The organism is Pseudoxanthomonas sp. CF125 (assembly GCF_900104085.1).
GTDB lineage: Bacteria > Pseudomonadota > Gammaproteobacteria > Xanthomonadales > Xanthomonadaceae > Pseudoxanthomonas_A.
Genome location: NZ_FNLD01000003.1, coordinates 172,501 through 228,319 on the forward strand (window position 1 = coordinate 172,501; position 55,819 = coordinate 228,319).

54 protein-coding genes and 1 tRNA gene (1 of these 55 cut by a window edge) are annotated in these 55,819 nt (G+C 62.7%); 32 read left to right on the top strand and 23 right to left on the bottom strand.

Annotated features, from left to right (window positions below):
• The 5 genes from BLR66_RS14290 to BLR66_RS14310 form a co-directional block, all read left to right on the top strand.
• Positions 1 to 770: the 3' portion of a helix-turn-helix domain-containing protein gene (locus BLR66_RS14290; RefSeq protein ID WP_093288393.1), read on the top strand. It extends 139 nt beyond the left edge of the window; the window shows 770 of its 909 coding nt (coding positions 140–909); its start codon lies off the left edge, out of view; its stop codon occupies positions 768 to 770.
• A 125-nt stretch (positions 771 to 895) separates the two neighbouring features.
• Positions 896 to 1,642, top strand: coding sequence for an SDR family oxidoreductase (locus tag BLR66_RS14295; RefSeq protein WP_093288395.1), 747 nt, complete (start codon positions 896 to 898; stop codon positions 1,640 to 1,642).
• A gap of 74 nt (positions 1,643 to 1,716) precedes the next feature.
• Complete coding sequence (locus BLR66_RS14300) at positions 1,717 to 2,274, top strand: flavin reductase family protein (RefSeq protein WP_093288398.1); 558 nt, start codon at positions 1,717 to 1,719, stop codon at positions 2,272 to 2,274.
• 147 nt (positions 2,275 to 2,421) lie between these two features.
• Positions 2,422 to 2,859: a nuclear transport factor 2 family protein gene (locus BLR66_RS14305; protein ID WP_093288401.1), complete on the top strand. Its 438-nt coding sequence runs from the start codon at positions 2,422 to 2,424 to the stop codon at positions 2,857 to 2,859.
• 75 nt (positions 2,860 to 2,934) lie between these two features.
• A complete protein-coding gene (locus BLR66_RS14310) occupies positions 2,935 to 3,765 on the top strand; it encodes an SDR family NAD(P)-dependent oxidoreductase (RefSeq protein WP_218119657.1) in 831 nt (276 codons plus the stop codon).
• 413 nt (positions 3,766 to 4,178) lie between these two features.
• Here BLR66_RS14310 and BLR66_RS14320 read toward each other — a convergent pair whose 3' ends face one another.
• The 4 genes from BLR66_RS14320 to BLR66_RS14335 all read right to left on the bottom strand — a co-directional run bounded on the left by BLR66_RS14320 (position 4,179) and on the right by BLR66_RS14335 (position 6,695).
• Positions 4,179 to 4,553: a DUF2513 domain-containing protein gene (locus BLR66_RS14320; protein WP_093288407.1), complete on the bottom strand. Its 375-nt coding sequence runs from the start codon at positions 4,551 to 4,553 to the stop codon at positions 4,179 to 4,181.
• 379 nt (positions 4,554 to 4,932) lie between these two features.
• Positions 4,933 to 5,008 (bottom strand) — tRNA-Ile (locus BLR66_RS14325).
• Positions 5,009 to 5,019: 11 nt separating this feature from the next.
• Positions 5,020 to 6,150, bottom strand: coding sequence for a tyrosine-type recombinase/integrase (locus BLR66_RS14330; protein ID WP_176943892.1), 1,131 nt, complete (start codon positions 6,148 to 6,150; stop codon positions 5,020 to 5,022).
• A 32-nt stretch (positions 6,151 to 6,182) separates the two neighbouring features.
• Positions 6,183 to 6,695 (bottom strand): hypothetical protein, encoded by a 513-nt coding sequence (locus BLR66_RS14335; RefSeq protein WP_093288412.1) that lies wholly within the window; start codon positions 6,693 to 6,695, stop codon positions 6,183 to 6,185.
• A 1,546-nt stretch (positions 6,696 to 8,241) separates the two neighbouring features.
• Between BLR66_RS14335 and BLR66_RS14360 the strand changes: the two genes are divergently transcribed.
• The 6 genes from BLR66_RS14360 to BLR66_RS14385 all read left to right on the top strand — a co-directional run bounded on the left by BLR66_RS14360 (position 8,242) and on the right by BLR66_RS14385 (position 13,775).
• Positions 8,242 to 9,069 (top strand): hypothetical protein, encoded by an 828-nt coding sequence (locus BLR66_RS14360; RefSeq protein WP_093288426.1) that lies wholly within the window; start codon positions 8,242 to 8,244, stop codon positions 9,067 to 9,069.
• A gap of 108 nt (positions 9,070 to 9,177) precedes the next feature.
• Positions 9,178 to 9,591, top strand: coding sequence for a hypothetical protein (locus BLR66_RS14365; RefSeq protein ID WP_093288429.1), 414 nt, complete (start codon positions 9,178 to 9,180; stop codon positions 9,589 to 9,591).
• Positions 9,592 to 10,295: 704 nt separating this feature from the next.
• Entirely contained in the window at positions 10,296 to 10,607 is a 312-nt protein-coding gene (locus tag BLR66_RS14375) for a hypothetical protein (protein WP_143014655.1), read from the top strand.
• A gap of 15 nt (positions 10,608 to 10,622) precedes the next feature.
• Positions 10,623 to 11,183, top strand: coding sequence for a hypothetical protein (locus BLR66_RS14380; RefSeq protein WP_143014656.1), 561 nt, complete (start codon positions 10,623 to 10,625; stop codon positions 11,181 to 11,183).
• Entirely contained in the window at positions 11,170 to 11,394 is a 225-nt protein-coding gene (locus BLR66_RS19000) for a hypothetical protein (RefSeq protein WP_143014657.1), read from the top strand. Before BLR66_RS14380 ends, BLR66_RS19000 begins: the two co-directional genes overlap by 14 nt.
• A 137-nt stretch (positions 11,395 to 11,531) precedes the next feature.
• Positions 11,532 to 13,775, top strand: a complete 2,244-nt coding sequence (locus tag BLR66_RS14385; protein ID WP_093288441.1) for a hypothetical protein — start codon at positions 11,532 to 11,534, stop codon at positions 13,773 to 13,775.
• Between the two features lie 24 nt (positions 13,776 to 13,799).
• Here the strand turns inward: BLR66_RS14385 and BLR66_RS14390 are convergent, their stop codons facing one another.
• From BLR66_RS14390 to BLR66_RS19005, 4 genes are all read right to left on the bottom strand, one after another.
• Positions 13,800 to 14,699 (bottom strand): DUF2971 domain-containing protein, encoded by a 900-nt coding sequence (locus BLR66_RS14390; protein WP_143014658.1) that lies wholly within the window; start codon positions 14,697 to 14,699, stop codon positions 13,800 to 13,802.
• 15 nt (positions 14,700 to 14,714) lie between these two features.
• Positions 14,715 to 15,434 (bottom strand): hypothetical protein, encoded by a 720-nt coding sequence (locus BLR66_RS14395; RefSeq protein WP_176943893.1) that lies wholly within the window; start codon positions 15,432 to 15,434, stop codon positions 14,715 to 14,717.
• The gene (locus BLR66_RS19515; RefSeq protein WP_093288449.1) at positions 15,410 to 15,736 is read right to left on the bottom strand and encodes an excalibur calcium-binding domain-containing protein; all 327 of its coding nucleotides are present in this window, start codon (positions 15,734 to 15,736) and stop codon (positions 15,410 to 15,412) included. Before BLR66_RS19515 ends, BLR66_RS14395 begins: the two co-directional genes overlap by 25 nt.
• Before the next feature lie 594 nt (positions 15,737 to 16,330).
• On the bottom strand, positions 16,331 to 17,437 hold the full coding sequence (locus BLR66_RS19005) for an IS3 family transposase (RefSeq protein ID WP_176943894.1): 1,107 nt from the start codon (positions 17,435 to 17,437) through the stop codon (positions 16,331 to 16,333).
• 472 nt (positions 17,438 to 17,909) lie between these two features.
• Here BLR66_RS19005 and BLR66_RS14415 point away from each other — a divergent pair, with 472 nt between their 5' ends.
• Positions 17,910 to 18,419, top strand: a complete 510-nt coding sequence (locus BLR66_RS14415) for a hypothetical protein (protein ID WP_093288455.1) — start codon at positions 17,910 to 17,912, stop codon at positions 18,417 to 18,419.
• A 136-nt stretch (positions 18,420 to 18,555) separates the two neighbouring features.
• Here BLR66_RS14415 and BLR66_RS14420 read toward each other — a convergent pair whose 3' ends face one another.
• Positions 18,556 to 19,281 carry a DUF4145 domain-containing protein gene (locus BLR66_RS14420; protein WP_176943895.1) on the bottom strand — a complete coding sequence of 242 codons (726 nt, stop codon included), beginning with the start codon at positions 19,279 to 19,281 and terminating at the stop codon, positions 18,556 to 18,558.
• Positions 19,282 to 19,729: 448 nt separating this feature from the next.
• On the opposite strand from BLR66_RS14420, the gene BLR66_RS14425 reads away from it, so the two are divergent.
• Together BLR66_RS14425 and BLR66_RS19010 are read left to right on the top strand one after the other, a co-directional pair.
• The gene (locus tag BLR66_RS14425; RefSeq protein WP_176943896.1) at positions 19,730 to 20,218 is read left to right on the top strand and encodes a Panacea domain-containing protein; all 489 of its coding nucleotides are present in this window, start codon (positions 19,730 to 19,732) and stop codon (positions 20,216 to 20,218) included.
• On the top strand, positions 20,208 to 20,576 hold the full coding sequence (locus BLR66_RS19010; RefSeq protein ID WP_143014661.1) for a hypothetical protein: 369 nt from the start codon (positions 20,208 to 20,210) through the stop codon (positions 20,574 to 20,576). Before BLR66_RS14425 ends, BLR66_RS19010 begins: the two co-directional genes overlap by 11 nt.
• Before the next feature lie 280 nt (positions 20,577 to 20,856).
• On the opposite strand, the gene mdoH is transcribed toward BLR66_RS19010, so the two are convergent.
• The 4 genes from mdoH to dtd form a co-directional block, all read right to left on the bottom strand.
• The gene (gene mdoH, locus BLR66_RS14430) at positions 20,857 to 22,767 is read right to left on the bottom strand and encodes a glucans biosynthesis glucosyltransferase MdoH (protein ID WP_093288464.1); all 1,911 of its coding nucleotides are present in this window, start codon (positions 22,765 to 22,767) and stop codon (positions 20,857 to 20,859) included.
• Between the two features lie 5 nt (positions 22,768 to 22,772).
• Entirely contained in the window at positions 22,773 to 24,305 is a 1,533-nt protein-coding gene (locus tag BLR66_RS14435) for an OpgD/OpgG family glucan biosynthesis protein (protein WP_093288467.1), read from the bottom strand.
• A 201-nt stretch (positions 24,306 to 24,506) separates the two neighbouring features.
• On the bottom strand, positions 24,507 to 26,354 hold the full coding sequence (gene rpoD, locus BLR66_RS14440) for an RNA polymerase sigma factor RpoD (RefSeq protein ID WP_093289874.1): 1,848 nt from the start codon (positions 26,352 to 26,354) through the stop codon (positions 24,507 to 24,509).
• 131 nt (positions 26,355 to 26,485) lie between these two features.
• Positions 26,486 to 26,926 (bottom strand): D-aminoacyl-tRNA deacylase, encoded by a 441-nt coding sequence (gene dtd / locus BLR66_RS14445; protein ID WP_093288470.1) that lies wholly within the window; start codon positions 26,924 to 26,926, stop codon positions 26,486 to 26,488.
• Positions 26,927 to 27,072: 146 nt separating this feature from the next.
• On the opposite strand from dtd, the gene BLR66_RS14450 reads away from it, so the two are divergent.
• The 5 genes from BLR66_RS14450 (at position 27,073) to BLR66_RS14470 (ending at position 31,775) form a co-directional block, all read left to right on the top strand.
• Positions 27,073 to 27,573 carry a hypothetical protein gene (locus BLR66_RS14450; protein ID WP_093288474.1) on the top strand — a complete coding sequence of 167 codons (501 nt, stop codon included), beginning with the start codon at positions 27,073 to 27,075 and terminating at the stop codon, positions 27,571 to 27,573.
• A 61-nt stretch (positions 27,574 to 27,634) separates the two neighbouring features.
• Complete coding sequence (locus BLR66_RS14455; RefSeq protein ID WP_093288477.1) at positions 27,635 to 28,549, top strand: lauroyl acyltransferase; 915 nt, start codon at positions 27,635 to 27,637, stop codon at positions 28,547 to 28,549.
• The gene (locus BLR66_RS14460; RefSeq protein WP_093288482.1) at positions 28,546 to 29,088 is read left to right on the top strand and encodes a PH domain-containing protein; all 543 of its coding nucleotides are present in this window, start codon (positions 28,546 to 28,548) and stop codon (positions 29,086 to 29,088) included. Before BLR66_RS14455 ends, BLR66_RS14460 begins: the two co-directional genes overlap by 4 nt.
• Positions 29,088 to 30,596 (top strand): PH domain-containing protein, encoded by a 1,509-nt coding sequence (locus BLR66_RS14465; RefSeq protein WP_093288485.1) that lies wholly within the window; start codon positions 29,088 to 29,090, stop codon positions 30,594 to 30,596. Before BLR66_RS14460 ends, BLR66_RS14465 begins: the two co-directional genes overlap by 1 nt.
• Positions 30,597 to 30,728: 132 nt before the next feature.
• Entirely contained in the window at positions 30,729 to 31,775 is a 1,047-nt protein-coding gene (locus BLR66_RS14470; protein ID WP_093288489.1) for a glycosyltransferase family 9 protein, read from the top strand.
• Between the two features lie 22 nt (positions 31,776 to 31,797).
• Here the strand turns inward: BLR66_RS14470 and BLR66_RS14475 are convergent, their stop codons facing one another.
• A complete protein-coding gene (locus BLR66_RS14475) occupies positions 31,798 to 32,853 on the bottom strand; it encodes a CDP-glycerol glycerophosphotransferase family protein (RefSeq protein WP_093288492.1) in 1,056 nt (351 codons plus the stop codon).
• Here BLR66_RS14475 and BLR66_RS14480 point away from each other — a divergent pair.
• Positions 32,852 to 33,664 (top strand): glycosyltransferase family 2 protein, encoded by an 813-nt coding sequence (locus tag BLR66_RS14480; protein WP_093289875.1) that lies wholly within the window; start codon positions 32,852 to 32,854, stop codon positions 33,662 to 33,664. The genes BLR66_RS14475 and BLR66_RS14480 overlap by 2 nt on opposite strands.
• Before the next feature lie 4 nt (positions 33,665 to 33,668).
• Here the strand turns inward: BLR66_RS14480 and BLR66_RS14485 are convergent, their stop codons facing one another.
• From BLR66_RS14485 to def, 4 genes are all read right to left on the bottom strand, one after another.
• Positions 33,669 to 34,955: an O-antigen ligase family protein gene (locus BLR66_RS14485; RefSeq protein WP_093288495.1), complete on the bottom strand. Its 1,287-nt coding sequence runs from the start codon at positions 34,953 to 34,955 to the stop codon at positions 33,669 to 33,671.
• 138 nt (positions 34,956 to 35,093) lie between these two features.
• A complete protein-coding gene (rsmB, locus tag BLR66_RS14490; protein WP_093288498.1) occupies positions 35,094 to 36,431 on the bottom strand; it encodes a 16S rRNA (cytosine(967)-C(5))-methyltransferase RsmB in 1,338 nt (445 codons plus the stop codon).
• Positions 36,428 to 37,348 carry a methionyl-tRNA formyltransferase gene (gene fmt / locus BLR66_RS14495; protein ID WP_093288501.1) on the bottom strand — a complete coding sequence of 307 codons (921 nt, stop codon included), beginning with the start codon at positions 37,346 to 37,348 and terminating at the stop codon, positions 36,428 to 36,430. The genes rsmB and fmt overlap by 4 nt, the downstream gene beginning before the upstream one ends.
• Before the next feature lie 99 nt (positions 37,349 to 37,447).
• Positions 37,448 to 37,969, bottom strand: a complete 522-nt coding sequence (gene def, locus BLR66_RS14500; RefSeq protein WP_093288504.1) for a peptide deformylase — start codon at positions 37,967 to 37,969, stop codon at positions 37,448 to 37,450.
• A 130-nt stretch (positions 37,970 to 38,099) separates the two neighbouring features.
• Here def and BLR66_RS14505 point away from each other — a divergent pair, with 130 nt between their 5' ends.
• The 10 genes from BLR66_RS14505 (at position 38,100) to BLR66_RS14550 (ending at position 48,806) form a co-directional block, all read left to right on the top strand.
• Positions 38,100 to 39,284 carry a LysM peptidoglycan-binding domain-containing protein gene (locus BLR66_RS14505; protein WP_093289876.1) on the top strand — a complete coding sequence of 395 codons (1,185 nt, stop codon included), beginning with the start codon at positions 38,100 to 38,102 and terminating at the stop codon, positions 39,282 to 39,284.
• 80 nt (positions 39,285 to 39,364) lie between these two features.
• Positions 39,365 to 40,495 carry a DNA-processing protein DprA gene (gene dprA, locus BLR66_RS14510; protein ID WP_093288507.1) on the top strand — a complete coding sequence of 377 codons (1,131 nt, stop codon included), beginning with the start codon at positions 39,365 to 39,367 and terminating at the stop codon, positions 40,493 to 40,495.
• A gap of 41 nt (positions 40,496 to 40,536) precedes the next feature.
• Complete coding sequence (locus BLR66_RS14515) at positions 40,537 to 41,010, top strand: DUF494 family protein (RefSeq protein WP_093288511.1); 474 nt, start codon at positions 40,537 to 40,539, stop codon at positions 41,008 to 41,010.
• Positions 41,011 to 41,062: 52 nt separating this feature from the next.
• The gene (locus BLR66_RS14520; protein ID WP_093288516.1) at positions 41,063 to 41,743 is read left to right on the top strand and encodes a pilin; all 681 of its coding nucleotides are present in this window, start codon (positions 41,063 to 41,065) and stop codon (positions 41,741 to 41,743) included.
• Between the two features lie 147 nt (positions 41,744 to 41,890).
• A complete protein-coding gene (locus BLR66_RS14525) occupies positions 41,891 to 42,913 on the top strand; it encodes an RDD family protein (RefSeq protein ID WP_093288521.1) in 1,023 nt (340 codons plus the stop codon).
• Between the two features lie 32 nt (positions 42,914 to 42,945).
• Positions 42,946 to 43,893, top strand: a complete 948-nt coding sequence (locus tag BLR66_RS14530) for an RDD family protein (RefSeq protein ID WP_093288524.1) — start codon at positions 42,946 to 42,948, stop codon at positions 43,891 to 43,893.
• A gap of 158 nt (positions 43,894 to 44,051) precedes the next feature.
• Positions 44,052 to 46,595, top strand: a complete 2,544-nt coding sequence (locus tag BLR66_RS14535) for a DNA topoisomerase I (RefSeq protein WP_093288527.1) — start codon at positions 44,052 to 44,054, stop codon at positions 46,593 to 46,595.
• 255 nt (positions 46,596 to 46,850) lie between these two features.
• Entirely contained in the window at positions 46,851 to 47,414 is a 564-nt protein-coding gene (locus tag BLR66_RS14540) for an L-threonylcarbamoyladenylate synthase type 1 TsaC (RefSeq protein WP_093288530.1), read from the top strand.
• A gap of 91 nt (positions 47,415 to 47,505) precedes the next feature.
• The gene (locus tag BLR66_RS14545; protein ID WP_093288533.1) at positions 47,506 to 48,162 is read left to right on the top strand and encodes a hypothetical protein; all 657 of its coding nucleotides are present in this window, start codon (positions 47,506 to 47,508) and stop codon (positions 48,160 to 48,162) included.
• Positions 48,162 to 48,806 carry a DUF4124 domain-containing protein gene (locus BLR66_RS14550; protein ID WP_093288536.1) on the top strand — a complete coding sequence of 215 codons (645 nt, stop codon included), beginning with the start codon at positions 48,162 to 48,164 and terminating at the stop codon, positions 48,804 to 48,806. The genes BLR66_RS14545 and BLR66_RS14550 overlap by 1 nt, the downstream gene beginning before the upstream one ends.
• A 199-nt stretch (positions 48,807 to 49,005) precedes the next feature.
• On the opposite strand, the gene BLR66_RS14555 is transcribed toward BLR66_RS14550, so the two are convergent.
• Positions 49,006 to 49,782 (bottom strand): SDR family oxidoreductase, encoded by a 777-nt coding sequence (locus BLR66_RS14555; RefSeq protein WP_093289877.1) that lies wholly within the window; start codon positions 49,780 to 49,782, stop codon positions 49,006 to 49,008.
• A gap of 57 nt (positions 49,783 to 49,839) precedes the next feature.
• Between BLR66_RS14555 and BLR66_RS14560 the strand changes: the two genes are divergently transcribed.
• Positions 49,840 to 50,076 carry a hypothetical protein gene (locus BLR66_RS14560; protein WP_093288539.1) on the top strand — a complete coding sequence of 79 codons (237 nt, stop codon included), beginning with the start codon at positions 49,840 to 49,842 and terminating at the stop codon, positions 50,074 to 50,076.
• 93 nt (positions 50,077 to 50,169) lie between these two features.
• Here BLR66_RS14560 and sppA read toward each other — a convergent pair whose 3' ends face one another.
• Both sppA and BLR66_RS14570 read right to left on the bottom strand, forming a co-directional pair.
• Positions 50,170 to 52,071: a signal peptide peptidase SppA gene (gene sppA, locus BLR66_RS14565; protein ID WP_093288542.1), complete on the bottom strand. Its 1,902-nt coding sequence runs from the start codon at positions 52,069 to 52,071 to the stop codon at positions 50,170 to 50,172.
• A 51-nt stretch (positions 52,072 to 52,122) separates the two neighbouring features.
• The gene (locus BLR66_RS14570; RefSeq protein ID WP_093288545.1) at positions 52,123 to 53,520 is read right to left on the bottom strand and encodes an MATE family efflux transporter; all 1,398 of its coding nucleotides are present in this window, start codon (positions 53,518 to 53,520) and stop codon (positions 52,123 to 52,125) included.
• A gap of 71 nt (positions 53,521 to 53,591) precedes the next feature.
• Between BLR66_RS14570 and BLR66_RS14575 the strand changes: the two genes are divergently transcribed.
• Positions 53,592 to 53,906 (top strand): DUF4286 family protein, encoded by a 315-nt coding sequence (locus tag BLR66_RS14575; protein WP_093288548.1) that lies wholly within the window; start codon positions 53,592 to 53,594, stop codon positions 53,904 to 53,906.
• Here the strand turns inward: BLR66_RS14575 and BLR66_RS14580 are convergent.
• The gene (locus tag BLR66_RS14580) at positions 53,900 to 54,517 is read right to left on the bottom strand and encodes a DUF3106 domain-containing protein (protein ID WP_176943897.1); all 618 of its coding nucleotides are present in this window, start codon (positions 54,515 to 54,517) and stop codon (positions 53,900 to 53,902) included. The two genes, BLR66_RS14575 and BLR66_RS14580, sit on opposite strands and share 7 nt — an antisense overlap.
• A 28-nt stretch (positions 54,518 to 54,545) precedes the next feature.
• Positions 54,546 to 55,562 carry a hypothetical protein gene (locus tag BLR66_RS19250; protein ID WP_176943898.1) on the bottom strand — a complete coding sequence of 339 codons (1,017 nt, stop codon included), beginning with the start codon at positions 55,560 to 55,562 and terminating at the stop codon, positions 54,546 to 54,548.
• Positions 55,563 to 55,819: the final 257 nt, after the last annotated feature.

Sequence of the window (55,819 nt, forward strand, 5' to 3'; positions counted from 1 at the left end):
TGGTGCCGGCCGTGCCCGAGCCCTTGATCACGTGGGTGCTGTCGGGCACTGCGGTTGTGGAGGAGCGGGAACTGGATAGCGAATGGGAAGCGCATCGCGTCGGCCCGGGCGATCTGTTCCTGACCGCGTCGGAGCTTCCGTACGAACTGCGCTGGCGGGCAGAAGGCGAGGAACCGTTCTCGGTGATGCATACGCATGTCGGCGTGCCGCTGCTGCGCCGCGCCTGGCGCGAACTGTCCGGACGCGAAGGCGAACCGCCCGGATTGCGTGAAGTATCGGGCATCAATGACCCCGCTCTGTCGGGACTGCTCGATTCGTTGCGGCGCGAGCTGGCCGCACCGCAGAGGCCGAGCCCGTTGCTGGTGCAGGGACTCGCGCAGGCGCTGGCGGTGCGGCTGATACGCGATTACGCGGATGACCAGAGCACCGCCGCGGCGCCGCGCGGCGGCCTGCCTGCCTTGAAGCTCCGGCGGGTGGTCGCGTCGATGGCCGAACGCCTGGACCAGGACTTCGACCTGGCCCGCAGCGCCCGCGTGGCCGGCCTGAGCGAATTCCACTTCTCGCGCGCCTTCAAACAATCCACCGGCTATGCGCCTTCGCGCTACTTCATCCGCATGCGCATCGAAACCGCGCGCAGGCTGCTGCGCGAATCCAACCGCAGCGTGATCGAGATCGGCATGGAGGTGGGCTATTCCAGCCCCGGCCATTTCTCCCAGCTGTTTCGCCGTGAAGTCGGGCTGACGCCCAGCCAGTACCGCGATCACGCCTGAGCACGACGGGCCGCAATATCCCGACAGGAGCCGCAAAACCGCTGAAGCCCCGGCGGCCCTGAAATCCCAGTCTGTGCACGTGCCCGCCAATCGGCCGGCACTTACCCACAAACTGGAGAACCCATATGAACCTCAACGGAAAAGTCGCGCTCGTTACCGGCGCCTCGAGCGGTATCGGCGCCGCCACCGCTCGCAAGCTGGCGGCCAACGGCATCAAGGTGGGCCTGGCCGCGCGCCGCGTCGATCGGCTGCAGGCTTTGGCGGAAGAAATCCGCACGGGCGGCGGCGAAGCCCTCGCGATCGAAATGGACGTCACCGACAGCGCCTCGGTCAATGCAGGCGTCGCGGCCCTCACCCAGGCCTTCGGCACCGTCGACATCCTGGTCAACAACGCCGGCCTGATGCCGATCTCTGACTACGACAGCTTCAAGACGGACGAATGGCATCGCATGGTCGATGTCAACATCAAGGGCGTGCTCAATGCCACGGCCGCGGTGCTGCCGGTTCTGATCGCGAAGAACGGCGGCCACATCGTCAACCTGTCCTCGATCGCAGGGCGCAAGGTGTTCAAAGGCCTGGGCGTGTACTGCGCCACCAAGTTCGCGGTGGCCGCGATCTCGGACGGCCTGCGCATGGAAGTGGGCCCGAAATACGGCATCCGCGTGACCTGCCTGCAGCCGGGCGCGGTGGAGAGCGAGCTGTTCGAACACATCAGCGACTCGGGTTACCGCGCGCAGATGGAAGACTTGAAAGGCCAGCTGACCTTCCTGAAGGCCGAGGACATCGCCGACACCGCGCTGTTCGCGTTGCAGGCGCCTGCGCATCTGGATGTGGCCGAGCTGTTCGTGCTGCCGACCAGCCAGGGCTGGTAATAGCCGGGCCGAGTTGGCCTGCGTCACGGAGTGCCCGGTCTCGCCGGGCGCTCCACTTCTTCAAGGACACCGTCATGAAGCACTACGACAAGCAGGATTTCCCGCTGGACCAGATCCGGCGTTTCCTCGAACCCGGCCCGATCGTGCTGGTCAGCTCAGCGCACAAGGGCGAACGGAATCTCATGACCATGGGCTGGCACATGATGCTGGGCTTCGCGCCGGCGCGTTTCGGCTGCTATCTGTGGGAGGGCAACCACAGCTATGAACTGATCCGCCGTAGCGGCCAGTGCGCCATCAACCTGCCCACTGCCGACATGGTGGATACCGTGGTCGGTATCGGCAACAGCTCCGGATTGGACGGCGACAAATTCAAGCGCTTCGGGCTGACCGCAACGAAAGCCGCCAAGGTGGCAGCGCCGCTGGTGGCCGAATGCTGCGCCAACTTCGAATGCGTGCTGGCCGATGCCAGCCAGATCGAGCGGCACGGTTTGTTCATATGGGACGTGGTCAAGGCGCATGTCGCGGTCTCGCCGAAGCGACCGCAGACGCTGCACTACCGGGGCGACGGCGAATTCATGGTGTCGGGACCGGCCATTTCGCGGAAAGCAAAATTCCTTCCTGGAAACCTGTAACCGCGTGTGTCGGGACCACGGGCACGGCAAATACAAATAGGCAAGGTCGCAAAACGATCCGGCCTGTTCGCAAAGCGCCACCAAGTAGACGATTCATTCCACGCCCACCGCCGGTGGGTGCCAACAAAACCCCAGGAGAAAATCACCATGAACGCCAAGACCAACGCCGACCTGATCCGCGCCCTGTACGCCGCCGTCAACGCCAAGGACCTGGCCACCATCGCCAGCTACGGCTGCGCGGACAGCGAGTGGCTGGATGTCCCCTTCAACTTCACCAGTACCGGGGAGAACGCGATCATCGATCCGTGGCGGGCCTGGTTCGATATTTTCCCGGACGCGACCTGCGAAGTGCGCAGTCTGGTGGACATGGGCGAATACGTGGTCGCCCAGGGTATTGGCCGCGGTACGCATCGCGGCGTGTTCCATTCCCCGGCCGGCAAGCTGGCGCCGAGCGGCGTCGCCATGCAGGTGAACTTCTGCGACGTGTACCGGTTGAAGGACGGCAAGATCGTCCGCGCCGATTCGTACTTCGATTTTTACGGGCTGTTGATGCAGCTGGCCCCGGAACTGAAAGCGGCGGCCTGAACCGAAGTTACTTCATGCGCCACGCCGGAGGGGAAACCTTTCCGGCGTGACCGTCCCTTTTCTTGAGGAGAAATCATGATTTCCAAGGTATGGTTCATAACCGGCTCCTCCCGCGGTATCGGGCTGGAGATCGCCAAGGCCGCCCTGACCGCTGGCGACCGTGTAGTGGCTACCGCCCGCGACAGGTCGTCGATCCCGTTGCCGTCCGATGACCGTCAATTGCTGATGCTGGATCTCGACGTAACCTCGCCGGGTCAGGCGGAAACCGCCGCCCAAGCAGCCGTTGAACGCTTCGGCCAAGTCGATGTCCTGGTCAACAATGCCGGCTACGGTCAGTTGGGCACCTTCGAAGAAGTCGCCGTCGAAGAGATCGAAGCCCAATTCTCGACCAACGTGTTCGGCCTGTTCAATGTCACGCGCGCTCTGCTGCCGGTGATGCGGAAACAACGTCGCGGCCGGATCTTCAACCTCTCGTCCACCGCCGGCATCGCCGGAAGCCCCGGCGCCTCCATTTATTGCGCGAGCAAATTCGCGGTGGAGGGCTTTTCGGAGGCGCTCGCAGCGGAGCTGGAAGAATTCGGCATCGATGTGACCATCGTCGAACCCGGTCCGTTCAGGACGAATTTTCTGGACGACCGCTCCGTACGCCATGCGGCCGCTTCAATCGCCGACTACGCCCAGGCCTCGGCTCGACGCAAAGCGGCCTACGATGCGCGCAACCATAGTCAGGGTGGCGACCCCGCCAATCTGGCTTCCGCACTGCTGAGCTTGGCGTCGAGCGGCGATGCGCCACTGCGTTTCGCGGCGGGATCTCCTGCGGTGGAGCTCGTTCTCAAAAAGGCTGAAGGGCTTCTGACTGAGGTCACTCGGTTTCGCGAGCTTTCCGTCTCAACCGATTGGCAGTGATGATCGATGGACTACTGGCCAAGCCTAGGAGCATGAAATTCCCGGCCCGAAGCATGAACCACTAGATCTTCGTCAAAGGCCAATGGATTCGCACCTGGTGGAACGAGTACGGACGAAGCGTGCCGATCAAGTTGGCGACGCGTGGCCGGTCGCTAGCGGAAAAGGCGACATGTCGGTCGAGGGCTCGTGGGTGGAAGTTCGGGCTGATCGTGGAAATTGTTGCAGAGCCCTCCAGTTTTTTGCGCCAGGTCTACAGTTTCGTCAGCTGTATCGCCCAGAAAATCTCGAGTTGGCTGCCGTGCTACGGGATATCCGGGAAGCCACAGGACAGACCCAGACCCAGTTCGCCGGAAGGTTGGGGCGCGGCCAGACCTATGTGAGTAAGTGGGCGGCGTTCGATGGTGGTTAGCTTCTCAGAGCCCCAACAACTGCTTGGTGACCGCCGCGCCAACTTGCCCGATAACCTCAAGGCTGGCCGATCCTCCGACTTTAGCCAACCGCTCTTTCACCTTGGCCCAAACCGTGTCGTCGCGAAGGGTGGCGATGAAGTCATGTCCTGCTGGCGTAAGACGTGTCACGAGCACACCGATTGGAATCGTGGGATCGCTTCCAGTCGACGAATATCGTGGTTGCGGCCCTTCGGCATATCCCGCCTTTACGATCAGCGCCATGTGATAGGCGACTTGATCCCTGGTGTATCCAGAAACCGCATGGCTGTCGTTGACATAGTCGCTGGCGACCTCGAAGTCGAGCATTAGCGAACGGATCAAATCGTCATCGCGCCGCATGAGAGAACTCCTTAGTGGACTGGCACACCCTAGAGGTGGTCGTTCTCAGCCCCTGCGATTCGCGAGCAACGATTGTGCTACTGCGCCCATGATTTTCCGGCTGCCCGCACCCATCGAATAATCTGAGCGCTCAGATCAAGCCCTGGTAAGACGTTGCCTCCGACCTGCAAGCAAGCCGAGTTTGCCTTTCAGTAAAAGTTGGCCGAAACGGCCAACTTTGCTTAACGAGTGCACCGGGCGCGAAAAGCGTTCAGAACTGGCGGGTCTCCCCCTAACGAGGGCGAGCTACCCGGCCATCTTATGGTTCTGTATTCAGTACAAGTTGGCCGAAACGGCCAAGTTATGCTTGCTCCAGCACAACCCATTCGCCCAGTCTGCTTGGTGGGCCCACCAGGACTCGAACCTGGAACCAAAGGATTATGAGTCCTCTGCTCTAACCATTGAGCTATGGGCCCGTATAGGGGTTTTATGCGGTTTGGCGAGAACGCCGTTGTAATTTTGGTGTAACCCTGCGGCTGGTCAAGCGGTGCTGCAGGGTATCCATGGCGTCCCGCATCGACGCAGCGTGAGTATATCTTTCGGCCATAGCTCGCGTCTTCCACCCGCCCATTGCCTGGATCGTTGCTGCATCGATGCCGGCTTGAGCCGCATTCGTCGCCGCGGTATGTCGCATGGTGTGCGGAGTGACGTGCTTTGTGATGCCGGCACGCGCCACACAGCGGGCGAAGATGGAATTCATTTGGTACGCCCTGCCCGACTTCGCGCGCGCTGAGGCGAACAGCAGATCCTCCGGCGCCATATCGGCCGTCAGCTCGCCCAGATACTCGGCAAGAATCTGCGGCATGGCCTGCTCACGGCGCCCGGCCTTGTCCTTGCCGATCCACAGGATGCGCCGGCCGGCATCCACGTCGCGCGCGCGGAGGTTCAATGCGGCACTGTGGCGCAGCCCGGTGTACAGCGTGATCATCACGAACGGGTGCGCCAGGAGCGACTGGTCGCGCTCTGCAGCTCGCAGGAGACGTTGCGACTCAGCAGGAGACAGATACACCAGCTTGCCGGCAGGTTCACGCTGGCGGGCCAGGAGGGGCACCGCCGCGAGCTGTCGTCGACGGCGCATTGTGTTGAGCATGTGCAGCAGCGCCGATCGCTCTCGGTTGATCGTGCCCGCGCTGGCGCCCTCTTCCTTGCGTTTGCCAACATAGGCGAGCCAGTCATCATCGGTGAGGCGCGCGACGTACTTCGTCCCCAAGTGTGGCTTTAGGTGCTCCGTGAATCGCATGGTCTTCGACGTGATGTCTTTGCCGTCGTGATTCTTCAAATATTTCAGATAGTCGTCAGCGGCCGTGGCGACCGTAAGCGAAGCCGGCTGCCGGCTGCCTTGCACACCGTGGGACGCCGTTCGCTTGCTCGCCTTGAGCGTCGCGATGACATCTTCCGCCTGCGTCCTGGTGTAACCCTCCGACTCAAGGCCGATGACCTGGTGGTGCCGCTGACGATTGACCATCACGTTGACCGCCCAGCGCCCATCACCGTTAGCCAGGCGCGTGTACGTGATCCCGTGTTCGCTGAGCGATGCGCCAACCTTGAGCGCGCGCATACTCGGTCGCGTCAATTTCACGAATGAGGACATTAGAAATCCACCGGCCCGACTTTCGCCATTTGGTCATCCCAGTACTGGGCTAGCTCTTCTTCGGCTACTCCCTGTACGAAGCCTTTTTTTGACAGTTCGAATAGCTTCTCGTCTTCATCGAACCTCTCTTCGTCACTTTTCAGCAAGCCCACAACTCTTACGAAGTACTCCTCCTCTGGCGTGCGCAAGGACGCCGGCATCCATAGGGCCCGTTTGCCCGGACTTCGAAGCAACTTTGCTGCCCATGCCTCATCTGGCGAGGAATACCCTTCTGGAACCTCCACGTGCATGCGTGCTGGAAGGGTCTCCCCATCCATTTGATAGCTTTGCAGCGTGCTTGCCACGCAGTACTCCACTGCCTTGCTCAGCGACACACGCCTGTGGCGAGCCAGCATCTCGAGCCCGAGACGGACCGGGGCCGACAGCGCAATGCTGAATTGGTCAACTTTCAGGCCCGGCGGCAGCTTGGGACGTCCAGGCGGGCGTTTAGTTTTCTTTTCCCCGCCTGCCATCTAGACCCTTACTGAGCTCGTAGTTTCCGCAGTGTACGAAACTAGTTGACTCATAGCCACGGCTGGCATATGTTTATTTCGTACATTTCGAACACTACTTAATTAGGAGCGAATATGAACAGAAATGGGGCGGCGATCGCCCAAGAGATTGCAGGGCGCCTGGCCGTAGATGCGGCTTCCGAGTATCTCGGCCTGAGCACCTCCACCCTCAACAAGATGCGATGTGAGGGGCGCGGACCGAGATACCTGCGGCTGGGAGCACGGATTTTCTACCGCAAGGAAGATCTAGACCACTTCGTCCTGGCCAGCATAGTTGAAACCACCGATAGCAGGGCCGCCGCTTAAAAAAAGTACGGGCCAAGCGCTGCCGCGCCTGACCCGAAACCATCACCGTTTATGAGGAAACGATCATGGCAATGTCAATTGTAGCTGCACCGGCCAACCAAGAGGTTCGGCCATGACACGCAGAGGGCTGCCCTACACGGGCATAGAGCAAGTACAGGCGTCAGTACTCCAAATTTTTGATGTCCTTGGTCAAGGCGTTGTGTCAGCAGAGGTGTTGCGGGATAGAGCACGCTGCCTGGGGGGCAGGAAAGGTGAGTCATTGCTGGCCTTAATCGACCTCGCCTCAATGCTCGAGAAGCGCGCCGAAAGGCGTAGAAGGCCAATGCCGGCCGTGACCAATCCGGGCTATCGCAAAGGTACTAGTAACCAACCGACGACTTGGTCGAATTGCCTGTGGCAGCCGCCGGGCCATTGCTCATGACCGCCAGAATCATCCAGTTTCCAACTTGTCGCGCGCCGGGAGACGACGAACTTCCGGCCTATCGGTCAGATGCGATCAAGGAACACTATAGCTATCGGACGCACGACGGTTATGAGAAGCATGCGGACGCGATTCCCTACTTCGATGCGCTCGCGAAGGTTGTCCGAGCGGATGGAGAGTCCGCCAACAATTTCCCCTTGCGACAGGCTCGAGTTTGCATTCGGCACCTGCAGATGAGCAGGCGACGCTGATGAACCGGGCATATCCATGCGGAAGGGATCTTGGGCTTGCACATGCCCAGCAGGCCCTGCGAAGCAGCACGGCAATGGCGTCCGGGACGGATGACACATGAGGCGAATCACACCAGAACAGGCAGTGATTATCCAGCGGTCATGCCTGTACCCAGAGGGACGCGCCACGGCTGAAGACATGCTCAACAGGTACCGCGCTGCGCTGGCGTCCCACACGGCACATATGGCGGACCAAGCTCGTTGGCTGGAAGAGGGGCGAACTGCCAAAGAGTCGATGGAGTTCAACATCGCGCTATATCAGGCTGCACTGAAAGGAGGGGTTGAGGTATGAACGTCCACCGAGAAACGTGCAGCGGCACCCTCCTCCAACAACTGCCAGATGTCGCCGATGGCCTGTCCGCGCGCCTGCACAAGCTAGTGCAGACGCGGGATCCCGAGTTGGCCGACCAGATTATCCGAGACTCCAGTGGCTTGACGGCCCTGGCGTTGCGAATTGCAACGGCGCTGCGCCGTGAGACGGAGCGGGGCCATGAGCAGCCATGAGCGCGCCATCTCGCCCGTCGACGAACTCCGACTCCTTCGTGCGGCCACATGCGACCCGCGACTGTGCCGCGGCGATGTGGCGGTGTTCGCGGTGATTCTTCAACACCAGAACTTCGAGGGGGTCGCTTTCCCAGGAAAGAACCGACTCGGCAAGCTCGCTGGGTTGGCGCCGCGGAACGTCCAGGCACGCGTTTGCAAGCTTGAAGAGACCGGGTATGTGGTCGTGGAGCGCCGAGGTCAGCGGTTGGTAAACAGGTACACCGTCTGCCGCCGGATCGACACTGCAACTGGTGATGCACATGTCTCCAGACCAGATATCACGACTGGTGATGCTGGTATCCCCAGTGACGTTGAGACCAGGGAAGCAACTGGTGATGCCGGCATCACCCAATCTGGTGATGCACGTATCCACCATCTGGTGATGCCGGCATCTCCCGAACTCACTACTAACTCACAATCTGAACTCACTGCCGTTTCGATCATGGCGCGCAAGCCAGCAAAGAGCCGTAGCGGGGCTACCTTCAGCGAATGGATCGGAGGGTTAGAGCCTGATGAGTCTGCGATACCTGAGAACCATAGTGTCATCGCCTACTGTCAAAGGATCGGGCTACCGGATGCGATGCTTGAGCTGGCATGGGAGGTCTTTCGAGACCGCTACTCCGCCAACGCGACGAAGCGCTACAAGGATTGGCCCCAGGTATTCAGGAACGCCGTCGAGGGGAACTGGCTGAAGCTCTGGTATATCGAGAACCAGCAGTACCTTCTGACGACGGCCGGCCAACAGGCGGCGCTCGCCCATCAGGAAGCCGCATGATCGCGCACAGCTACATGGGGAGGGGTAGGTCAAAAGTCCGGGGCAAGCTTTTCCCGATACGTGCGCCCAGCCAAATATTTGCATCTCCAAAACTCAGAAGTTTCCCCAATGACCGGTAGACCCCGCACGCCCACCAACGTCCTGGAGCTTCGGGGGGCGTTCAACGCACATCCCGAGCGCAAGCATGAGCGACAGGATGAGCCTGTACCAGCCGGACCGATCGGTGAAGCCCCGAAGTGGATGAAGGCGCCCGAGAAACGCTGCTGGGACCACTTGGTGGCCTCTTCCCCACCCGGCGTGCTGGGCGACTCGGACCGCGTGTACCTGGAGGTGGCGGCAGAGCTGCTCGCTCTCAAACGCCGCGTGGGTATCGAGAACATGGAAGCCGCAAAGCTCAATCGATTGGAAACCATGCTCGGAAAGCTCGGAATGAACCCTGCGGATCGATCTCGCGTAAAGGTCAGCAAGTCGCGGCCCCGAGACAACGAATTCACGAGCAACGGCCGGAGGCCTGGCGCATGACTGTCGAACTTCAGGCAAACCCACTCGTGGAGGCCTTGTGGGGTGAAATGAGAGAGACCCACGCCGCTATTGAGGCCGGGGACCACGACCTGGCACTCCGAATCCTCGACGCCCGCTGCAGACCTACCCTGCCGGCTAAGGCTCCGCTTGAAGGAATTCCCACAATCGGCGGTCGTATAGCTGCCCAAAAGCTGCTCCAACTGCTGCCGATGGGGCCGTTGTCAGAGCTACACAGGTCGCCCTTCCAGCAAGCGGCGTGCTTCGTTGGTGTGCTATTGCAGCGAAAGTCGACAGACCTCACGCCAGAAGACTGCCTTGTCGCGACCAGCATGCTCGCGGATTTCGGCGTCGCTTTAGTTTGGGATCACGGCCAAACGTGAACCCGAATCAGACGCCAGATGCAGACGCCTTCATGCGAGCTCGGTTAGCAGGCTGTAGGAAAGGCGGTGCCCGATCTGGCCGGACACGCCGCGAGAACGGTAAGCGCATTAACGTCGAAATCGCAATTCGCAACCGCAGGCTCGCCGGCACCTGGACCCGCGATACGGCGGGAGCCATCGCCCGCTATCTCGGCGTAAGTGCTCGCTATGTCCGTTTGGTAGCCGCCCAGATCGAAACACACAAATAAAGCGGAAATGAACTTGGTTCGCTTCCGCTTCGGATGGCTTAGTAGGCATGGGCGCAACCTCACGCGGAGCCACAGCATGATCAACAAACACAGCCATCCTCAAATGTCCTTGATGGCCCTGGTCGGCCCAGGCCTGATCGCGGGAATGATCGCTCATGCGCATGGTCGAGACCCTTCCTCCTTGACCAAGGACCGCGCTCAGAAGGTCGCCGGCTGGGTTCAATCCAAGCAGGGTCAACAGGCGGCATTCGCGGCCAGCTACGGAATGGCTGACTCGGCAATTGCGCGCGCTGCGCAACCTCAACTGAATGTCGCGGCCCAGGCCGAGAAATTCTATTCGCACGACCATCAGAGCCGCCTACGCGATCTGAATCGTCGCAGCATCTAAGCTCAAGGAGCAAACGTGAAAACACTGAGTGACGACCCAGAGTATCGAGTTGCCGTGGACACGATGAACGAGCTCAACGCAAAGAAGCTTGAGGTCGATCGGCAAATTCTAGAAATCGAGGCTGGGTTCGGCAAAGTTCCAGAAGAGAACCCAGACAAGGTCGCCGAGGCGCTTGGCTTGAAACCGGGTTGCGTCGATGCAGTTCCTAACGACGGCGCCCGGCTGCAAACGCTTCGGCAGCAAAGCCAACAGCTTAGTGCCGCCATCAATCTGCAGTGGGATAAGGCTTGGACCGCCCGTCGATACGCAGGTTACCGCCTGTTTGCTCAGAACGCCGGCAACCATCAAAAGCTCACAGCCCGCCTGGTAGCTATGGCGGACTCCCTCATCGAGTTGAACAAGGAGCTGCAGACGGAGACAAAACGTCTCTACGCGCTGGGCTGCGACGATGCCCCGGCAATCCAATTCCCAAGTTTTGGACTTACAGAAAGGCTGCCCTATTGGCGCGATGAGCTCGAAGATCAGCGCCGCAACGTCGACAAACTGGTAAAGGCATACGCAAATGACAAGAAGTAAAATCGGCCTGATAAAAGCGCGGGTACTTGTGACCGTTGAGATCAATGGGAAGATCAGTCAACCAAACGACGTGATCGAGGTCGACGACGACACATTGTGGGATCGCAGAGCCTCCCTCGACGCGGATCCGGCCGCCGTCGCCTATGCGGAATCCTTGCACGCGAAGGCCAAGCGGAAACGCGAACTCGAGCGCGAACTTACTTTGGAATGATTTCCCACACGGACAAGGTGAGAGTGTCCGTATCCGCGAAACAACCTCACCAGTGCGGGCAGCTGCCCTTCACCATAGCTGTGACCGCACGGAATGACAACCCTTTGAGCGAAACGTTAGAACGTTAGGAGCACCTCATGTCTCTCGGCAAGGTAAGCGTCGCGATAGAAGCACAGATGGCGGGCTTCGAGTCCGACATGGGCCGTGCTGCGCGCGTCGCCGAGAAGAACTTCAAGAGCATGGAGAAGGACGCCAAGCGCGCCCAGGCCCAGTTCAAAGAGTTCGGCAAGCAAGTCGGTGTTGCGCTGGTAGCCGCAGGCACCGCCGCTGCGGTGGCCTTGAAGTCCTCTATCAACGCCATGGACGACATGTCCAAAGCGGCGCAGAAGGTCGGAACTTCTACCGAGGAATTCTCCAAGCTGACATATGCCGCTGGCCTGGCCGATGTCTCGATGGAAACGCTGGTCGGCAGCCTGGGCAAGCTGACGAAGGCGCAGGCAGCCTCCCTGAGCGGGACGGGGGAGCAAGCCAAGATATTCGAAGCCCTCGGTATCGCGGTCAAGAACACAGACGGCAGCATGCGGGAGTCGACCAACGTCCTGGCCGACTTTGCCGATCGCTTCCAGGACCTGAAAGGGTCTCCGGAAGCAATGGCGGCAGGCTTCTCGCTGTTCGGGCGCAGTTTCCAAGAGATGATCCCACTGCTGAAGGATGGTGGTGATGGAATTCGGGCAGCCGGCGAGGAGCTTGAATCATTCGGTGGTGTGCTCTCCACCGAAGCAGGCCAGCGAGCCGAGCAGTTCAACGACAACCTGACCAAACTATCTACGGCGGCCAAAGCGCTCGGCACCGCCGTCGCCTCGGATCTGCTTGAAGACCTGGTCGCGCTTACCGAAAACTGGGTGCAATTAGCGAAAGACGGCTCAACGCTGAAGGAAACTGCGCACGAAATCGCGGAGGTCCTTCGCATGGCGGGCAAGGTCGCCGATTTCGTATGGGCGCCCTTCAAAGCTTTGGGCGATGTAGCGGCCGGCGCCGCTATGGGGTTCGTCGGTCTGGCCGAAGCCGCGAAGGGTGTGCTGAACCTCGACTGGGACCAGATCCAGCGGGGTATGAATGTCGCCAACCAAGGCGCCGATCTTGCCTACTACGGAGAAGAGAAGGCATCGGCTCGTAACCCAGGTGCGTACTCGGATGCGCCAAAGGCCTCCCGAAAGCCTCGGGTGCTGTTCTCAGACACAGACGTAATGCCAACGTCCATGCTCGGGCCCGCGGTCGATGCCCATTCCCGGCAACTCCGCGCGGCGCTCGCCGGCCCTTCAAAGAAGGGCAGCGCAGGTGGCCGCAGTTCGAATAGGGAAATGCCCGACTTCGCCAAGGAGGCGCGAGCTGAGCTTGAAAAGCTTGTTGCAGTGGAGGCCCAGGCTCGGAGTGAGTTCGAGGCCATGGCTGCCCAGCTCGCCGGCCCAATGGCAGAGGCCGCGTATAGGTACGCCATTGAACAAGAAAAACTGAACGACCTTGCCAAAACGGGGGCGATCGACGCGGAGAGTTTGGCCGCGGTACAGGGCAATCTCTCAAAAGAATACGAAGCTCAGAAGCAAGCAATTGATCTACAACTCAACCCTTACAAAGAGGTCAACGCCGCGATCGAGGAGCAGTTGCATTTGCTTGGTCTGACCGCCTCTCAACAGGAGGTTTACAACAATCTTAAAGCGGCCGGGGTAAAGGCAAACTCTGTGTTCGGGCAGTCGATAGAAGCGAACACGCGGCTGCTGCAAGAGCAGCGCGACGCGATGGAGGACCAGGTAGGCGCCATGGACGCGGTCCGTGATGCAGGGGCTGGCTGGCTTTACGACATGACCACCAGTTCCAAGGGGTGGAAGGAGGCGACGCTCGACGCGCTGGACTCTGTCTACAAGCGCTTGATGCAGATGATCTCCGAAAACCTTATGGACCAGCTGCTTGGAAAGCAGGGCGATCCAGGGGGCGGAAATGCTGGCGGGTGGCTCGGCAATCTGTTTGGTTCGTTCTTCGGCGGGACGAGCAGCAGCACGACCGCTGCATCCGATGCAGGCAGCGTCGTGGATCTCTTCTCGGGGGAGTGGGGCTTCGCAGACGGCGGCTATACGGGGCCGGGCGCCCGCAACAAGGTCGCAGGGCTTGCCCATGCAGGGGAGGTCGTGTGGAGCCAGGACGATGTCGCGCGCGGCGGCGGTGTCGCTAATGTTGAGTCGATGCGGAAGGGCGGCGGTAGCCGCGGAGGCGTCGTGCAGAACATCGCTATCAACTATGCGGCGCCATACGACCCGCGCACCGAGAGCCAGAAGAACGCGCGCCTGGCGTACGAAACTGGACAGGCTTCCAGGAGGAACAACTAATGGCCTTAACAGCGATGTTTGAATCTAGAGGAGATCAAAGACAAGGTCGAAGTTTGTGTGGCTTTTCCGCGCCTTGAATATGTGTGCATTTGGCAATTGGTCTCTGCACAATGCGGTCATTTCTTCGATGACGCTTTGTGGCATTCTGCAGCCGAAGTAGATCGAATCGAATATTCTTGCATTCTCCCGTTCGTCCACGTGTGGCACGTCACGCGGTTCGCGGATCAGCGGCCAATAGCATCGCCATTCACGCTCATATGACCAATCCGCGTGCTTCATGAAGACCGTTTCCCAGACAAGTGAATTCAAGTCAATCTTCTTGACGCCTGTGAAATGCTCAGCCAACTGCAAGGCGGTCCCAGCCTCGACATACTGGTCACTGTAGGTGACTTTTCGCGCAGCGATCAGTGGATGGTCGATGTCATCCAGACACTTTAGTTTAAATGCCACACCGCGGTGCTCTTGTGCGTAATGAGACCACATTACGACGTTGTTAACGTCTTCCGCGACGCATAGAATCTTTGCGTGGACCATCTCCGTCGCAACGCTCTTGGATAGCTTCTCCAGATGGTCCGGAAGTGTTGCGGCTAGTTTATCCGCCTCCTCACGAAACACCTTCTTTAGTTCGTCGGGTGAGAACCTCTCACGGGCCTCGCGCAAAAAGTTCCAAGCGATGTGCAGGCGATTGTGAGGATCGAAATAGTCTGGAAGACTGTCTGCAAGCACCATCTCACAATTGCGAGCGCAGAACGCATCGGCAAACTCTCCTGGATCAATGCTTGCGACCAACCCCGTCTGGGTGTCAAACGGGTCATTGAAGACTAGAGGGGAGCTCCAACGGAGCGTTTTGTTGGAAATTATTATTCGCGCTGTTTCAACGCTGGAGAACTTGTAAAAATGGTCGCGATTGTGAAGTCTCGACAAAATGCCTCCTTCCACTCATCTTTCACCACGGATAATTTCGTCATTCAGCGTGCGTCCGCAGATAATAATCTGATTCTTCACTTCAAGAATTCCTTCCAGTAGATCGCCGACCATATGGGAAGGATAGGCCTTGTCGTGTTCGAAACTCTCCGCGCGAATTCCAGCAATGCCATCTGCGTACGAGAGATGCAGACTCTGCTGAACTAGCATTCTGTGCTTACTGGTATTTGAGTAGGCTGCGATGTACTGAAACCAATCAGATTCTGCTAACAAATCCAGTTTGTTGCGTAACTCGGACTCCGGCAGACTCCGCCGGACTCTGTGAAAGTCACAGGATTCCACCGACATTGGCGGGTCCAACAGCAGGACGTTGCATAACTGAGCCAAGTGGTCGTAGGCGTTTCGGGCGGTGTGGATACAGGCGGTAACGTTTGCGCGGATTACAAGCATGCTGAATTCATGCTCGTCTGTGGATGAGAACATGAGCTCGTGATTCTTAATGGAGTTTGGGTCTTCGTCGATAGGGACTGATCGCAAGGCATCGCGAGCCTCGCAGAAGTGGTACTTGAAAATTCGATCTGCCCAGTCAAGAGATGTTACGAACGCCAATGCGACCTTTCTCTCTTTCGGCAAGGTGCGGATATGTTCCCGAAGCTCTTTCAGATTCCAACGCTCCCGTTCCAAAGGAAGATCCTCCGCTGAGTTGACAGTCAATTGCACCACTGCTTCTCGCACGGGACACCATCTTCGTTGCCATCCATCTTTGTATTCGGGCAATGCTTGATGAAGTAGATAGCCTCTGCGCACGAACGCATTTGCGAACAGTGAGTTCGTTCATCACAAGCGAATTTCGCAGGGCCGGATTCGTTAGCGGCTGAGCTGTGGGACTGCGCTGCCGAAGAAGCCGAAGCTGGTTCATATGCGCCGGTGTCGACCATGGGCTTGAACTTGCCGTATGCGAGCCAGGCCAGCACAGCAATAACTATGGCGAATAGTAAATTTTTCACAGTGAGCCCCCACCCGCGGTGGTCGATCATACCGCCCCTGGCAGACCGTCCCCGGAATAGGATGGACGATCCAGTCAGGCGTGGACGCTGATCACTGCTGCGTCCCTGTTGCGCATCTCTACTACGACCGCGGTAGTTACCCCAGTAGCATCGTGGCGGGCGCCGGCCATTATATCCGCGGCCTCAAGGGCGTCACCCCACTTGGCGAACCAGCCGCAACCTTCTATCCCATGGTATAGGTCCCAGCCGGACATGGCCGGCATGATCACGAAGAACTCAGCGTCCATACGAAAGCCCAGCATCTGAAGAAGTTGCCCCCGGCCCAGCTAACCGCTTGCTCAAGGCGGGACCCTTTTCCTTCTGCAGAGCGACAATTCTTGTCAGCGCAGGGGCATGCTTCCGGGGGCAGGATTAGGATGCCGCGCGCGCTGAGCTGGCGCAGTCAGTCAATGGCGCCATGTGGGGTAGGATTTGTCTTACACCACTGGAGGACCCGATCGTGGAGGAACAAGATGGCAAGCCACAAGCATTGTCCCCCGGCATTCTCAGGCTGATCGACGTGCTGGCCGATGAGCTGGTGGCCGACTATCTAAAGGAAGAACAGGAAAAGGCAAAGCTGCGACCTCACGGTTTTATCGACGCTTTAGACCCCGCGAGCGCGGAATACTGCAGCGGCGAAAGCCCTCCGAGCGAATAATGAGGTCTAGAAAGGTTGTAGCGAACTCGCCAATCCTCCAGCATCCTTGCCGCCTCCGGAATCGAGGTGATTGCGTAGCGACTCAGAACCTCGAGGCGCATCGTTTGATTGAAGCGCTCGACCAAGCTGTTCTCGGTAGGCGAAGCCGGTCGAATGTAGACACGATTCACAACAGCTGCCTTTGCCCAGGCTATGTAGTCGCGGCCTTTGAACTCCATCCCATTGTCGCTGCGTATCGCCTTCGGCGTTCGTCCGATGGACCGGATCTTCCTCAGGCATCGCACGACCATTACCGTGGACCTGCGCTCAGATACTTCAGCAGCCACACACTCACGATTGAAATCGTCCACAATATTGAGTATCCAGAAGCGTTTCCCGCCTGTGGTTACGTGGGTCATGAAATCCATTGACCACATTTCGTTCAATGAGAACTGCGCTTGAATAGGGCGGCTCACGCGAAGCGGAACCGGGGCTAGGCCTTCAGCAATCGGCCTTCGGTTGGTGATCTGAAGTTTGGCATCCTCATACACCTGCCGTAGCTGTTTTCGGCCGTATGGTTGACCCTGCAAGATCGCTTCGAGAACCTTGTTAAAGCCCTGGCCGGGATTCTGGTCGAAGTAGCGGGTCATATCTTCCACGATGCATTTGGTCGCATCACTCGAGAGTTTGGGGCAGCCCGCAGATGGCGAAACCCCAACTATTCGGTTGGCTTCTTGACGCGATAGCCCATGGCGCGCACGAACCGGGGTAGCGAGTAATGCACGCTTCCGACCGTTCGGTTGTAGGTGTCTGACCACGCTGACGGTTATCTTCAACAGTCGCTCCACTTTGCGCAGGCGATTCCTTAGAAGCGTTTCCGTGTGCTTGGCACGCTTATCCGTGTTTCGGGGCAGCAAGTAGGCCTCATACGAACGAAGTCTCAGTACACGACATACCGTCCCGTAGCTGAGCTGGCATCGCTCAGCGATCTGATAGCGGCTCGCGCCATTCTTATAGGCCTGAAGAACGCGTGAGACTTGCTCTCTGGTCAGCACGCTGACGACACCTGTTTCGGGCAATGCTCACCATAACTTCTTGGATCCTGCGTTCGGTGTGAAATATTTACGTATCAAAGTCGGATTTGACAACAGATGATGGACTAACCCGCCCGTCCCGAGAAAGAAAGAATGACAAGCCCAGAGAAGATCGCCGCCATGGCCGAAGCATCAAAGATTGTTATTGCACTCATACAGGGCAACCCTGGGGTCTTTATAGCGGCCAACGCGGACACAGCGGCAGAAAGAACATCGAAGGCCTACGCCGCAATTTATAGCCAAATCCAGAAATCGGTCGACGGATAACCCGACCAGACGTACTCAAGTGAGTGCCCCAACCCAGCCACTTGCTCCAAGACGGGCCCGCGGAATCACCACGGACCGAACGTCAATCGAGGGCGTGGCGGAGCCAAGGTGAAACCAGGCGGAAGTGGTCGTGCTATAGGTACGTTACAGCTCCATAGGATTAACCATGTTTCCTATCCGTTTATCTCTGGGTGCAGCAAAGCAGACCGCATTCAGTGCACTCGCGCCCGGCAGCATCGGTATTGTCCGTAATCAGGTTTGGATGCGGCTTCAGGCTTCGGCCGTCGACAAGGAAGGGGGCGGGCTTCTTCTCGTGGATGAGGCAGGCAAGAGACCATTCTCGATCGCAGCCGCGTTCGCAGCTAACGTACTGGAGTTCAAAACGACTGAGGTCGAAATAGAACTTGGGCCAGTGATCAAGGAAGACCTTCCCAGCGATGACTTTATTGGTGCTGTGACTGTATTACACGACGGAATTTGGCTCGTGGCCCAGAGCGATGGTTCTAGTCTGTTTGGTGGCCTCGTGATCCTAGTGAACCTACTCACAGGAGCTACCAGGCCAGCTCACGAACTGAACGTTCGCTCGCCCATCTTTAGTTCCTGGAGGCTATTCGGGCGTTTTGCAGAAAAAGGGTGGGCGACAATTGCAAATGGGCCTGGTGATCAGTTGGCATAAGAGTGCGCATGGGAAAGAGTCCACTGCAGTTGGTCAAGCAGATCGTTGGCAAGGAGGGGAGCCAGCGAACTTCGTAGGACTTGTCCCACGCGGTTAGCTCAGGACATGATGGCAGCCTCTGCTGACCGGCTAGCATCTACGGCTTTCTGCGCTTAGCTCGCTTTTCTGCTCGCTCTTTGAACTCTTCGTAGCGATCCGCCAGGTCGTATACGTATTCAACAATCGCATATACAAAGATCTGCAGATCTTCTGCGTCGTTTCTGGATATAGAAATATCTTCTGGATGTGCGGCCAAGTTTCGGAAAGCTGCCAGTTGCTGGCTCCAGTCATACAGCCTTTCGTCGATTATTTTCTTTTCTTTGAGCATTTTTATGCCAGCGCTAAGCATGATTGGCCTAGGCTTCTTGGCTGTTGAATCCACTTCTTCTTCGAACAAAGCGTCGCGGCACAATGCTTCAAGCGCACGACCGAACATCACGCATGCAGCGATATTGGCGTTAGCTTGCAGGGATCTATCCGCTTCGTTGAGCGAATCCGTTACCGTTTTAGGAATGCGGTAGCTGGAAAACACTTTCGGCGGCTTCGGAAAGACCCGTGTTACATCTGACCAATCATCTGTATCGCTATCATGGCCAGCGAATCCAATCTGCGTTGCTTGGCCGACCAGCACTGAGTTGCATCGGGGGCACGTACCTAGAAGTATTCGTTCGCCCCATGGCTCACCTGCGCCATCTTCCCAGCCTCCGCGATTCGTCCGGCCCGTCTCAATGGCGGCCACTTTCGCCTTACAGCGATGGCAGTCAATAACGAAGGTTTCAGTACTTGTCTGTGACATATGATTCTCAACGTTTACTAAAGTCATCCACATTCATTGGTAGAAGCTGACGGCCACTCTATGCCGCCCTGGTGGCCGGAACCAGAGCAGATGAGGCCACCGGCCAGTGTGAAGTATTTACGTACTGGGGATGTCAGGACGTTTAGGGCAGCTAATTGCGTTTGGAGAGTTAGGGAAGCGCGTCTCATCGCCTTGGGGTCGCCCAGCGCTGTGCTGACTGCTGCCGACCTACAGCATGCCGCGCCACACCCTGCGGTAGGCCCGCGCCTGCCCTAGCCCCAGCTGGGGTGGTTGAAAGCCTCTGAGCGCATGGTTAGTTCTGGCTCCCAGATAACCCAACCGTCGCCTAACGGGTCTTGCCGCAACACTTTAAATGCGAACGCTGCCACCCCACTTATCCACAGGTTGTTCTGCTAGTATCCCAACTCGCAGAGACGCCGAAATCGCTCTATCGCGATCCATCTGGAGAGCCTTCATGTCTTACTCGCCTGCGGCGGTTGCCAACTTCTTCTTGGGCAAAGCCGCCCAAGAAAACAAGTCTCTTACCCCCATGCAGCTGATTAAGCTGGTTTACATAGCGCATGGCTGGCATCTCGGATATTTCAATCGGCCGCTCATAAATGAGCGCGTTCAGGCTTGGAAGTTCGGGCCTGTCATTGACTCGCTTTACCACAAGCTCAAGTGCTATGGCGATGGGCCAATCACGGCCATCATCCCAATGAGACTTGGTGCTGAATCTCCGGTCATTGATGATCCCAATACCGTTTCACTGCTCGACAGTGTGTTCAAAAGCTATGCTCCCTATAGCGGATTGCAGTTGTCCACGCTGACACACCAAGCCGACACGCCTTGGTATAAGGCGTATATCGAGCGCGGCGGGCGCTTCGGCTGGGGAACTGAAATTCCGGAAGAAGAGATCAAAGCCCACTACGATCAGAAGATCGCAGCTAACCGTGTCCAATGACGGAACTCCACCCGGAGATTTAGGCCCTGCCGGCCAGTTTACGGCAAGGTTTGATGCCATTGATGCGGCTGCACATCAGCCCCTTCCTGTAGACGAACTTGGGAAGAAGGAACAAAGAAAATTCGAATCTGAAATGCGAAGCGAGATTCATCGCCTTGTCATTTACTCTCTGAGATTTGGCGCTTTGATTTTGGGGAGCTTAATGGTGGTGCGCTTCTGGCATTTGGCCGCGCCCGATACGTGGCGCTGGCTAAGCGATTCGGAGGTTCAATCGATGGACAAGATGCTTTTCAGCAGCGCTTTTGGAGGATTTGTTTTCTCCTACCTGCGCGACGCAGTGGCCAATCGCAACAAGTAGCCCATCCGCGTGTAACTCCGGTGTAATCATGCCGGAAAAAGCTAGAAAATTGCGGACCCCAGCGGCAAAATGCAAGTCACTAAAATCGTCGGGAACGGCTGTTTTTAGCGGCTAAAAGCATATAAAGCTAAAAACCGGAAACGCTGCGAAACCGGATTATGAGTCCTCTGCTCTAACCATTGAGCTATGGGCCCGTCGCAGGGCGCAATTGTAACTGGCCGGTTCATGGCCATGCACGTCTCGCCGGTTCGTGGCGGTGATCGATGGGTCTGGCGCGGCGCTATGCCGCCGTCCGCGGCGCGGATTGCAGGCGCAGCTGCGTGGCTCGCTTGAGAATAGGGGGCGGGTCGGTCTCTTCCGGGATGCTGAGCAGCTTCCTCTTACGCAGCCATTGCCCGGGCGCGCGCGCCGAAGTCAGCGCCACCAGTGGAACGGCCAGCACCAGTCCCAGGGTCACCGGCGCCATCCACGCCGCCAGCGAAGGCGATGCGAACAACGCCAACACACCCATCAGCAACCCGAACAGACTCAAACCACCATAGCTCTTCAACAGTCCGGACAAAGGCAGACTGCCGTCGTCGCGACGCTGCGATTCCCAGCCCGAATCCTTGCCCGCCAACACTTCGGCCACACCGCGCGACTGCACGTACATCACGATGGGGGCCATCAGCGCCGCAAGCACGCTTTCGATCAATACGCTCAGCAGCGCGCGCAGCGCGCCGCCGCAGCCGCGGCGTTCCGCAGGATTCAGCAGCATGGCCAGATAGCCCAGGATCTTGGGAGCGAACAGCGCGGCCATGCTGGCCGCGAACAACCAGACGATCCGCTCCGGATCCAGCGATCTCCAGTACGCCGCCGGAGAGAGCGCGGCGCGCAGGCCGCCCTCGGAAGCCAAGCCGATATGCTCGAACGGGATCGCGATGCCGACCAGCAGCAGCATCGCCCACATGGGCGCGGTGAAGTAGTGGCCGATGCCGATCATGAAATGCCAGCGGCTCACCCAATGCAGGCCGCGCGTCGGCAACACGGCAGCATGCTGCAGGTTGCCCTGGCACCAGCGGCGGTCGCGCACCAGCAGGTCGGTGAGCGAAGGCGGCCCTTCCTCGTAGCTGCCATGCAGTGCGGGAACCATGTGCAAGGCCCAGCCGCCGCGACGGATCAGCGCCGCTTCGACGAAATCGTGGCTCAGCACATGGCCGCCGAAAGGCTTGTCGCCGGGCAGTTGCGGCAAGCCCGCCTGTTCGGCGAAGGCCCGGGTGCGGATGATCGCGTTGTGGCCCCAGTAGTTGCTCTCGGCGCCATGCCACCAGGCCACGCCATGGGCGATGATCGGACCGTACACGCGTCCGGAAAACTGCTGCATGCGCGCGAACAGGCTGGTGCCGTTGACGATGGCCGGCAGCGACTGGATCAGGCCGACGTCCGCGTTCTCATCGATGGCTGCGGCCAGTCTGACGATGGTGTCGCCGGTCATCAGGCTGTCGGCGTCCAGGATCAGCATGTACGGATAAGCGCCGCCGAAACGCCGCAGCCATTCGGCGATGTTGCCGGCCTTGCGTTCGATGTTGTCGGTACGGCGGCGATAGTAGAGATTGGCCGGGCTGCCGAGGCGCGCAAGCAGCGCTTGGTATTCGGCGGCTTCCGCTTCGGCGGTTTCGGCGCGGGTGGTGTCGCTCAGAATGAAGAAATCGAAACGCTCTCCCTGTCCGGTATCGCGCACCGATTCGTAGATGGCCTGCAAGCCCGCCATCAACCGGTGCGGATCCTCGTTGTACGCCGGCATCAGCAACGCCGTGCGTGCCGAGGGCGGCAACGCAGGCAAAGGCGCATCGGGATCTATTCCCAACGATCTACCTCCCTTGCGCGACAGCACCAGCACGAACCCTGCCAGCGCGCCCAGGAACGATTGCGCGATCCAGGCGAACAACGCCACGAACAAGGCAAGCAGCACGCCTTCCAGCACGCTCACGCCCTCTACGCGCAGCACCCGCCACATCTGGTAGGTCGCCAGGACGGTGAGCGCGCCGGTGCCGCCCAGAATGTACGCGCGGCGCCAGAAAGCCCCGCGCGGCGCGCTGGGCAGCAGGCGCCGATCGAGCTTGCCGGTGCGCAGCGATTGCACCGGCATCTGCATCGGCGAAGGCGGCGGCAGCGATTCGCAAGCGGCAGGAATGATCGGCTGCGCCTGCATCAGGTTTACGCCGTCCAACGGTAAAGCCATGTTTCCGAAACCGGTTGCGTGCCTTTCAACAGGCGCGCGTGCAGTTCCGCCGCTTGCGTACCGGCCGGATCGAGTTCGAATCCGATTCGCCAACCTCCCGTCGCCGGTACCGGATGGGCGACGGCGTTGAGCACCTTGCCAGCGCCGGACCAGACATCGGGCTTGAGGTCCTTCTCGCCCAATCCCGTCAGGGCATCGCCTTTGAAATCGATGATCACCAGCCGTCGGCCCGGTTGCGCAGCGGCGCCGATCATGGTGTTGGCGACGATGGCCAGTTCGCGCTTCCACTGGTAGTCGCTGCACCAGTGCAGGCGATAGTCGAAGCGGTGCTCGCGCCCTGCGGCCAGGGGCGCGGCCGGACGCCAGAACGCGACGATGTTGTCGTGGTATTCGTCGCCGGTGGGAATCTCGACCAGATGCACCGCGCCCTTGCCCCAGTCGCCGACCGGTTCCACCCACAGGCTGGGACGCTTCTCGTAGTGCGCTTCGCTGTCGGCGAAGGCGGCGAAGTCGCGCTGGCGCTGCATCAGACCGAATCCGCGCGGCGTGGTGTCCTGGAAGCCGCTGTCCTGCACGGTGGCCGGGTTGTGCAGCGGCCGCCAGATCTGTTCGTCCGCACCGGTCAGCAAGGCCAATCCTTCCGAGTCGTGCACCGCCGGACGGTAGTCGTCCACGCCCACCCGATCGCTGGCGCCGAACTCGTACATGCTGGTCAATGCGGCGATGCCCGCATGGGTCAACTCCACGCGCGGGTACAGGCGCGCCTGTACGTCGAACACGGTTTCGTCCCCGGGCTTGATCGCGAAGCGGAACGCGCCCGAGACACTGGGGCTGTCCATCAATGCATGTACGATGATCGCGGTAGCGTTAAGCGCTGGAGTTTCTATCCAGAATGCGCGGAACACCGGAAATTCCTCGCCCACCGGCTGCACCGTGTTCAAGGCCAGACCGCGCGCCGACAATCCGTAGGACTGGCCCTTGGCTACCGCACGGAAATAGCTGGCGCCGAGGAAAGCGCAGATTTCATCGAAATAGTCGGGGCGGTTGATGGTCCCGTGCAGGCGCATTCCCGCGAATCCCAGGTCGGCTCCGGCGCGGCCGCGCACCGCCGAGGCGCGGAAAGTGAAAAGGTCGGGGGAATAATCCACCTGCCTGGCGCGTCCGGCGGCGACGGTGAAGACCTGTACCCGGTCCTTGAACAGAAAACCGCGATGGAAGAACTGCGCCTGGAAAGGCAGTCCCTGCTTGCGCCACAACGCATGCGCCGGATTGAAGCGGATATCCCGATATTCGTCGTAGCCCATGTCCTGCAGCCATTTGGGCAGATCGGCGGGCGGTTTGCGGAAAGGCTCGGCGGCCAGCCGTCGCGCCATGGCCGGCACGCTGTCGTTGTCGAATGTGGTGCCGTTGTCTGCGGCCCATGCCGTCAGCGGCGACAGCAAGCCGCCACCGGCCAGCGTCGCCAGGGGCAACGATAGGCCGCTCAGGATCAATTCTCGTCTGCGCACCGTTATTCCTCGCGAAGCTGGGCTGGGGGAAGCGGCCGCATTGTAGGCAAGGCCGCGTTAGCGCCAAGACACGACCGGTGGGCCGATGCCTGACCTGCCATGCAGGTCGTGGCCATGGTGGACCGCGGCCACAAACGAAGAAGCCCCGCATCGGCGGGGCTTCTGGTTTCGCGTCGCCTTGGTTGCCGAGGCGGCTGCCGCTTACTCGATATCGAGGAAACTGCGCAGCTGTTCCGAGCGGCTGGGATGGCGCAGCTTGCGCAACGCCTTGGCCTCTATCTGGCGGATGCGCTCGCGGGTGACGTCGAACTGCTTGCCGACTTCCTCGAGGGTGTGGTCGGTATTCATGTCGATGCCGAAGCGCATGCGCAGCACCTTGGCTTCCCGCGGGGTCAGGCCGGCGAGCACGTCGCGGACGGTTTCCGACAGGTTGATGTTGACCGTGTTCTCGATCGGGGACTCCACGTTGGTGTCCTCGATGAAGTCGCCCAGGTGCGAATCCTCGTCGTCGCCGATCGGGGTTTCCATGGAGATCGGCTCTTTGGCGATCTTCATCACCTTGCGGATCTTGTCCTCGGGCATGTCCATTTCCTTGGCCAGTTCTTCCGGCGTGGCCTCGCGGCCGTACTGCTGGAGCATCTGGCGGGAAATGCGGTTCAATTTGTTGATCGTCTCGATCATGTGCACCGGGATGCGGATGGTGCGCGCCTGGTCGGCGATCGAACGAGTGATGGCCTGGCGGATCCACCAGGTGGCATAGGTGGAGAACTTGTAGCCGCGGCGGTATTCGAATTTGTCCACGGCCTTCATCAGGCCGATGTTGCCTTCCTGGATCAGGTCGAGGAACTGCAGGCCGCGGTTGGTGTACTTCTTGGCGATGGAGATCACCAGGCGCAGGTTGGCCTCCACCATTTCCTTCTTGGCCTTGCGCGCCTTGGCTTCGCCATAGGCCATCGCGCGGCTGATTTCCTTGATATCGACCAGGTTCAGATGCATCGCGTGTTCGATGGCGATGGTGGCTTCCTGCTCGGCGATGATCTGCTCGCGCACGTCGCGCAGCGCCGAAGACCACTTCTGCTTGCGCTTGAGCACTTCATCCACCCAGCCCAGATTGGTCTGGTTGCCTTCCCAGGCGCGGATGAAGTCTTTACGCGGCATCTTGGCCGAGTTGGTGGACAGATGCAGCACGCGGCGCTCGTGGTCCTTGATCTGCTGCACCACTTCGCGCAGCTTGCGGACCAGGGTGTCGGTCAGCGCCAGCGGCAGCTTGAGGGTGACGAAGACTTCGGCCATGTCGGCGCGCAGCTTGACCGCGGCCTTATTGTCGGCGCCGCTCTTGGTGTAGGACTTCTTGAACTTGGCGTACAGCTCGGCCAGCGCCTGCATGCGGCGCGCGACTTCTTCCGGGTCCGGACCGGTCGGGCCGGCTTCTTCGGCTTCTTCCTCGACCGCGGGCTCTTCCTCGTCGTCCTCGGTTTCGGTGTCGTCGGCCACGACCACCACCGGCTCGGGCACTTCTTCGATCAGGTCGTTGAAGCCGACCACGATTTCGGCCAGACGCTTCTTGCCCGCCTTGTGGGTTTCGTAGTCTTCCAGCAGCAGTTCGATCGACCACGGGAAGCTGCCCAGCGAGGCTTGCACCTGGCCCAGGCCTTCCTCGATGCGCTTGGCGATGGCGATTTCGCCTTCGCGGGTCAGCAGCTCGACCGTGCCCATCTCGCGCATGTACATGCGCACAGGGTCGGTGGTGCGGCCGCCTTCGGTGTCGAGGGTCAGCGCCGCGGCGGCTTCTTCGGCAGCGGTGTCGTCGACTTCACGGTTGCCCGTGCTGTTGCCGGCGAGCAGCAGCGTTTCGGCATCGGGTGCGATTTCGTGCACCTCGATACCCATGCCATTGATCATGCCAATGATGTCTTCGATCTGCTCGGCATCGACGATGTCGTCGGGCAAGTGGTCGTTGACTTCGGCAAAGGTCAGGTAGCCCTGTTCCAGGCCCTTGCTGATCAGCAGCTTGATATCGGATTGTTGGGCAGGACGTTCGTTGGCCATCAGTGCTTGCGCCACCGGCAATAGGAGATTGGGGAACCCAGCATTATACCGCGCCGCCGGGGATTTGGCCTTACCTGGGTGATGAACGCGCTGGGGCACGGCCTCCGGCCCGGGGCCCCCGCCGCCCGTTTTCAGGGCCTCAGCAGAAAGGTCACGGGACCGTCGTTGGTCAGGCTGACAACCATATGGGCGCCGAAACGGCCGATTTCCACCCCTGGGGGATGTTTTTGCCGGCAGATTTCGACCAGACGGTTGTAGCCGCGTTCAGCCTCTTCGGGCGGGGCGGCGGTGGTGAAGCTGGCGCGCATGCCCGAGCGGGTATCGGCAGCCAGGGTGAACTGGCTGACCAGCAGCAGGCCGCCCCCGGTATCGGCCAGGGACCGGTTCATCTTTCCCTGCCCATCGGCGAAAACCCGGTACCCGAGCAGGCGCTCCGCCATGCGGACGAAGTGGGCCTCGGTGTCGCCGGGTTCTACGGCAACCAGGGCCAGCAGGCCAGGGCCGATCGCCCCGGTGGTCTGGCCGTCGACGGTGACGCTGGCTTGGGTGACGCGTTGGATGAGTGAAAGCATAAAGACGTGAGTGCCGGGGTGTGGGGAGTCGCTTAGCGGAAGCGTACCGCCTTGAGCCCGAACCCGGCCGGGTTGTGTGAGCATGCGGGGCCGCTTACCCTCATCGCCATGCATGCGCCGGCTGCAGCATCAAGGAAGAATCGAGAATGAAATGGGATATCTTCACTGCCATAGAACAACTGATCATCCTGTTGACCATCGCCGGTCAAATCTGGATCGCCTGCAAGGTGATCCTTAATTCCGCAGGCGCTGAGCAGTACGTCCGGATCATGTCCTACGCCACCGGCATTCTGGTGTTCCTGATCACCAAGGCATTGGGGCTGACTTTCGCCGATCTGCTGCTGTCCTCGCTGGACCAGCGGGATGTCTTCATGCTGATCCTGATCGGGGCCATCGTCCCGTTCCTGGTGGGGGCGCTGGTGTCCGAAGTGACCATCATCGCAATCGGGATCGGCAAGCCCGTGCTGACCCGCTTCGTGCTGATGCTGGGCGCGTTTACGGCCGCGCAGGCGGCCTATACCAACTTCATTGCCGTCACGACCCATCTGACGACCTTGGACAAGGCCTTCATCCCCAATCTCTGCTATGCCGTTTCCGTGGGCCTGTGGCTGACCTTCCGCTACCGCGAGCAGGCGACGGGATACTAGTTGCAGGCCAATCGCATCTCGGGCATGCCGGACGGCCGTGCCAACCCGATAGACTTGGCGGATGAAGCCCGAAACCCTGGTGGGTCTGCTCTACCGCGCCACTGCCCTGCTGACCTCCCTGCCCTGGCCCTGGCTGCGCAACTCGGCCGATCTGCTGGCCTGGGTCTGGCGGCGGCTGGATGCGCGCGAAAGCAAGGTCGCCCGCCGCAATCTGCAGCTCGCCTATCCCGAACTGCTGCCCTCGCAGCGTGAGGAGCTGCATCGCCGGATCTTGCGCACGACCGCACGACAGGCCTTCGAAACCCTGCGCTTCTGGACCCGGCCGCACGCCGAAAACCTGGTGCGGTTGCGCGAGCGCCATGGCGAGCCTTCGTACGACGCGGCGCTGGCCTCGGGGAAAGGACTGATCGTGGTGGCGCCGCATTTCGGCAACTGGGAGCTGTTGAACCAGTGGCTGTCCTCGCGCGGGCCGATCGCCATCGTCTACAACCCGCCCGACTCCAAGGTGGGCGATGCCTTCCTGCTGCGCGTGCGCGGCGCCGACAACATCCGCCAGGTCCGCGCCGAAGGGCCGGCGGTGCGGCAATTGTGGAAAACGCTGAAGGAGGGCGGCGCGGTCGGCATCCTGCCCGACCAGCAGCCGAAGATGGGCGACGGCGAATTCGCCCCGTTCTTCGGCGTGCAGGCCCTGACCATGACCCTGGTCTCCCGGCTGGCCGAACGTACCGGCGCCACCGTGCTGTTCGCCTGGTGCGAGCGCACCAGCGCCGATCTGGAGTTCGCCTTGCGTGTGGAACCGGCGCCGGACGGCATCGCCGACCCGGACCCGGTGGCCGCGGCGACCGCGCTCAATGCCATGATCGAGCGCATCGCACGCCGCGATCCGGCACAGTACCAGTGGACCTACAAGCGTTATGGCGCGCGTCCGCCGGGAAGCGGCGAACCCAATCCCTACAAGGTACAAACCCCGGCATGACCGACCTTCCCAGCACTCCTGCGCCGCAGAACCCGTCAGCGGAAGCGATCGCGCCCGCGACTCCTCTGGTAGCCGATTGGCAGCATTTACCGGCGCGTGGCGCCAAGTTGGCCGCCTTCGGCGGAGCGCTCGGATCCGCGATTCCATTCGCGGTGGCGTCGGCCTTCCTGTCGCGACTCGCTGACTTCGGCACTCCGTGGCTGGTCGCACCCGTGGCCGGACTTCTGGGCGCGGCATTCGGGGCGTGGCTGGCAGTCAAACGCCATCGACGCACGTTGTGGAAACTGGACGAGCAGGGTTTCGCCCTGCAGCGCGGACGCTGGTGGCAGACCGAGAGCCGCGTGCCGATCTCGCGGGTGCAGCATCTGGACCTCAAGCGCGGTCCGCTGGAACGCGCCTTCAAACTCGCCACACTGGTGATCCATACCGCAGGCACGAAGATGGCGGCCGTGTCGGTCTCCGGACTGGACGGCGAGGACGCCGAGCGCCTGCGCGACCGGCTGGCGCGCCAGTTGGACCACGACGACGACGCGCTGTGATGCAGACCGAAGCCATAGGCGAGGACAAACCCGAACGCCGATTGCATCCGTGGTCGTGGCTGTTCGTGCTGGTGCAGCAGCTCAAGCAGTTCCTGGTGCCACTGGTTGCTCTGCTGGTGTTCGGCGGGAGCGGGGGGCCCGGTGGTTTCTGGGCCGGCATCGGCCCGTTGATCGCCGTGGGCGTGCTGGTGGTTATCTCGGTGCTGCAGTACTTCACCTACCGCTACCGCATCGGCCGCGATGGATTGAGCATCCGCGACGGCTGGCTGCACCGCAGCCTGCGCGAGATCCCGTATTCGCGCATCCACAACGTGGTGCTGCACCAGACCGTGCTGCACCGCCTGTTCGGCGTGGCCGAGGTCAGGCTGGAATCGGCCGGCGGACAAAAACCCGAGGCGCAGATGCGCGTGCTGCGGCTGGATGAAGCGCTGGCGCTGGAAAGCCTGATCAAGCATCGCGGCCAAGCGCCGGACGCCGATGCGCCGGCAATGCAAGCCGATAGTCTGTTGTCCCTGCCGACCTCCGAGGTGATCCGGCTGGGTCTGGTTTCCAATCGCGGCATGATCGTGATGGCGGCGGCGTTCGGCGCGGCGTGGCAGGCGTTTCCCGACCAGATGCTCGCCAATTATTTCGAGCGCTTCGCGCGGCAATTGTTCGGTTACGCCAGCCACTTGCAGTACGGCTGGATCACCACGGCCGCTGCCGCTGTCGCGCTGCTTCTGCTGGCGGCTGCGTTGCTGCGTCTGCTTTCGGTGTTGCTGGCGTTGGTGCAGTACCACGGCTTTCGTCTCAGCGAAGAACAGCGCCGGCTCACCGTGGAACGCGGTTTGCTGTCGAAATTGCGCACCAGCGTGGCGCGCCGGCGCATCCAGGCGTGGACGCTGCACGAAGGATTTCTCCAGCGCCTGCTCAAGCGCCGCAATCTGCGCATCGATACTGCAGTAGCCGAACAACAGGGCCAGAACGATCAGCGCGCGTTGAAGGAGTTGGCGCCCATCGCCACACCGGAAACCTGCGATGCGCTGATCCAGCATCTCCTACCGCAGGCGCAATGGCCCAGATCGGAGTGGACGGCATTGCCGGCCCGCGTCTGGTGGCGGCTGTTCCTGCCCACCCTGGTTTTCATCGGCATATTGACGCTGGCCCTGACTTTCTATTTCCAGACCGTGTGGGGATTGTTGCCGCTGCTATGGCTACCCTGGAGCGCCTATGCGGCAATCCAACAGGCACGGCGCGCCGGATATGCGGTGGACGATCGCTTGGTGGCCATTCGCGGCGGCTGGTGGTCGCGCTACTGGCGCTTCGCGGAAATAGACAAGCTGCAGGCATTGCGCCTGACGCGTTCGCCGATGGACAGGCGCATGGGCACCGCCAGTTTGTGGCTGGACACGGCCGGCGCCGGCGGCTTTGCGCCGCCCTTGCAAATGCGTTTCCTGCCGGAAGCGGAGGCGAGGACACTCTACTCGCAACTGTCGCAAGCTTTGGCACGCCGTAGAATGCGCTGGTAGGCACGCAGCGATGCGTCCGCCGAATGCCGATTCCCCTGCCCAGATCCAGAATCCAATGACCTTTACTTCCGAATGCGTGGATGACGGCGGTTGCGTTTCTGTCCTGTCGGCGCCCGCTCATGGCCACGCCCAATGACGGCCCGCCCCCTGATCGTGCGCACCGGCGCTTTCGGTGACGTGGTGGTACTCACCACCCTGATCCATCTGCTTAGCGCACGCTACGGATCGGCGGTCGATGTGATCGGCGCCGATGCATGGACCGAAGCGCTGTTGGCCGACGACCCGGCGGTGGCCGAGGTGCACCTGCTCACCAGCCGCAATACGCCGTACGTGCTGAACCCCAGCCAGTGGCGGGTCGCGCGCTGGCTGCGCCAGCGCGGACGCGGGCCGGTCTACATGTGCGACAACCATCCGCGCCTGCTGGCTCTGCTGCGGCGTGGCGGCGTACGCGAAGAGGACATGGTGCGGCGGCCGATCGAGGACGAAGCGCCGGAAGCGCCGATCCGTCTGTGGCCGGACCGCTGGCTGGACATGGGCATGCGCGATCCCGTTTCGCCCTTTCCGACTCGTGCAGTCGACGCGCAGGCTTATCGGCTGCCGTCGCTGGTGCTGGGCGACGCCGCACGCGACGAATACCGTCGATGGAAGCAGGCCAAAGGCCTGCGCGGTCCGTTGATCCTGCTGCAGCCCGGCAACAAGCGCACCCACAAACGCGGCACCGTGGCCACGCGCCAGCACCCGAAGTTCTGGCCGCCGGAATCGTGGGCGGCACTGGCCGGCGCGATCTGGCAAGACCTGCCCGACGCGCAAGTGCTGTTGTGCGGATCGCCGCAGGAGCAATCGGTACTTGAGGAAATCCGCGTTGCCGCCGGCAACGACCCGCGCATGCATAACCTGGGCAGCGAACTGCCTATTCCGCGCTTGCTCGCGTTGATCGAGGACGCGCACAGCATGGTCTCGGTGGACACCGGCCCGGCGCACGCCGCCGCCGCGCTGGCTTGCCCGCTGGTGGTGATGTTCGGTCACGCTTCGCCGCTCAAATGGCGTCCGCTGGGACCGGGCAAGGTACTGGTGTTGCGTGGCGAACGCGGCGACCAGAGCGAAGTGCGCGACCTCTCGGCGACGCAGGTGATTTCGGCTTGGCGTTCGGCGGTTGCGGGCGACCCGCATTCGCCGTAGCCCATACGGCGACCCGATGCTGTCAGCGCGCCGGGCCCCAGTAACCCAGGCGATGCCTGATCTGCAGGTTGCGCAGGCGCGCGGCCAGGGGCTTGGCGCGTAGCGAACCCATTTCGCCGCCGATGAAATCCTCGGTGGCGGCGATCACCCGCTCTGAGGAGCGCCCATCGCGGTAGGGATGTATGGCATCGGCATAGCGCAGTATTTCCGCACGCAACTCCGGGGTCGGCGCGAATGCCCGCTCCAGCATCGCCGGCAGCAGCGCGCTGTCGGAGAAATCGAGCATGTGCGGTTTCGGCGCGCGATTGCGGAAGGTGACCACCGGCTTGTGCTGCACCACGAACTCGGAAACGATGGACGAGGTATCCGATACCAGCACGTCGGCGACCCGTTGCGCTGCCATCAATTGCTCGGTTTCGACGAAGCCCGCATTGGGGCCCGCCAGCGAGCGGTAGCGGTCGAACCATTCCTGCGGGCATTTGGGATGCAAAGTCAGCAGCCAGTAGCGGTCGCCGCGCGCGACTTCGGCGGCGATGGCGTCGAACAGCAGCGGTGCCGCGCTCAGCCGCTCGGTGAAGGTGGAACCGAACAGAACGATGCGGCGGCCCGCGGCGGGCAGCTTCAGCGCATCGTCTGCATGTGCGTCGTGGCGGAACAGGGGATCGAGCTTGGGCCAGCCGGTTTCGGCCACCGCGAAATGCCCTTCGCGTTCGGCGAGCGCGCGGAACGGCGCCGTGGTCGCCGGTCCCTGCGTGCAGTACAGGTCGAACATGCCCCTAACCCGGAAGTGACCCCGTGTGTCGCCGCGCTTCTCCACATTGAAGCCATGGAACACCTGCACCTTGGCGCCGGACACGAACGACGGCACCCAGTTGGCCGCGCTGAACACCGCGCGCGGACGCAGCGCCAGCGCCTCGCGCAGACCGACCGCGCGCACGGGCGTTTCCCAGCGCCCGCCCGACGCCGCGCCCTCCAGCCAGGCCGACACTGACTGGCCCGACTCATGCAATGCGCGCGCCAAAGGTTGCAGAATAGGCAGCGCATACCGTTCGGTAGCAAACAACAGGTACTCGGCCATCGATACATCTCCAACCACCGCTCACGGCGAGCGGCCGCGGCTTTCGGCCTGCATTATCACGTTCAACGAGGCCGACCGCATTGCCGATTGCCTGGCCTCGGTGTCGTTCTGCGACGAAGTGGTCGTGGTCGACTCCGGATCCACCGACGGTACGGCGGCGATGGCCGAACAGCGCGGCGCGAAGGTGCTGGTGCGGCCTTTCGAGGGCTATCGCAGCCAGAAAGCGTTCGCCGCCGCGCAGGCCAGCCATGAGTGGATCCTCACCCTCGATGCGGACGAGCGTATCAGCGACCGTTTGCGCGCCTCGATCCAGGCCGCGCAAGCGGGCGGCTTCGCCGGCGCGGCGGGTTACCGGTTCGCCAGGCTGTCATGGTACTTCGGCAAATTCCTGCGCCATGGCAATGCTTATCCCGACCGCGGCCTGCGCCTGTTCGACCGCCGCCGCGGGGGTTGGCGCGGCGAACGTGAGATCCACGAAACGGCCAGCGTGGATGGGCCGGTCCTGCTGCTGGAAGGCGATGTCGTTCATTACCCTTACCGCTCGCTCGAGCAGCAGCTGGCGAAGACGCAAACCTACGCGCGAATGATGGCCGAGCACGAGCATGCCCGCGGCAAGCGCGCCTCGTTGCTCAAACTGGTGCTGTCGCCTGCCTGGCGGTTCTGGCGGGGTTATGTTTTCAGGCTCGGCTTTCTGGACGGTTGGCAGGGGCTCGTATACGCCTACGTGCGCGCCAACTACGTACGGCAGAAATCGATCATGCTGCTGATGCTGCAACATGCGCAGCCGGTATCGGGCAAGAAGCGCGACTAACCGTTCAAACCGGTGCCGCGCCTTGCGCCGGCGAGCTCTCGACGGGCGAGCTCTCGCGTAGGGACAAGCCGAGCAACAGACCCACCAGGACCGCGTAAAGCGTGGTGGTCAAGGCATGCGCGAACATGGACTGCGTTATTCCGGAAAGCACATACACTACGACCAGCATCAAACCAGCCCAGGCGGAACCCTTCGGCAGGGTCAGACGGTGGGCGATGATGATTCTCAGAAAATGGCTCGCTGGAAGCAGATAAAGCGCCACGATCAGGAAAAGTCCGGGAATGCCCAAGGTCGCCGACCATTGCGCCAGATCGTTATGGGCGTGGTGGAGCGTGCAAACGGTCAATTCTTGCGTGCGGCATATGGGCAACTGATCCACCAGGGTACCGAACCGATCTATCCCCACACCTGTCCAGGGATGGTCCAGGAATGCATGCCAGGCCAGCGACAGGAATTCCAGTCTTGCGCCCACGGCCGAATCCACATGACCGGCGGAGTACTTCTGCAGATCCGTCTGGATATTCTCCAGCCGCATATGCGCCGTCAGCCACGGCACAGCGCACATCAACGCCAGCAACAGCAGCAATGCGCCCAGGGAAATACCGATGCGGTACCGTGCCCGGCGGCCACCGCTTCCGATCGCGGCGACCAGCACCAGCAAGCCCAGGCCCGGCAAAACTCCGCGGCTCCCCGACAGCACGATGGCGATGGTTCCCAGCACCAGCATCAGGGCCAGTAACGGCAGCATCCAGGGGCGCTCTTCTTGCGGACGGCAATAGACCACCAGCACCAGCAATGCCAGCACGGCATTGGCGAATACAATGGGATTGCCGCCGCCGCCAGCGCGCTCGACTCCGGAAACCAGTTCCACTATTGCGATAGCGCAAGCCAGAGCGACCCCGGACATCGCGCCGATCCATAACCATAAGCGCGAGGGAGCCAGCGCAAACGCCAGCAATCCGCACCAGGGCATCAGCAGGAATCTTGCGTAGTTATCGATGGTCCGCCATCCCTGCCCGGAGAACTGCATGGATAGGATCGTCCATCCGAGCACCAGGACCGCCAGCAATGCGACAGACCCGAGCACACGCCCGGTTCTGGCCCATGCATCGGCAAGAAAGTCGGGCACCAGCAGTGTGGTCGCTGCCAACAGCACCCCGAAAGCGGCGAAACCCTTGGGCAGAAATATCAATGCGGTAGCGCAGACTAAGGAAAGCCCGGCGGCACTGGCGGCAAAACGCTGTCGCTCCAGATGACGTTGCGAGTAGAGCCTTCTTCCCGAAACAGCCATTTTTCGCTCGATCCAGCACTGAAGTAAGAGCGTTCAATGGTAGCGGGCGAAGCGTAAAGTCTTGAGTAATTTCGTCTCACAATTGCGAAACGAAATACTTAACGATGCGTTCAGCCGCCGGGGTCTTTCACTGAACTTTCACTGCGACTGGTCGGGATCGCGCTTGCGCAACAGCGCATAAAAAAACCCGTCCATACCCAGTTCACCCGGCAATCTCTGCCGGCCGTGGCCCGCGGCATGGCCGTAGCGCGCATCCAACGCCTGCGATTGCGCATCGGCCGTGCGCGCCATGAAACGGGAAATCTGTAGCTCGTTCTCGTCTTTCAGAATCGAACAGGTCGCATAAAGCAACGCTCCTCCCGGCTTGACCGTTTTCCACAAGCCGTCCAGCAAACGCGCTTGCAAAGCCACCAGCGAAGACAAGTCTTCCGGGCGGCGATGCAGCAGCACATCCGGCTGCCGCCGCACGATGCCGGTCGCAGAACACGGCGCGTCCAGCAACACGGCGTCGAACGGCTCGCCGTCCCACCAGGTTTGCGTATCGCTCGCGTCGGCCGTGCGGAACTCGGCCTGCGCGCCGATACGCGCCAATGTTTCCCGCACCCGGTTCAAACGGCGCTGATCGACGTCCAGCGCCAGCAGGCTCAGGGAAGGATCGCGCTCCAGCAGATGGGCCGCCTTGCCGCCCGGCGCGGCGCACGCATCCAGCACACGCGCTCCGGGAGCCAGCGGCAACGCATCGGCCACCTGTTGCGCGGAACCGTCCTGCACCGAAGCATCGCCCTCGGCGAAACCCGGCAGCGCCGACACGGCGACCGGCAGATCGATGCGCAGCGCATCAGGCAGGTCCGGATCGGTGCCCGAGACGATGCCGGCTTCCTGCAGACGCGCGGCATATTGGTCCCGCGTGCCCTTGCTGCGGTTCACCCGCAACCACAGCGGCGCGGCATGCGCGCTGGCTTCGAAGATAGCCTCCGCATGCGCGCCCCACTCCAAATTGATCTTCTTGCGCAACCAGGCCGGCCAGGCCGCGGCCGGATCCGATTCGGGAAATCCTTCGCGTTGCGCGCGCCGCAACAACGCGTTGATCATGCCGGCCTGATGTGGCCGGCCGAGCACGCGCGCGGCGTCTACGGTAGCCGACAACGCAGCGTGCGCCGGCAGGCCCATCGCATCGATCTGGGCGAAACCCACCAGCAATAGCGAGCGCAAGTCGCCGTCCTTTTCTCCCAACGGCTTCTGCAGCCAGAGCTGCAACGCCGCGTCGTAGCGCGCGCGCTGGCGCAGGGCCGAGAAACAAATCGCTTCCAGCAAGGCGCGGTCGCGCGGATCGGGCAATTGCGCCAGCGCCGTCGCCAGTTCGCCTTTCAGGGAACGGCCTCGATGGATCACCGCGTCCAGCGCTTTGGCGGCAAGCACGCGCGTGGCGACGCCGGGGGCGGCGCCTGCGGATGGACCGCTGGACGAAGTGTTCAAAGCGTGGCCAGATCGCGGCGCGCGTTCAGATAGTCGGCGGCCGTGATCGCCTTGCCGCCCTCGCGCTGGATCACGCGCAGACGCAACGCGCCTTCTCCGCAGGCGATGTCCAGGCCCTGCTTGCCGGCGGCCAGCAGCGTGCCCGGCGCGAATGCATGGGGCAGATCCAACGCCACCGCGCCGCGGATGCGCAGACGCTCGCCCGCCACCAGCGCCTCGGCCACCGGCCAGGGTTCGAAGGCGCGCACCTTGCGCGCCAAGACCGTGGCGGGCTGGTTCCAGTCCAGACGCGCCTCGTTCTTGTCCAGTTTGTGCGCATAGGTCACTCCCTGCTCGGGTTGCACCCACGGCACCGGCAACACGTCGGCGCGACGCAAGGCCAGACCATCGGCCAGCACCCCGGCACCCATTTCGGCAAGGCGGTCGTGCAGCTGTCCGCCGGTTTCTTCTGGCCCGATGGACGTGGTATGCGCCAGCAGCACCGGCCCGGTATCCAGGCCGGCCTCCATCTGCATCAGGCAGACGCCGGTTTCGGTATCGCCGGCCTCGATGGCCCGCTGGATCGGCGCGGCGCCACGCCAGCGCGGCAGCAACGATGCGTGCACGTTCCAGCAGCCGAAGCGCGGGATCTCCAGCACGGTGCGCGGCAGGATCAGGCCGTAGGCGACCACCACCAGCAAGTCCGGCTCCATCGCGCGAAGCGCTTCCTGCGATTCCTTACGCTTGAGCGTTTCCGGTTGCAGCACCGGAATCCCACGCTGGATCGCTTCCAGCTTGATCGGGGAAGGAGTCAGCCCGCGCCCACGCCCCGCAGGCCGGTCCGGCTGTGTATAAGCCGCGATCACCTCGCCGTGCGCATGCGCAGCGCGAAGACTGGGGACGGCAAAGGCCGGCGTGCCGGCGAAAACGATTCTCATGATGGGGGAATGAGGAATAGGGAATGGGGAATGGTAACGGCCAAGAGACGGCTAACCGCCTTTTCTATTCCCTATTCCCCATTCCCGATTCCCGGCCGTTCAAGCCGCGTCGCCCGCCAGCTTGCGCTGCTTGGCCAGCTTCTTGCGCACCATCTCGCGCTTGAGCGGCGACAGGTAGTCGACGAACAGCTTGCCGTCCAGGTGGTCCATCTCGTGCTGGATGCATACCGCCAGCAAGCCGTCGACCTGCAGCTGTCGCGGCTGGCCGTCGCGGCCCAGGAAACGCACGTCGATGGAGTCTGCGCGGGTCACGTCGGCGAAGATGCCGGGTACCGACAGGCAGCCTTCCTGATAGACCTGCTCGCCGGTCCTGGAAAGGATTTCCGGGTTGATGAACACCTGCGGGGCGCTCTTGTCCTCACTGATGTCGATGACCATGAAGCGCTTGTGCACATCGACCTGGCTGGCGGCAAGGCCGATGCCCGGGGCTTCGTACATGGTCTCGAACATGTCGTCGAGCAGGCGCTGGAATGCGGGATCGGCGATCTGCGCGGAATCCACCGGCACAGCCTTGGTGCGCAGCCGGGGATCGGGGAATTCGAGGATAGGGAGCAGTGACATGGCAGTTCTGTAATGGGGATGCCGTCGGAATTCGGCAAGACCTCACGAATTCTAACTCCCGAGCTTGCTTAGTGCCCGGGTTTCTGGACTATAGTGCGGACAACCTGTGGGGAATCAGGTGGGGATCATCATGTTCAGAAAATTTCGTACGGTTCTTGCCGCCGCCGCGTTCATCGTGGCCACCTACGCCGCGGCCGCCGAAATGTCCGGCGCCCATCCCGACACCTATGTGGTGAAAAGGGGCGACACCCTCTGGGACATCTCCGCCAAATTCCTGAAGAAGCCCTGGCTGTGGCCGGAAATCTGGCAGGCCAACCCGCAGATCAAGAATCCGCATCTCATCTACCCCGGCGACGTGATCAGCCTGGCCTACCTGGACCGCGTGGCCCTGCAGCCGGGCCCGCGCCAGGAAGCGCCGATCGGGGCGATCCCGCTGGCCGACATCGAACCCTTCCTGAAGAACCTGCGCGTGACCGACAGCTTCGAACAGCTGCCGCGGGTGGTCGGCCTGGAAGAGGACCGCCTGCGCAGCTCGGGCGGCCAGCTGATCTACACCGTGGGCCTGGAAGGCGCCCAGGTCGGTCAGCGTTTCGCGGTCGTGCGCCCCACCCTGCGCTACACCCATACCCGTTTCGTTTCCAATGGCCGCTACGCGACCTACAAGGAAGATCTGGACTTCCGCGGCAAGCGCTTGGGTTCGCAGACCATCGACTGGGAGCGCAATTGGAACAGCGCCGCTCTGGATACCGGGCCGCAGCTCGAGCTGCTGGGCTATGAACTGGCCCAGATCAGCGTCGGCACACTGACCCGCGGCGTGGTGCCCGGTTCGGACGCCAGCACGCTGGCCCTGGAAGGCAACGGCCACGAAGTCCGTGTCGGCGACCGCCTGATCCCGGTCGAAGCCCAGCCCTACGACCTGCAGTTCTTCCCGCACGTGCCCAAGGTACTGCAGCCCGAAGGCAAGCTTCAGATCGCTGCGGTAGCCAACGCCCTGACTTCGGGCGGCCCGCGCGATGTGGTGGCCATTTCCGGCGGCAGCCGCGAGGGAATCGACAACGGCACGGTGTTCTCCATCTGGCGCCAGGGCAGCCACGTCATCGACCGCCTGCATGATCCGGAGGATTCGCGCACGACCGAGACGCGTCCGAATTCCCGGACCAAGGCGGGCAGCAGCGACCGCGTGCTCCCCGACGAATATGCCGGCCATGTGATGGTGTTCCGCACCTTCGAAAAGGTCAGCTACGGCCTGGTCATGGAAGGCACCAAGCCGGCACGCGTGGGCTACGCGCTCAAGCATCCGGACGCGACCTACTGATCTTCCGGTAGGAAACTTCCTATGCAACAACACGACGGCGCCTGAAGGCGCCGTCGTCGTTTCCGCCCTAGTCTGAAGGGATGCATGAAGAAGACGCCTTAGCCCTGCTGAAACTGATCCTTGCCGGCGGTGCCGTCGCGCCCCGCCGCGGTCTGCTGGATGCGCACGGCACTCCCACACGCAGTCTGGCCGCAGGCGCCTCGGCCTGGAGAGCGGCGGGTCTTAACGAAGCGCAGATACAACGCATCCGCCAGCCCGATAATGAGATCTTGCAACGTGCGCGCCAGTGGCTGGATCACGCCCGTCACCACCTGCTCGGCTGGCACGATCCCGATTACCCACCCCTGCTGCGCCGGATCGGCAGTCCACCGTTGGCGTTGTTCGTGGACGGCGACCCTTCCCTGCTCTGGCATGCCGGGGTCGCCATCGTGGGCAGCCGCTCGCCTACCGCCGGCGGGCGCGACAATGCGCATTCCTTCGCCAAGGCGTTTGCAGCTTCGGGCACCGCGGTGATCAGCGGAATGGCGGCAGGCATCGATGCCGCCGCCCATGAAGCGGCGCTGTCGGTACCGCAAGGGGTCACGGTCGCCGTGCTCGGCACCGGACCGGACCTCGCCTATCCGCCGCACCATGCCGGCTTGCGCGAACGCATCGCCGCGCAAGGGGCGGTGGTCAGCGAACATCCGCCCGGCACCCCGGCCAAGCCGGCGCATTTCCCCAGCCGCAACCGGATCCTGGCCGGCCTGGCTTTGGGCACGCTGGTAGTGGAGGCCACCGAGCGCTCCGGCGCCCTGATCACCGCCCGCCAGGCCGGCGACAACGGGCGCGAAGTGTTCGCCGTGCCCGGGTCCATCCACAACCCGATGGCGCGGGGCTGCCACCGGCTGATCCGGGAAGGAGCCGGCCTGGTGGAGAACGCCCAGGAGGTGCTCGACGCGCTGGTGCCGATGGCCAGCGAACTGGCCGATTTCCTGCGCGGGCGGCTTGCGGGCAGCCTGGCCCGTCCCCATATCGGTGCCGACAACGCCCTTGCGCCGCTTAACCCCGACTACCAGCCCTTGTGGCTGGCGCTGGGCCATGACCCAACCGGTATGGATTTGCTGGTCGAGCGGACCGGATTGACGGCCGCCGAACTGTCCTCCATGCTGCTGGTCATGGAACTGGATGGACGGGTGGCGGTCGAACACGGGCGCTACTCGCGCAAGACCTAGTTTCTTTCCTCCACAGCGTCAGGGACGCAGGCCGAGGGGCAATGAAAGAGAGCATCCTGGATGTACTGCTTTACCTGTTCGAACACTACTTCACCGAAGACGCGGACCCTGTCCGCGACCGCGACTCGCTCCAAAACGGCCTGATCCAGGCCGGTTTCAGCCCAGCCGAGATCAGCAAGGCGTTCGACTGGCTCGATGCCCTGGCCGAGCAGCGCCCGGCCGCCAGCGAACCCCGCATCGGCGGCCCCACCCGCGTCTACCACGGTCCCGAGCTGGAAAAGCTGGACGTGGAATGCCGTGGCTTCCTGCTGTTCCTGGAACAGCACGGCGTGCTGGACGCCGACCAGCGCGAGCTGGTGCTGGACCGCGCCATGGCCCTGGACCAGGACGAACTGGACCTGGACGACCTGAAATGGGTCGTGCTGATGGTGCTGTTCAACCAGCCTGGTTCCGAAGCCGCCTATGCGTGGATGGAAACCCAGATGTTCGACGACGAACCTGAACCGGTACACTAAACCCCTGTGACCTTCCCCGTTGCGGGGAAGGGCGAATCTTGCAGGGAACGCAATGAGCGAGTGGTATTACTCCGCGGGTGTCGACCAGCGCCAAGGGCCGCTGGATAACGACGATTTGATAGCGCAATTCCGCCAGGGCCGCATCGGTCTGGATACGCTGGTCTGGCGCGACGGTCAGGCGAAATGGCAGCCGCTGGGCGATTTCGCGGCGGAGCTGGGACTTGCCGGCGGCGCGCTTCCGCCGCCGTTGCCGCCACGCCCGGTATCGATGCCGCAACGTGTTTCGGCCCCGCCCAAATCCGGCCTGTCCGGCTGCATGATCGCCCTCATCGTTGCCGGCGCCCTGTTCATTCCGGTGGTCGCAATCCTGGCGGCGATCGCGCTGCCCGCCTACAACGACTACACGCTGCGGGCCAAGGTGGCCTCGGCCCTGCCCGTCGCCGAGCCGGTGAAAGCGGCCTTCGCCGCGCATGTGGCGCGCGAGCAAACCTGCCCGAACAACGAAGAAGCCGGTTTCGGCACGCCGGAGAGCTATGCCAGCGGCACCGTCGCTTCGATCTCCTTCGGCCAGTTCGAGAGCGACCTGTGCGGCATGGAATTGATCCTCACCGTGCCCGGCAAGGAAGCGCTGGACGGCAAGGCGGTGTGGCTGGAATACGATCCGTCCGATTCGTCCTGGCAATGCAGTTCGGAAATCGACGACAAGTTACTGCCGATCAAATGCCGCGGATGAGGATGCGCGTGCGTTGTTCGCGCTGGCGCGGTTGAATTCGCAGCTTCGCGATGGTTTTTCGGCGAAGGATCCCAGGTTTCAAACCATTGCGCTGGGCAGGGCGCAGCGCTTGGGTTTATTTTTCTGCAAACGGTCTGGGGAGACCACATGTCCATCTGGTATTACACCGACGCCGAACGACAGCAGCAGGGGCCGCTGTCCACCGATGAACTCAAGCAGTACTTCCACCGCGAAATCGTCAATCCGGACACTCTGGTCTGGCGCGATGGAATGCTGCATTGGCGCGCATTGAGCGAATTGGCCGAGCAGTTGAATCTGCTGCCTGCCGCCGCTGCGGCCGCCGAACCGCCGCCATCGGCCAAAGCGGGGCCGCCTGCGCTGGCACCGTTGCCTCCGGTAGCGGAACCGGAGCCCGCACCGACGATCGCTCCGGCGCCGACCAGCGGCCGTGCCGTGTTCAACCTGGGCAGCGAGCCTTCCGAATTGCCGCCGCAGGTGCTGGCCGAAGCTCACCAGCGCGCCGTGCAGGCGCTCGACAATCTGGATTCCGGCAATCCCTACCGCCCCTCCCAGGCCGCACTGCGCAGTCGCGCGCCGGCGGCGCGCAACGAGGACATCGTCTACGCCGGGTTCTGGAAACGCGCGGCGGCGGCCATCGCGGACAGCATGGTCATCGGGCTCATCGGCAGATTCGGCGGCGAAGCGTTGGGCACACTGCTGGGCGACCTGGCCGGGGGTGGCGAGCTTGCGGTAGCGCTGATGATCGCATCGGTTACTTTGTTGCTGCAGGCCTGCTACTACGCTTTTTTCCACGCGTCCTTCAATGCAGCGACGCCCGGCAAAATGCTGATCGGCATCAAGGTGGTGCGCAGCGACGGCGAAAGCATCAGCTTCCTGCGCGCGCTCGCGCGCTATTTCGCCACCATTCCCAGCGCCCTCCTGCTGGGCATCGGTTACCTGATGGCCGGCTTCACCGCTCGCAAGCAGGCCCTGCACGATATGATCTGCGACACGGTGGTGGTGGATAAATGGGCCTTCACCGCACAGCCGGAAATGCAGCGGCACGAGCTGGGAACCGCCGCGGTGGTGGTGCTGGTGGGATATTTCGGGCTGATACTGCTGGGGGTGATATTGATGGTAGCGCTGGGATTCGGCTCCGTCCTTAGATAGGCGCGTTGATAAAGGACTTTGAAGGAAAGCTTATGGAAAACTGGTACTACGCCGACGCCGAACGTCAACGCCAAGGGCCGCTCAGCGCGGACGAGTTGGCGCAACGCTTCCATCAGGGCCGGCTGCGCCTGGACACGCTGGTATGGCGCGATGGCATGGCCGAATGGCAGCCGCTGCGCGATTTCACCGCCGAACTGGCCCTGCACCAGGCACCGGCGGAAACCTTCTACACACCGGTCGAGCCCGCGGCTGCGGCAACGACCGCCAGCGGAACGGCACCCGCTTTCGGGGAACCCAGCGGCGATGCAGCCGGCAGCGCTTCGCCCTACGCCCCGCCCAGCGCGGCGCTGACTTCCGACGAAGCCTTCTATGCTGGCGGCGAAGTGGTCTACGCCGGTTTCTGGAAACGCGTGGCGGCCTACATGATCGACGCCATGGTCATTGGTGTCGCCACCCAGATCGTGCAGCTGGTGGTGATGGGGCTGTTCTTCGGCCTCAACGCCTCCAGCATGAGCAACCCGGAAACCATGTTCGCCAGCGGCGCCGGCATCCTGTTCGTGCTGGCGCTGTACGTGGTGCCGCTGGCCATGAACGCCGCTTATTACGCCGCTTTCCACGCCTCCTCCAAACAGGCCACGCTGGGCAAGATGGCGGTGGGCATCAAAGTAGTGCGCACCGATGGCACCCGCATCAGCCTGGCGCGCGGCGTAGGCCGGTTCTTCGGCACCATTCTGAGCAGCCTGACTATCGGCATCGGCTTCCTGATGGCGGCCTTCACCGAGCGCAAACAGGGCCTGCACGACATGATCTGCGACACCCTGGTGGTGGATAAGTGGGCGTACACCGCCCATCCTGAATGGCAGAAACGTGAACTGGGCACGGTCACCGTCGTGATTCTTGCCATTTTTGGCGTGCTGATACTGCTTTTCGGGGCGATCATGGTGTTCGCGATGATCGGAATCGCCAGCTCCATGCGCTGACCGGGCCGCAGCCCGCGCTTGACAGCCATGGGTCCGGCGTGATTCCACTATAAATAGAAGAAACCTGAACGCCCGGGGCATACACCCCGGGCGTTGGCTTCTACGCCGACCCCATCTGAAGGACACTCGCCGGCCCCGCCGGCGCTCGAACCCAACCCATGCCTAAGCACCTGCTCATCGTCGAATCGCCCGCCAAGGCCAAGACGATCAACAAATACCTCGGCAAGGACTTCACCGTCCTGGCTTCCTACGGCCATGTCCGCGACCTGGTGCCGAAGGAGGGGGCGGTAGACCCCGATCAGAATTTCGCGATGAGCTACGCGCTGATCGACAAGAACGAAAAACACGTGGAAGCCATCGCCAAGGCCGCCAAGAGCGCCGATGCCATCTACCTGGCCACCGACCCGGACCGCGAGGGCGAGGCCATCAGCTGGCATATCGCCGAGATCCTGAAGGAGCGCGGCCTGCTCAAGGACAAGACGCTGGAACGGGTGGTGTTCACCGAGATCACCCCGCGCGCCATCAAGGAAGCCATGACCAAGCCGCGCCAGATCGCCGGCGACCTGGTCGATGCGCAGCAGGCGCGCCGCGCGCTGGACTACCTTGTGGGCTTCAATCTGTCGCCGGTGCTGTGGCGTAAGGTGCAGCGCGGCCTGTCCGCCGGGCGCGTGCAGTCGCCGGCGTTGCGCATGATCGTAGAGCGCGAGGAAGAGATCGAAGCGTTCATCGCGCGCGAATACTGGTCCATCGAGGCCGAGTGCGCGCATCCCTCGCAGGCCTTCACCGCCAAGCTGGTGAAGCTGGACGGACAGAAGTTCGAACAGTTCACCGTCACCGACGGCGACACCGCCGAAGCGGCGCGCCTGCGCATCCAGCAGGCCGCGCAAGGCGCGCTGCACGTCACCGACGTGGTCAGCAAGGAACGCAAGCGCCGTCCTTCGCCGCCGTTCACCACCTCCACCCTGCAGCAGGAAGCTTCGCGCAAGCTCGGCTTCACTACGCGCAAGACCATGCAGGTCGCGCAGAAACTTTATGAAGGCGTGGCCATCGGCGAGGAAGGCACGGTCGGCCTGATCAGCTACATGCGTACCGACTCGGTCAACCTGTCGCAGGACGCGCTGGACGAGATCCGCGACGTGATCGCGCGCGATTTCGGCACCGCATCGCTGCCGGACAAGCCCAACGTCTACCAGACCAAATCGAAGAACGCGCAGGAAGCCCACGAAGCGGTCCGCCCCACTTCGGCGTTGCGCACGCCCGCGCAGGTTTCGCGCTTCCTGTCCGACGACGAACGCAAACTCTACGAACTGGTCTGGAAGCGCGCCGTCGCCTGCCAGATGATTCCCGCCACCCTCAACACCGTCAGCGTCGAGCTGGCCGCCGGCAGCGAGCACAGCTTCCGCGCCAGCGGCACCAGCGTGGTCGTGCCCGGGTTCCTGGCCGTGTACGAGGAAGGCAAGGACACCAAGACCTCCGAGGACGAGGACGAAGGCCGCAAGCTGCCGCTGATGAAGCCCGGCGACCGCGTGCCGCTGGACCGCATCCACGCCGAACAGCATTTCACCCAGCCGCCGCCGCGTTTCACCGAAGCGGCACTGGTCAAGGCGTTGGAGGAATACGGCATCGGCCGTCCCTCGACCTACGCTTCGATCATCCAGACACTGCTGTTCCGCAAGTACACCGAAATGGAAGGGCGCAGCTTCCGTCCCACCGACGTGGGCCGCGCGGTCAGCAATTTCCTCAGCGGACATTTCACCCAGTACGTCGATTACGACTTCACCGCCAAGCTCGAGGACGAGCTGGACGCGGTGTCGCGCGGCGAAGAGGACTGGATCCCGCTGATGGAGCGTTTCTGGGGCCCGTTCAAGCAACTGGTCGAAGACAAGAAGGAGTCGGTGGACCGCAGCGAGGCCACCGGCGCGCGCGAGCTGGGCAGCGACCCCAAGACCGGCAAGCCGGTCAGCGTGCGCCTGGGCCGGTACGGACCGTATGCGGCGATCGGCAGCACCGCCGAGGATGCGGAAGACAAGCCGACCTTCGCCTCGCTGCGTCCCGGCCAGAGCATGCACACCATTTCCCTGGAGGACGCGCTGGAGCTGTTCAAGCTGCCGCGCAAGCTGGGCCAGGACAAGGACGAGGAAGTCAGCGTCGGCATCGGCCGTTTCGGCGCCTTCGCCAAGCGCGGCAGCGTGTATGCGTCGCTGAAGAAGGAGGACGACCCGTACACCATCGATCTGGCGCGCGCGGTGTTCTTGATCGAAGAGAAGGAAGAGATCGCGCGCAACCGCGTCATCAAGGAATTCGACGGCAGCGATATCCAGGTGCTCAACGGCCGCTATGGCCCTTACATCAGCGACGGCAAGCTCAACGGCCGCATTCCCAAGGATCGCGAACCCGCTTCGCTGACGCTGGAGGAAGTGGTGAAGCTGCTGGAGGAAACCGGCAAGCCGATGCGCAAGGGTTTCGGCAAGAAGACGGCTGCCAAGAAAACCGCTGTGAAGAAGGAAGCGGCGCCGAAGAAGGCCGCGGCCAAGAAAGCCGTGAAGAAGGCCCCCAAGAAAACCGCCGCGAAGAAGACTGCCGCGAAGAAGGCACCGGTTCGCAAATCGGTGGCCCCGGTGGTCGAGCCTGCCAAATCGCTGCTGACGCCGGCCGCCAACATCGAGCTGGGCAAGAAGCGGATCGTCAAGGCGGCGAAGTAACTCGGCGCGGTGTCGAAGCTGGTGGCTGGGCAAGGCAGTTCGGGCTGCTCGCATTGTGGGCGCCCGCCAAATGGAATCGTCATTCCCGCGAAGGCGGGAACCCAGCGACTTCCGCTTGTCCCGCAGGTGGGTCGCACCAAAGGCACTGGGTTCCCGCCTTCGCGGGAATGACGATCTGAGAATAATCCGGATGGTTCTGGCATCGCTATGGTCAATGCCATCCGCACATGAAAGCCGGTCGACAGGCCACTTCCGATGATCAACTCGCTACTTTCAATCCACGAAGCCGCCACCGCCCTGCAGACCGGCGGAGTCATCGCCTATCCGACCGAAGCGGTCTGGGGCCTGGGTTGCGACCCGCGCGATGAAGATGCCGTACTGCGGCTCTTGGCGATCAAGCAGCGCGATGTCGATAAGGGCCTGATCCTGATCGCCTCGCATCTGGAGCAGCTGCGGCCGTTCCTGGATCTGGCCGCCGTGCCTGCGGAAAACCTGGCGGCGGTGCTCGCCACCTGGCCGGGCCCGCATACCTGGGTGATGCCCGCCAGCACCACCGCGCCGCGCTGGATCACCGGCACGCACGACGGCATCGCCGTGCGCATCAGCGCGCATCCGCTGGTGATCGAGCTCTGCCATGCCTACGGCGGCGCCCTGGTTTCCACCAGCGCCAACCGGGCCGGACAGCCGGCGGCGTTCACGCGCGAGACGCTCGACCCTGTGGTGCTGGCAGGCGTGGACGGACTGGTCGCCGGGGAAACCGGCGGACTCGGCGCGCCTACCGCCATCCGCGATGCGCTGACCGGCGCTGCCATCAGGTAGGTCGGGGTTACACTCCGACGGGCGCGGTGCCGGATATCTTCCGTACGTCGGGGGCGTAGCCCCGACCTACCAATACGCGCAAGATACCTGCATGCCGCTTCTTCGCCCCATAGCCCTGCTCCTCGGCCTATCCCTGGCCACCATGCCTGCACGCGTGCCTGCGCAGGACGTCACCATCTACCGCTGCATCGGTGCGGCCGGCAAGCTGACCCTGCGCGACTCACCTTGCGCGAAGGGCGAAACCCAGGAAGTGCGCTCCATGCAGCGGCCCAAGGATCCCGCGCCCAGCGCCCTGCCGGCGCCTAAGCCGGCCCCGCCCCCGGCAAATGTCCCGACGCGCGAAGTGCAGGTCATCTACCGCACTCCGCCGCGCCCGATGTACGAATGCGTCACCGCCGAGGGCAAGCGCTATATCAGCGACAACGGCGAAGGCAATCCGCGTTCGGTTCCTCTGTGGACGCTGGGTTATCCGGTGTGGTCGCATCGTGGCGGCTCCGGCGGCGGCGGGCCCCGGCCGCCTGACGGCCGCCGTCCGCACCTGCCTGGCGCAATCGTTCCGGGCGGCTACACCTGGGTTCGCGACGAGTGTCACGCGTTGCCGCAGGAAGATGTCTGCTCACGCCTGTCCGACCGCCGTTATGAAATCATCCGCCGTTACAACAGCGCCCTGCAAAGCGAGAGGCGCCAACTGGAACTGGAGCAGCGCGGCATCGATGCGCGCATCGCCAACGATTGCGGAAATTACTGATGAAGTTCGGATACGTCTTGCCTGTCCTGTTGTTGTTCGCCTCGCCGGCCGGCGCCGACGAAGTCGTGTTCTATCGCTGCACCGACGCAAGCGGTGCGCTGACCATGCAGAACATGCCGTGCCCGAAGGGCCAAAAGCAGGAAAAGAAGGTCATGCAGAGCGTAAGCACGGTGCCGATGGGAGCCGCCGCGCCCACTAAAGCGGCTCCGTCGCACGGAACTCCTTCTGTGTCGCCGGCTGCGGCGTCCACGGTGGCGCCAACGGTCACGGCCGCACCGAAACCGGCCGAAGCCGCCACCGAGCCCGCTGCCGAGAAGCGCTTGCCGCCTCCGATTCTTTTCCAATGCACCACCTACGACAAGGACACCTACATCACCGAGGGCGAGGAACCGCAATCGCGCTGCGTCCCCCTGCGCACGGTGGGCCTGGACGGCAATCCGCAGACCGGCGCGGGCGAAGCCTGCGAGATGATGCGCGACCAGTGCGCGCGCGTAGCCGACGGCGCGCTGTGCGAAGCGTGGAAGAAACGCCTGGGAGAGACCGAAGTGGCCTGGCGCTTCGCGCGCCCGGGCAACGAAGCGAAGAACAAGGCGGAGTTCGAGCGCACGCAGAAGATCTGGCGCGAGAGCACATGCGGGGAGTAGTGCCTTAGCTTTCCTTCTCCCATCGGGAGAAGAACCTGCCCCGTACTTGATACGGGGTGGCGCGAAGCGACGGATGAGGGAATAGCAGTGACTTCCCATCCAACTTTCATTACAAGCCGATACTCCATTCCCTCATCCGCCCCCGTATCAAGTACGGGGCAGGCTCTGCGGGCACCTTCTCCCGATGGGAGAAGGAAAATCAAAAGCCGTAACGCAGGAAGCCGCCATCCACCGCGATGCATTCGCCGGTGATGTAGCTGGCGGCCGGCAGACAAAGGAACCCGACCGCGGCGGCCACTTCCTCGGGTTCGCCGATACGGCGCATGGGCGTGCGGTCTATCACTTCCTCGTAGTAATCCGCGTCGGCCAGCTTGCCCGAGGTGCGGCGCGTGCGGATATACCACGGCGCCACCGCGTTGACGCGCACGCCGTCCTCGGCCCATTCCACCGCCAGATTGCGGGTGAGCTGCTGCAGCGCGGCCTTGGTCATGCCATAGGGCGCGCCGCTGCGCACCGCGGTGATGCCCGACACGCTGCCGACGTTGACGATGCTGGACACTGCGTGGCGGGTCAAAAGGGGATGCGCGTAACGCGAGAGTTCGAATGCGGAGAAAAGATTGATCTCGAATATCCCACGCCACTCGTCCTCGGTGTAGTCCACCGTGGCCTTGGTCAGGTTGCCGCCGGCGTTGTTGACCAGGATGTTGAGGCCATCGGCGTGGTCTTCCACCCAATCGAGTATTTCGCGACGGTCTTCGTCGTCGGCGACATCGGCGGCCATGGCGTTGATGGAGCGGTCGGGGAATTCGTCCAGCAGTTCGTCGCGCACCGCTTCCAGCGCATCGGCATCGCGCGCCACCAGCATTACGTCGGCGCCGAAGCCCAGCAGCTCGCGGGTGACGGCCAGGCCTATCCCCGCGCTGGCGCCGGTGATCAACGCCAGTTGTCCATCCAATCGCCAACGGTTGGGAGTCATCGCATCGCCCTTCACGGATGGGCGTAGCATAACGCCACGATCCGCGGAGACGCCTTCATGAAAGCATCCCTGTTCCGTACCGCCTGCCTTGTCCTGTCGCTGATGGGGCTGGCCGCCTGCAAGCCCGAGCCGCCGCCAACCGACGAGCCGCCCGAACCCCAAGCCACGGCCGCCGGCAACACCGAACTGCGCGATGCGATCCAGAAGCCGATCGATCAGGCCAAGGCGGTAGAGGACACGGTGCAGGAAGCGGCGGACAAGAACAGCGCCGCAATCGACGCGGCTTCGCAGTAACCGCGTCGCCGTAGGGCGGGCATTGCCCGCCGCTCTTCCCGCGCCTCGAATCTTGCCCGCACGTCGGGGGCGTAGCCCCGACCTACGCTTCGATCACAACCCGCAGAAGCAATACACCAGCCCCTTCACCGGCGCGCCGTTGCGGCTGTTGGCGGCCTGTTCGACGAAACGCAGCTGCGCGTCGGTTTCCGGCATGGCCTTGGCCAGCAGCGCGCGGGCGAAATCCGAATCCTTCAACCAGGCCGAACCGATGCGGCTGCCGGCGAATCCGCTCATGAACTGCGAGAACGGCGAAGCCATCTTCTCGATATAGCGCACGCGGTATTTGTCCGGCTTGCCCAGCTTGGCGCGCGCGGCGGCATCGGCGACGGCGGCTTCGAAACCGCCCAGCTCGTCCACCAGCCCGCGCTCCTTGGCCTGCGCGCCGCTCCACACGCGGCCGCGTGCGATGGCGTCGATCTCTTCCACCGGCTTCTTGCGCGCGGCGGCGACCTTGCCGGTGAAATCGGCGTAGCCCTTGTCGATCACCGACTGGACCACGCGGCCCACGGCCGGATCCATCGGCCGGGTGATGTCGAAAGCGCCGGCGAAACGCGTGGTGCCCACGCCGTCGGTATGCACGCCCACTTTGTCCAGGGTGCGGGTGACGTTGGGAATCAGGCCGAAGATGCCGATGGAACCGGTGATGGTCGAGGGATCGGCGTAGATGCGGTCGGCGTTCATCGAGATCCAGTAACCGCCCGAAGCGGCCAGGTCGCCCATCGACACCACCACCGGCTTGCCGGCGGCCTTCAGCGCGGCGACTTCGCGGCGGATCTCTTCCGACGGATATACGCCGCCGCCCGGAGAATCCACGCGCAGCACCACCGCCTTCACGTCCTCGTCATCGCGCGCTTCGCGCAGCAGCGCCGAGGTGGACTTGCCTCCGATGGTGCCGGCCGGCTGTTCGCCGTCGGTGATTTCGCCTGCGGCTACCACTACGGCCACCTGCGGACGTTCGTCGGCGATACGCACCGTTTTCGCGTCCAGCTGGGCCAGGTAGCCGCCCAGCGAGACGCTGCGGAAACCGTTGTCCGAATCCTCGTCGGCCACGCCGCGTTCGGTCAGCAGCGTTTCCACTTCCTCCTGCGTCTTCAGTCCGTCCACCAGCTTCTGCTGCAGGGCGAACTTGGCCAGGTCGCCGCCAGCGGCGGCGATGCCTTCGGGCAGGGTGTCGATGCCCGAAGCCAATTGTTCGGGCGTCAACTTGCGGGCCTTGGCGATATCGGCCAGGTAGCGCTGCCAGATGTCGCTCATCCAGAACAGGTCGGCTTCCTTCGATTCCTTGGAAGCGGCGTCGAGGATGTACGGCTCGGCGGCGGACTTGAATTCGCCCACGCGGAACAAATGCACGTCCACACCCAGCTTGTCCTGTAGGCCCTGGCGGTAGTACTGGCGGTAACGGCCGAGGCCTTCCAGCAGCATGCTGCCCATCGGATCGATATAGACCTCGTTGGCCTGCGCGGCCAGCAGGTATTGCGACTGGTCCAGGTTCTCGCCGAACGACACGATCTGCTTGCCCGAAGCGCGCAGACGCGCCAGCGCCGAAGCCACCTCGCGCATCGAGGCGTAGCCGCTGGGCTGCAACTGGTCCACGCGCAGCAGTACGCGTTCGATCTTCTTGTCGTCCTTGGCCGCGTCGATGGCGCGGATCAGGTCGCGCAGCTGGATCTCTTCTGCATTCTTGTCGCCGAAGGCCTTGGCCAGCGCGCGCGTGGCCGGATCGGCGCTGTATTGCTCGACCAACTTGCCTTCCGGCGCGATCACCAGCGTGGTCCTGTCCAGCAACGGTTTCACTCCGTTGCCGCGTCCGACCGCCGCCACGAAAATGACCAGGAACAGGAACAGCAATCCGAAGAACAGGAAGTTGAGGATCAGCCTGCGGGTGAAATTCATCACGTTCCACAGGCCGACGAAGAAGGCGGCGATGGGACCGCGATGGACGACTTGATTCATGGGGGGCGAGCTCCGGATAACCGACGCCAGCTTACCGTTTGCCCGCCGCGCTTACATGCCCCGTAAGTCACTGCCCGGAATTTGTGAGACGGGAAGCCCCAACAGCCGCCGGCTGCTGCGCTGGAAGCGCGTGGCCATCAGCACCGCCGCCGCGGTCAGGCCCAGGATCAGGCCCATCCACATGCCCTGAGGCCCCCAGCCCAACCCCAGGCCCAGTCCGGCACCCAGCGGCATGCCCAGGCCCCAGTAGGAAAGCACCGCCAGCCACATCGGCACGCGGGTGTCCTTGAGCCCGCGCAGCGCGCCGGCCGACAGCACCTGAACGCCGTCGGGAAACTGGAACGCCGCTGCGTACAGCAACAGACTGCCGGCCAGCCCCGCCACCGCCAGATCGCGCGTATACAGCGCCACCACCGCATCGTGGCCCAATAGCAGCGCCGTGGCCGACAATGCCTGCGTACACAACACGATCACGTAGCCGGCATGCGCCGCGCGGCGGATGCCCAGCGCATCGCCCGCCCCCAGCGCATGGCCCACCCGCACGGTGGTGGCTTCGGCCACGCCCATCGGCACCATGAAGCACAGCGCCGACACGTTGATCGCGATCTGGTGCGCCGCCGCCGGCACCGCGCCCAGGCGCGCGATCAGCAGCGCGGTGGCGATGAACAGACCGCCTTCCATCAGCACGGTAACGCCGATCGGCAGCCCGGTGCGCAGCAGCTGCGCGATCGGTTTCAGATGCGGACCGTCGAAACGCGCGAACAATTGCAAGTGGGAGAAACGCCTGGCATTCCACAAGTAGAGAGCGAAGGCCAGCGCCTGCGACCACATCATGATGGCCGAGGCCACGCCCAGGCCCGCCGCGCCCATTTCCGGCAATCCGAAGCGACCGAAAGTGAAGGCGTAGCCCAGCGGCGCGAGCACCGCCAATCCGCCGAACCCGATCAGCATGGTCGGCAGCGTCCAGTGCATGCCTTCGCTCAGATAGCGCATGCAGAAGAAAAGCGTCAGCGCAGGCGCTCCCCAGCGGATGCCGTGCAGGAAGCCGCGCGCGCCGGGGATGATCTCAGGCGCGATCCCGAACGGCGCCAGCGCGTAAGGGATCAGACTGAGGAAAGCGAACATCAACAGGCCAAGAGCCAAAGCCAGCCACAGCGCCTGCCGGAACAGCGGGCCGATCTCCGCACGGCGCCCGGCGCCGTTCAATTGCGACACCGAGGCGGTGAGCGAGATCAACGTGCCGATCGGCACCATCATCGGCAGCCACAACAGCGCGGTGCCGATGGTGACTGCGGCCAGGGTCTGGGTGCTGTGGTGGCCGGCGATGACGTTGTCGACGAAACCGATCAGGCCGGTGGACACATGGCCCAGCACCAGCGGCAAGGCGAGCGTGGCCGTGGCGCGCACTTCGCTGCCGAAGCGCGGGAGTTGGGAAGTCTGGGGCGTCATGGAAACGATCTTTACGACTGCGGCCGCGCGGACGCGCTGGCACCGGGTCGGGGGGCCGGTTAGTCTAGGGCATGTCCGTCGTTTATGAAGTCAATCTAGCCGTCGACCGCGAAATCGCCGTCGAATATCGCGACTGGCTGATCGCGCACGTGCAGGAAATGCTCACACTGCCCGGCTTTACCGGCGCGCGCCTGATGGAAACCGTGCCGGACCAGGCCGACGCCGCGGAAACCGTCTTCTGCACCCAGTACGAACTGGTCGACCAGGCCGCGCTCGACGAATACCTGCGCGTGCATTCGGCCCGCATGCGCGCCGATGGGCTCAGCCGTTTCGGCGACCGGTTCCGTTCCTCGCGCCGAGTATTGCGCGACCTGGACCGCTACTGATCCAGCTTCCCCCGCAGCCAGGCGGTCACTTGCGCTGGCGGTACCGACAATAGCTCGCTGCGCAGCGCCTGCCGGTCCTGCGGCGGCGTGCGCTGCGCCAATACGGCAAGGTCGGCGCGCTGCTGCGCATCCATGCTCCGCAGCCTGGCCAGCAGCGGCAGACGCTGCGGCGCGGAAACGTAGGCCAGCAACGGATGCAGCCCGGGGTAATCGCGTCCCAGCACCGGCCCTAACCTCCAGCCACGCCGTTGTACGTCGTCCAGCGCATCGAATTGCGCGCGCAACGCCTGCTTGCGTTCCGGCGGGAACGCATCGACTTGTGCCGCAAGCGCACGCAGAGTGCCGCGTTCGCCTGCCTCCAGCTGCAGCCAGGCCTGATAACGCGCGCGGCGTTCTTCCCGTTCGCTGAGCGGCAACGCGTTCCAGGCGGCGAGGCGCTGCCCGAACTGCACGCGCTGTTCGGGCGTCATCGCTCGCAGCCGCGCTTGCCGTTCGGTTTGGGTCATGGCGCCCGGAGCCGTTGCGGCGCCGGCGCCGGCCGCAGAAACCGGCGCGGCATGCATCGACATGGCGGTCAGCAACGCAGCGAGAATCACGACGGCCCGGCCCATAGCCAACCCATTCTTTGCCGACGGCCGATCAGAACTGCGCATCGCTGGTCTCCGTTCCCGTGGCCTTCGACGGAGTTTCTTCCTCGGCCTGTCCTTCGGGAGCGTTTCCTTCCGGAGCGTCCGACGGCGCGCTGGCACCGGCCGCGTACCAGGCCAGGAAATCCGCATCGCGCGCGATCGCCTCGTCCTGCGGCTCGAGCATCAGTTCGAAATCCGGATGCGTGAGCACGGCGGTAGCGGCATCGAACTTCGCCGCAGCTGGCTGCTCGGGGATGTCTTCGACTGTGATCTCCACCTGATCCTGCAGACGCTGGACGCCGTCCTCCCGGTTGGCGCCGGCGCCATGCGATGCCTGCCATTGCGGCCACCACCAGGTCGCCGCCAGCGCGGTCGCGCACGCCATCAGCACCAGTAACACCCACGGCCAGCGGCGACGTCTCAGCGGTGTGTCGGCCGGCGTCGCGGAAAGCGTTGCAGGCGGCGCAGGTCGTTCCAGCCGAGTGCCCAGAATGGCCGCTTCGCGCAGGCGCGCCAGACGCGCCAGGCGCTGCGGCGGCAAATCGCGCAACAGGGACTGGATCGCCTCGGCCAGCGTGCGCCAAGCCGAAGCATCGGGTTGTCCGCTGGCATCGCGCGGACAGGCCGAAGCGAGCGCTTGTTGATGGACTTCCGGGGCAATGCCCAGCACCGCCGCGGCCTCTTCCTCCGGCAGGCCCGCCGCCAGCCGCAGCAGCAGCGCCTGACGGGACAGCGGCTGCAATCCGGCCAGCGCTTCGACTCCCGCCGGCCACCGCGCCGTGGCCGCGGACTGACGCAACTGCGGGGTCGCCGCCAGCAGGGTCCAGAAGCGTCGCGGCCACTCGGCCATGGGCAACGTGCCGGCGTGGTTGCGGAACGCGCGCATGGCGGCCGCCAGGGCGTCGTCGCCCGCATCGCGGTCGCCGCACTGGAGTTCGGCGAACAACGCGCCCCGGCGTTCGACGCCACGCAGGAAGGCGGAGAGCGCGGCCGGCACGGACGCGGCGTCGTTCAAATTGCTGGGCATCGTGGAACCGGGGGATTCGTCGCCGCATCATAGCCGCGCACGGCTATTTTCTGAGCACGAAATGTTGCTTGACAGATTCCCAAAACCTGCTCTCCCAAGCGCCATAAGGCTTTGCGCCAAAACACGTTGTGCACAGCCGTCATTCGAATGTCATACGTGTGTCCAGGGACAGGCCCGGCATTCGCATTACAATCCTGTTTCACGGCCAACTTATTGATATTCATGAAGTTAATGGCGTTGGCGTTTTTTTAGCCAAC

What these genes read in the sequence shown, in the direction of transcription:
- BLR66_RS14295 (WP_093288395.1), top strand. Translation starts at nt 896, where the DNA reads ATGAACCTCAACGGAAAAGTCGCGCTCGTTACCGGCGCCTCGAGCGGT.
- BLR66_RS14300 (WP_093288398.1), top strand. Translation starts at nt 1,717, where the DNA reads ATGAAGCACTACGACAAGCAGGATTTCCCGCTGGACCAGATCCGGCGT.
- BLR66_RS14305 (WP_093288401.1), top strand. Translation starts at nt 2,422, where the DNA reads ATGAACGCCAAGACCAACGCCGACCTGATCCGCGCCCTGTACGCCGCC.
- BLR66_RS14310 (WP_218119657.1), top strand. Translation starts at nt 2,935, where the DNA reads ATGATTTCCAAGGTATGGTTCATAACCGGCTCCTCCCGCGGTATCGGG.
- BLR66_RS14320 (WP_093288407.1), bottom strand. Translation starts at nt 4,553, where the DNA reads ATGCGGCGCGATGACGATTTGATCCGTTCGCTAATGCTCGACTTCGAG.
- BLR66_RS14330 (WP_176943892.1), bottom strand. Translation starts at nt 6,150, where the DNA reads ATGCGCGCGCTCAAGGTTGGCGCATCGCTCAGCGAACACGGGATCACG.
- BLR66_RS14335 (WP_093288412.1), bottom strand. Translation starts at nt 6,695, where the DNA reads ATGGCAGGCGGGGAAAAGAAAACTAAACGCCCGCCTGGACGTCCCAAG.
- BLR66_RS14360 (WP_093288426.1), top strand. Translation starts at nt 8,242, where the DNA reads ATGAGCAGCCATGAGCGCGCCATCTCGCCCGTCGACGAACTCCGACTC.
- BLR66_RS14365 (WP_093288429.1), top strand. Translation starts at nt 9,178, where the DNA reads ATGACCGGTAGACCCCGCACGCCCACCAACGTCCTGGAGCTTCGGGGG.
- BLR66_RS14375 (WP_143014655.1), top strand. Translation starts at nt 10,296, where the DNA reads ATGATCAACAAACACAGCCATCCTCAAATGTCCTTGATGGCCCTGGTC.
- BLR66_RS19000 (WP_143014657.1), top strand. Translation starts at nt 11,170, where the DNA reads ATGACAAGAAGTAAAATCGGCCTGATAAAAGCGCGGGTACTTGTGACC.
- BLR66_RS14385 (WP_093288441.1), top strand. Translation starts at nt 11,532, where the DNA reads ATGTCTCTCGGCAAGGTAAGCGTCGCGATAGAAGCACAGATGGCGGGC.
- BLR66_RS19515 (WP_093288449.1), bottom strand. Translation starts at nt 15,736, where the DNA reads ATGATCGACCACCGCGGGTGGGGGCTCACTGTGAAAAATTTACTATTC.
- BLR66_RS14415 (WP_093288455.1), top strand. Translation starts at nt 17,910, where the DNA reads ATGTTTCCTATCCGTTTATCTCTGGGTGCAGCAAAGCAGACCGCATTC.
- BLR66_RS14420 (WP_176943895.1), bottom strand. Translation starts at nt 19,281, where the DNA reads ATGACTTTAGTAAACGTTGAGAATCATATGTCACAGACAAGTACTGAA.
- BLR66_RS14425 (WP_176943896.1), top strand. Translation starts at nt 19,730, where the DNA reads ATGTCTTACTCGCCTGCGGCGGTTGCCAACTTCTTCTTGGGCAAAGCC.
- mdoH (WP_093288464.1), bottom strand. Translation starts at nt 22,767, where the DNA reads ATGCAGGCGCAGCCGATCATTCCTGCCGCTTGCGAATCGCTGCCGCCG.
- rpoD (WP_093289874.1), bottom strand. Translation starts at nt 26,354, where the DNA reads ATGGCCAACGAACGTCCTGCCCAACAATCCGATATCAAGCTGCTGATC.
- dtd (WP_093288470.1), bottom strand. Translation starts at nt 26,926, where the DNA reads ATGCTTTCACTCATCCAACGCGTCACCCAAGCCAGCGTCACCGTCGAC.
- BLR66_RS14450 (WP_093288474.1), top strand. Translation starts at nt 27,073, where the DNA reads ATGAAATGGGATATCTTCACTGCCATAGAACAACTGATCATCCTGTTG.
- BLR66_RS14455 (WP_093288477.1), top strand. Translation starts at nt 27,635, where the DNA reads ATGAAGCCCGAAACCCTGGTGGGTCTGCTCTACCGCGCCACTGCCCTG.
- BLR66_RS14460 (WP_093288482.1), top strand. Translation starts at nt 28,546, where the DNA reads ATGACCGACCTTCCCAGCACTCCTGCGCCGCAGAACCCGTCAGCGGAA.
- BLR66_RS14465 (WP_093288485.1), top strand. Translation starts at nt 29,088, where the DNA reads ATGCAGACCGAAGCCATAGGCGAGGACAAACCCGAACGCCGATTGCAT.
- BLR66_RS14470 (WP_093288489.1), top strand. Translation starts at nt 30,729, where the DNA reads ATGACGGCCCGCCCCCTGATCGTGCGCACCGGCGCTTTCGGTGACGTG.
- BLR66_RS14475 (WP_093288492.1), bottom strand. Translation starts at nt 32,853, where the DNA reads ATGGCCGAGTACCTGTTGTTTGCTACCGAACGGTATGCGCTGCCTATT.
- BLR66_RS14485 (WP_093288495.1), bottom strand. Translation starts at nt 34,955, where the DNA reads ATGGCTGTTTCGGGAAGAAGGCTCTACTCGCAACGTCATCTGGAGCGA.
- fmt (WP_093288501.1), bottom strand. Translation starts at nt 37,348, where the DNA reads ATGAGAATCGTTTTCGCCGGCACGCCGGCCTTTGCCGTCCCCAGTCTT.
- def (WP_093288504.1), bottom strand. Translation starts at nt 37,969, where the DNA reads ATGTCACTGCTCCCTATCCTCGAATTCCCCGATCCCCGGCTGCGCACC.
- BLR66_RS14505 (WP_093289876.1), top strand. Translation starts at nt 38,100, where the DNA reads ATGTTCAGAAAATTTCGTACGGTTCTTGCCGCCGCCGCGTTCATCGTG.
- dprA (WP_093288507.1), top strand. Translation starts at nt 39,365, where the DNA reads ATGCATGAAGAAGACGCCTTAGCCCTGCTGAAACTGATCCTTGCCGGC.
- BLR66_RS14515 (WP_093288511.1), top strand. Translation starts at nt 40,537, where the DNA reads ATGAAAGAGAGCATCCTGGATGTACTGCTTTACCTGTTCGAACACTAC.
- BLR66_RS14520 (WP_093288516.1), top strand. Translation starts at nt 41,063, where the DNA reads ATGAGCGAGTGGTATTACTCCGCGGGTGTCGACCAGCGCCAAGGGCCG.
- BLR66_RS14525 (WP_093288521.1), top strand. Translation starts at nt 41,891, where the DNA reads ATGTCCATCTGGTATTACACCGACGCCGAACGACAGCAGCAGGGGCCG.
- BLR66_RS14530 (WP_093288524.1), top strand. Translation starts at nt 42,946, where the DNA reads ATGGAAAACTGGTACTACGCCGACGCCGAACGTCAACGCCAAGGGCCG.
- BLR66_RS14535 (WP_093288527.1), top strand. Translation starts at nt 44,052, where the DNA reads ATGCCTAAGCACCTGCTCATCGTCGAATCGCCCGCCAAGGCCAAGACG.
- BLR66_RS14540 (WP_093288530.1), top strand. Translation starts at nt 46,851, where the DNA reads ATGATCAACTCGCTACTTTCAATCCACGAAGCCGCCACCGCCCTGCAG.
- BLR66_RS14545 (WP_093288533.1), top strand. Translation starts at nt 47,506, where the DNA reads ATGCCGCTTCTTCGCCCCATAGCCCTGCTCCTCGGCCTATCCCTGGCC.
- BLR66_RS14550 (WP_093288536.1), top strand. Translation starts at nt 48,162, where the DNA reads ATGAAGTTCGGATACGTCTTGCCTGTCCTGTTGTTGTTCGCCTCGCCG.
- BLR66_RS14555 (WP_093289877.1), bottom strand. Translation starts at nt 49,782, where the DNA reads ATGACTCCCAACCGTTGGCGATTGGATGGACAACTGGCGTTGATCACC.
- BLR66_RS14560 (WP_093288539.1), top strand. Translation starts at nt 49,840, where the DNA reads ATGAAAGCATCCCTGTTCCGTACCGCCTGCCTTGTCCTGTCGCTGATG.
- sppA (WP_093288542.1), bottom strand. Translation starts at nt 52,071, where the DNA reads ATGAATCAAGTCGTCCATCGCGGTCCCATCGCCGCCTTCTTCGTCGGC.
- BLR66_RS14570 (WP_093288545.1), bottom strand. Translation starts at nt 53,520, where the DNA reads ATGACGCCCCAGACTTCCCAACTCCCGCGCTTCGGCAGCGAAGTGCGC.
- BLR66_RS14575 (WP_093288548.1), top strand. Translation starts at nt 53,592, where the DNA reads ATGTCCGTCGTTTATGAAGTCAATCTAGCCGTCGACCGCGAAATCGCC.
- BLR66_RS14580 (WP_176943897.1), bottom strand. Translation starts at nt 54,517, where the DNA reads ATGGGCCGGGCCGTCGTGATTCTCGCTGCGTTGCTGACCGCCATGTCG.
- BLR66_RS19250 (WP_176943898.1), bottom strand. Translation starts at nt 55,562, where the DNA reads ATGCCCAGCAATTTGAACGACGCCGCGTCCGTGCCGGCCGCGCTCTCC.